This window comes from Otoolea muris (assembly GCF_943193115.1).
GTDB lineage: Bacteria > Bacillota > Clostridia > Lachnospirales > Lachnospiraceae > Otoolea > Otoolea muris.
On record NZ_CALPCY010000002.1, the window covers coordinates 1 to 57372 of the forward strand.

Sequence of the window (57372 nt, forward strand, 5' to 3'; positions counted from 1 at the left end):
CCGGATGTACATCCATTACTATTACAGCATTGAAAATGGTGCTGACGATGAGCAGGCATTCGATAAACGAATTGCCAGCCTTTGCAAAGAACTGTCAGAAGGCAAATATGTTGAAAGCCATAAAAAGGCCTATGACCAGTTCTTTGAAGTAAAGACAACCCCCAAGAGGGGACGTCAGGTTTATTATAAAGAAGATGCCATCAAAGAGGCGCGTCGTTACTTTGGCTACTTTGCTTTGATTACCAATGAAAAAATGGATGCCTTTACAGCCTTGCATCTGTACAGGATGAAAGATGTTGTAGAGAAAGCCTTTGGTAATCTGAAAGAACGACTTAATATGCGGAGGCTTCTGGTGTCATCTGAAAAAGGTCTTGATGGTAAAATCTTTACAGAGTTTGTTGCATTAATTCTGATATCTCATCTTGACCATAAGATGAAAAAATCAGATTTATATAAAAACTACACTCTGCATCAGTTGCTTGACGAGCTTGATGTGATTGAGTGCTTTGAAGATGCAAACCATTCCTTAAGGATTGGAGAACTTCTCAATAAGCAGGCAAAAATATATGAGGCTCTCGGAGTGAAGGTACCAACCTCGTCATGTTAACTCCGAGAATCCAGGATTTAGCGAAAAAGTTTTTAAAGACAGCTTGTGCGGCATTCCTGATGTCTGCATTATTAGTGACAACCGGCTATGCGGAGGAATTACCTGCTTCAGAAGCTGTTGAAGCAACGGAAGCAGAGGACGTAGGCTTTCAGCCTCTTAATCTTGAAGGCGTGGAAAGTGAGGAATCCGAAATTCTTGGAGAGGTTTCTGATAACATAGAATCCATGGAACTTCCTTCTGAGGTAGAGGTTTCACGTCAGACAAGAGATGTAGGAAGCACGGATGCGCCGGTGTTCAATGTGAACGGCAATTTAGACGAAGCATATGACATTTATTTGACCACTCTTCCCGGTGAGCAGCTTGCTTTTTTCAAGCTGGAATCTTCTAATTCCGACCTGGCGGCCATTGTATGCGAGGTAAGCGCAGAGGGAAATATTGATTTATCTACAGGAGCCGGAATGATGGCTAACTCTGGTTATGGTTATGTTACCAAACCGGCGGGCACATACGCGATCGTTATCACTGGCAGCGACGCAGGCGGCGACTATAAGTTATACTGGAATGCGTCAAACTCGGCCGGGGCGAAATATATCCTCAACGTGAAACCGGATCTTTCCAGAATAGATTTGTTCTACAGCAACAGCAAGGTATGCAGCAATGGAACCAATATTCTTAGTGATCTGTCTTGGGAATATCATGAAACATGGCATCAGACTGGCGGGTTTACATCAAGAGATATGAGCATGACGATGTTTTCAGCAAAAGGCATTTACAAAGGCTCATTCTCCAGCAGCGCCTATTCTGCCCCCAATGCGCTTCTCGTTGATGTAAAGATTGGTTCATGGCTGTATTCAACCAGCTTTTACGTTAATGTTGAAGGTAATGTTGCTCATGAGATCAATTATTTTGATCCGTCAGGATTGAAAACTCCAAGAACCTTTGGAGAGGGCTATGCAGATTATACGGATCACAACTTCATTATTATTGATCTGGATACCTTCCAGGTTTGCGAGTTTTTAAGTCCTTTTAACTATTTCTATACCGAGCAGGGCGGGCGTAAATTTACGTTGGATAATCTGGTGCTGTATCCAGAATAAGCAGCGCTTGCGGTATCCATGTGGGTGCATGAAAGGGCACCCACATTATTGAAAAGAAAGAAATGAGGGCTTTGAAATGAGCATTGAAGGAATTTCAGGAAGTTTACCGTATTATTCATCAGGCAATGCACGGAACAGTATTCTGGCGTCAGCAGGCTGTAAAACGGTATATGAGGCAGATCCGTCAGCGGTCATCCGGAAAGAGGAAGATGGGATTGTGGCAAAATCCCATTATACGGAGGATGAAGCATTATGGAACCAGTATATGAAGCAATACCGGGATTCCTTAAAGATCGTGGATGGGAAACTGGTGGTGAACGGCGATCCCCGCAACGTCCTTTTAGGAAAAGTTTCCGGGGAAGAACTGGAACAGTACCGGCTGAAGCTGGAGCAGGAAGGGATTGGCGACGAGATTGACTGGCGGGGCGTGGAATCCGATTTCAAAAAGATGGATGTGAATTTTGACAATGCCGGGTACTTAAATACCAGGATTGACTACATCTCTTCCCGCTACGCTGTCTTAAAAGACCGGATTGAAAAAAATTATTCCGGTGACGAAAAGGAACAGCAGTTATCCAAACTCAATGAGATTATGGACAGCACCAAGAAAACGATCATTGATTCCTACAGTGATTCCGTTGGTAATTTCTATGAGGAATACGGACACTCCGGAACCAAAAAGGAGTTGGCGGAAAGCCTGTCAAGAGGTATCGACCAGAGAGTTTCCCAGTATACAGGCCATCTGCAAACCAGCGCGTCCTATGCCGGCCTTGGCGATACAACGGCAAAGTGGTTACAGCAGGATGACGGCTATATGGCGGCACGCCTGCGGGAAGATATGGAGGCGTATGGTGGCACGTCAGCACAGGCAGAAGAATCAGGATATACGCTTGAGGATCTGGAAACAGCCGGTGTGTATGCGGCGGAGTGCAGGGAAAGGCTGGATAACCAGGGGGCATTCTGGTCAGATAATGAGGAACGCCTGGGACTGGATCTGGCCGTCCAGGGAATGAAAACCGATTATCTGGCAAACCAGGGGAACCTGAGCGGAAATATGCAAAATCTTTTGCAGGATACCTTCCAGAATTATAAAAACAAATATGTGGATTTGCTGGAGCAAACGCTTAAAGAAAAGGCCAAAGGCTTTAACACTCCAATGAAAACCAGTATAAACCGGGAAAATGTAGCGGCGGTTTATGAGTACACCATGAACCAGTACCGCCAGTCCGGGGATATTCTGGACGCCTTTACCAAAGGGGCCAAACACGCACGGTCCATGTTTGAGACGAATTTCTCTGACCGGGCGGGAAGCCCCGGAAGCTATTCCGCAAAATATGACTGGGATAATTTTTTTGAACAGCCAAAATACGCAGCTGTCCCAAAAGTAGACAGTATGTATGAAAAATATAAAAATTCGATTAACCGTTTCCTGGGAAACATGAAATCAGACAGCCATGAGATTACCCGTCTGTTCTTTAATGGCCCAGGCGATTACGGACTGAATCAATTTGCGTAGTAATAATTAACAATTATATTTAAGGAGGCAATATCTTATGAAAAAGAAAATCATGTCACTTCTCACTGCTTGTCTGTTAATGTGCAGCTTCTGTGTTACGTCTGTAAGTGCGGCCGAAGCTGTTCCGGTACAGGAAGTCGAAGTTGTCCAGGAAGGAGCTTCTGCCCGTGCCACAGATTATTTCTCCGGACTCACCGGAACAATGAACTCATATAATGGTGCCCAGTCCAGAATATTTGAGAGATCATCCGGCTCGATCCCCTCAGATTCAACAATAACAAGCGTAGAAGCATATGTCAGTGTTTCCAGCGGAAGTTCACCATTTTATTTGGTAATAAAAGCTCCTGATAGAACCGTCAGAGAAGTGTATGTTAGATCTTCAGGATATTATACTTTAGACTTCTCAGGGGTTGATGCTTATGGAACCTGGCAGGTATATATCTATAGCACTGGCGGCGTTTCAACCGCAACTGCAAACGTAAAATATTATTATCAGTCTACACAGAGCGGCTGGGGCTGGTAAAAACTGACTATATTCGCCAAAGCAAAGATTGATGACACTCTCTTTGCTTTGGTGAATATCCAATGAGATATCCAGGAGGTATTTTTATGAATGTGTCCATGACAGCCTCAGCGATGGCAAAACAATATGTAAGAAATTGGAATGCGAAAATGGCAAATGCAAATGGCACTGGGCCATCATCAGGGCATGTAAACCCGTATGAAGATCCATGGATGGACATTACGAACCGTTCTCCTTCGGAATGGCAGAGAATTATCCCTGTTGATGAAGATGTGGCAAATCAAGTCCGAAGTATGGTAAAAGAAGATTTTGTAAAGCGATATGGAATGACAGACGGAAGTCCTGAACATGTCAATGACAGAGCTGATCTGATATACAATTATACGAAAACATTACCTGGTGAACAGCGGCTTGCCGCCACCTGGACACTGCATCAGGTGGTTAAGGAGGAAGCCGCAAAGTATAAATCCATTATTTTAAAGCATGATCCAACCTGGACATATGGAAAGCCTTTTGATACCAGTATTTTGGATGAGGATTCTGATGACCATTTGGATACTTATGCGTAATTTTTAGCGGTTGTCGCTAAAGTACATGAAAACGGAGGAATTGACTGATGAAAAGAAAGATGAGGGCAATCATAGGTTCTATGCTAATGGTAACAATGCTGGCCGGAACTTCCACCGTATATGCGGAAGAAGTTTCGGAGGCTCCAGCGGACGAGTTTGTAACAGTTGAAAATATGGATAAGGTAGATTTGTCGCTGCCGGAAGAAGAAGGGGCAGATTTATCTTCTCTTATCCGGGATATACCGGAATTGGAAGTTGAAACGGGGAACGAAGCGCCGGAAACATTCAATGCGCTGAATAAAAGAGAGTCTGTTTTACCAAATGACCCCAGGGCAACGGTTACAGGCAGTCTGACAGAGGATAACACTTCGGAGGTTCACCTTTTCTCCCTGACAGAAGATAAAGTCGTGGCTTTGAAACTGACTTCTCCGAATGAAACCTATGTGGCATGGCTGTTTACCGTGGATTATGAAACCGGTACGGTAGAACCGCAGAAAGTTACCGTTCCCAGCACACAGACTTCCGGTAGCAATCCAACCTATATGCTGTTTCCGGCAGGCGATTATGCCTTTATGATCTTATCATCGGACAGCAGCGTAGGGGATTCTTACACCTTCCAGATCAACGCCACAAATTCCAGCCAGAATCTGGACGGCATTTTGCTTTGTACGGAAAGGGAATTTAACCTTCTTGTTGTAACCCTGGACGGCGGATTGTATTATGACGGAAAATATACCTTTAATCTGAACAAAGTTGACCAGTTAAGCTGGGAGCGGAATGAAGATCTTACATGGAGCGGCGGCTATCGGCATAGATCCCATGATGTTTATAATGTACAGTTTGGAGGTATCAAAACACCATGTACATGGCGCGCTACTTCTGCTTCATCCAATAACGCAATCCTGATTGCCTGTGATGTGGGTACAGGTTTCAGTTATATGCAGTCTTACTATCAGTCCGGCAGTTCCCATGAAATGTCATTTGTAGACACCCATGGGAAAACGACACCAAGAAATCTTGATGAAGATGATTTTGCAAATGGCAATCAGCATATCCTCGTATTCGATGTAGATACTGGTAAAGTGATCGATTTTTACAGCACACTGAATATTTATTATTTAAGCGGCGGCGAAAATGCCAGCTGGACATTCCACTAAAATTTATCGTATTTGAAAGTTGAAAGGTGATATTATGATCGTAGTCGATAGTCAAAAAGCATACCAGGGAGCATACGCCGAATGGGTACAGAACCGTCAAAACGCGCATCAAATGACGGAGGCTCAGAAAGATGCTGCTACCGAACGGGTAAAAGAGGCGGTTTACGATTCCGTTTCCGTTTCGGAAGAAGGAAAGAACTATCTGAATGGAGAATCCGCAAAAACCGGCAGCAGCAAAAAGGCCCCGGAATTTGTAGAGTACACCCGCTTCTATAAAGACGAACGGGTTGCCAGATCAGAGGACGCCTTCTGGCAGAATACAGGAAGCCAGTCCCTTGTGTTCAGCCAGAAGCTGAAGGAAAGCGGATTCTTTGATTCCATGTCCGATGAAGAAGTGCGTGAGGCGGAATCCATATTAAGCTCCATTACAAAGGGCATGGACAGCCTGAGCAATGCCAACTATCTCACCGGGCAGGGGCCTTCCGGGGTTGACGGGAAAGGCTATACCCTCCCCACCTCCTATGAGGCCAGGATGGAACTGGAATCCTCCACGGCGGCGCTTATGTATTTTGGAGAAAAATATATTGAGGACGAAGGGCTGCGGAAGGAATTTGAGGGCCTGGTGGACGATTATTACGCTCACAATACAGAAGTCTTAGACGAATACAGAAATCCCATGGAGCAGATGGACAAAGCAGTAAGCAAATTCCATGAAAGCGCCGGGAATGGACAGTACAATGACCTTTTCGCAAAGGCTGCCGCTCAAAATTCAGATGGGATCGCTTATTCCAAATACATGGGAAGCGTCAACCATACCAAAGAGGAAGAACAGCAATATGGCAAGGAGTTATCCGGGTTATTTGAGCAGCTGAAACGGAATCCTTCCGGCCAGTCTGATATTTGGAGCAAAATACAGAACACCATGTTAAATTACGCTACCAATGGAGGCGGCAGCGAGGCTATCCGGGGGCAGGTACTTGCCGGCGCGGGTGATTCCTTTACCCGGATGGAAAACAGCTGGTCACTGCTGCTGAAGAACAGCTAATCCGCATCATGATGGTCTGTAATTGATAAAGAAAAAATATCTCTTTAGGTGTCCCTATGGAAATATTTATGTAAAACGGTAAAGAATCCGAACCTGAGAGATTAAAACACATTTTATCCTAACTTGAAAAGAATCGGGCGACATGGTTTTTTGTCTGTCCGATTCTTTTTTTGTTTTAAAAAAGTTGTTTCACTCCAGGTTTTCTACATTGGATTCCTTTTGCGCGGCCAATAGCTGCTCTGCCAGATAATCCAAAGTTCCCAGGAGGATCCGCTGGTTTGTCCGGTTGCAGGATCTGAATTTTCCGATAAACCGCTGGATTTCTTCTTCCTGCTCGTCCGGTGATACATGAAACAGATCACTTGCAGACAGCCCCAGGCGGTTGATAATGGGAAACAGAATCTCATAAGAGGGATTCATCTTTCCTGTTTCAATATTCCTGATGGTCTTTACCGATACCCCCGACTGGTCGGCCAGCTTCTGCTGGGTCAGCCTGCAGCGTTTTCTTGCGGTGCGGATACAGGCACCCAAATATTCTATCTTGTCAACCGGCATAATTAGTCACCTCGTATCTATTCTATCTTACCGGTTCATGGTTTCATATTACCTTATAGGTTCTCTAAAAAAGGTAATATTATGCCTGTTTTTAATAGAAATATGATTTGGCCCCCTATGGAAACAGAAGTCAGATAAAAAAAACGGCTTCTCGTAGCAGGGCTTAATTGTGCGCCGCCTATGATTTGCTGTCGGAGGAAATCATGGCTGGCAGTTCTTATCCCCATAAACAATCCGTAAAACCGGGTAACTTACCAAAAAAAGCATATACCACCCATGGGGGTTCTCTGCCAGAAAATGGGCACGATTAAACCTATACAAACACCTTTATCAAGCCTTATACCAAATACAAAAACGCAACGTCAGGATAGCAAAATATCCTGACATTTTTATTTGTCGAATTTTGTCGAATGTTCCGGGCGCTCATCCGTACCGCGGGCCGCCCTTCATCAATTTCCCCTCAAAAAATTGATGAAAGGAGCAATCGGCAATGACCAGGGAATTAACTTTTCGGAACTTTTTTCTTAAAGGGCAAGCTGCGCTTGTCCTTTACCCTGTATCATTTATTTCAGAGAGCAACGGAAAGGGGGTGAACACATGAGTTATGCAGAACGCCGGGAAGCAATCCTGGAAGTGCTGTGCATAAGAAGGCACGAAACTTATCGCAATCTGGCATTTGAATTTCACGTTTCAAGAGAAACCATCCGTCATGATATCGCTGCCCTCATGTGTTTATACCCGATTGAAACAGTACGCGGACGATATGGCGGCGGCGTTAAGCTTGCGGAGGGATTTGACCCTTACCGCAGGAAGCTGACTGCCAGGCAGGCCGCACTGCTCATAAAATTAAGCGCACAGCTTACGGGGGATGAACTTTCCATTTTGGACAGTATCCTCCGCCAGTTTGCTCCCTGAGAAATAATCTGACGCACCTTGAAAAACAACAGGACAACCTCCTGTTCATAGATAACCAGTATTCAAGTTTCTCCCACTGCGCGGGGCTGTCAAGCAAGCGGCCCAGGCACGGACGCGATGACTGCCTGCGGGAACGGGCAAGGTCAGGGCATATCTTCCGCCCTCCCCTGCCCTGCACCGTCAACAAGATCACATCAAAGGCACGAGCGGGAACCCAAAGGGCCTGTAACCGGCGCTGGTAACGCCGGAACCGCCATGAGCCGCCAGTAAGCGGAGAACCAAAAGATTCCCGTACCGCAGGGTGAAAGGGGGATACTGTGGGCACGGCCTGGGCAGCTTAGTCACCTGCCGCCACCTGCCGTCGGTATCATGGCGCTTATGAACCGTAAGCGGCTTGAATATTCCCGCGCCGGGGGTGAGAAGTAAGGCGATCCCGTCGCCTGATAATACGGCACAAAAACGAAACTATGGAAATTTACGGGAACCCGCGCCGGCAGGCAGAGGCACAACCCTCTGCCCTGTCTGGGGCGGCTTTCCCGTCTGCGATGCTTCCGGCAAAAGCCAGAAAACTGTGCTTTGCCGGGTTCTTGCGGGATGCAAGACCTGCCGCCACAAGCCGTTGGCAAATCTGTTTTCTTAGTGGCAGCGTACCGGTTTGTGGTGCATGGTGTTTCATCCGGCAGGCATTGGAATTGGAATTAAGCAAAAGGAAGATAAAGGGGGTGCTGCTTAAATGCAGGTTTCCATAAAGAAAATCCAGATAAGGGAAGGGAGGCGCAGCCTTGATATGGGGCATGTAAAAGAACTGGCAAACAGCATACAGGGACTTGGGCTTTTGAATCCCCTTACCATAGACAGGGAGAATGTTCTGATCGCAGGGCTGCACCGCCTGGAAGCAGTGAAGGTACTGGGATGGACGGCTGTGGAATGCACTGTGAGTAGCCTGGAAGGGCTGGCGGCAGAACTGGCAGAGATTGACGAGAATTTTATACGCAATGACCTGTCACCTGTGGAATATGGGGAAATGCTTCTGCGCCGCAAGGAAATATACGAAACTCTGCACCCGGAAACAAAAGCGACCTATGAAGGCGGAAAGTTCCGGGGAAACCAGTACCGGGAAGTGGTGGCGGACAAAATGTCCGCCACCACAAAATCATTTGTGAACGATACAGCTGATAAATTAGGTGTAGCTCCCCGTACTGTCCGGCGGCAGATACAGACGGCAAAGAATCTGACATCGGAAACCAAAGAGATCATCAAAGGGACAGACACAAAAATATCAAAAAAAGCCGCAATGAAGCTCTCTAATCTGGAGCCGGAGCAGCAGAAAGAAGCCGCAGCGCTCCTTGCCGCAAAAGAGATACGCACGGTGGATGAATATACCAGAACGAGGGAAGCAGTGCCGGAGAGTGACCATGAAAGGCAGAAAATCCCGGAAACCGGGGGGCCAGGACAGCCCGAAACGGAAAAACAGACAGAAAAGGCGGTGGAACCTGGGACATCGCTTCCTTTTTCTCTGCCAGTTCCTCAGAAAGCCCCTGCCGCCAGTTTAAAAGACGTGGTAGCGGAACTGAAAGACCCGGACAAGGATTGCAGCGGCACACCGGACAGCTTCCTGGAAGAATATGAGGCATTTGTCCGGAAATTCCATAAAGAGATCAGCTGGTACAGTGACCCATATTATGACACGGTATTCCCCCTTGTCAGCCCGGAACAGCTTTCCCGCCTGAAAGAACTGACGGATTCCATCTGCGCCGCTGCCGGACAATTATTCCACAAAGTAGAAAGGACAATAAAAACATGAGCAGTTACAGAAAAAAACGCAACCCTGTCAAACCAGCAAAACCCATGCCGGATCCGGAATACAGCAATCCGGGCGTGGAGCGTTCTATCCACACAGACCGGCTGACTTCCGGCCTGCCTTATCAGCGCCCCGTAAACCCAAAGGAAGTCGAGCGGCTGATCCGGGAATGGGACGAGCGGCTGCTTGACCCGATCACGGTCAGCTTCCGTGACGGCAAATTTTATGTGGTGGACGGCCAACACCGCATCTCCGCCATGCGCAAGATGAACGGGGGCCAGGGCGTCATGGTAAACTGCAAGGTCTATAACGGCCTGACCTATGAGCAGGAAGCCGACCTTTGCTATAAGCTGGACAAGGCCAAGAAACGCCTGAGCCTGTCGCAGTCCACAAATGTGCTGGCAGAATCCGGCGCGGATCCGGAGATTACAGAAGTTAAGCGGTTAGTGGAGAACTGCGGTTTTACATGGGCACTGGGAAAAAGCCATGGAAAAACCGGCGAGATCGTATCCACCCGCGCTCTGGTGAACGCTTACCGCCTGTTGGGAGGTGCGTCCTTTACCCGCATGTTGCAGCTTTTATGGGATACCTGGCAGGGGGATCCCCGTTCCCTGACCGCCGCTGTCCTGTCGGGCATGGCGCTCTTTGTAAAAACCTATGATACGGAGGTAAACGACAAGGCTTTTATCTCCCGGCTCTCCCAGTGCGACCCGGACGAGATCAACCGCAGGGGGCGGGCGGATTTTTCCACAAGCAACACGGCCCTCCGCTTCGCCCGTGTAATATTGGAAAAGTATAACGGACAGCGTGGCGGCAGGAAACTCCCCTACCGTTTCCGCGGGTAATGACTGGAGGTATGGATATGAAGAAAAATGCAAGTATGGAGGCTCCCTCCCTGGTTGACATCAGGGAAGTATCCGTAGACAAAACTCTTACCAGGGAGGAGCGGATTGCCGAATTTGTACGGCAGATCAAAAACCCATACTGTTTCAAATGCGGCAGGTTTACCGTCCGGGTGCAGTTTGCGGAAAACGGAGCCTCATTGGAGGACTGCCTGAAACGAATCTTGATTTGATTTTATTTTAACGCTTTAAAGCGTTGACTTTCCCGTAGGATTGTGCTATCATCGGAACTGGAAAAAGAATAAACTGAATAAGGCAAATCCGAATCACTCTTTGATTTATGGGGGAAGTCCGTAAAAAGAAAAGGAGTGATTTTTTAATGCCTGAATACAGAGCAACGGAATACCTGCGGCTTTCCTATTCCATGGATAAGGAGAACGAAAGCGACAGCATTACCAATCAGAAGAAGCTGATAGAGGATTTCTTAAAAAGCCACCCGGAGATTGAACTGGTATCGGAGCATGTGGACGACGGTTACAGCGGGATCCTTTTTGACCGCCCCCAGTTTCAGGCCATGATGCAGGACATCCGTGAGGGGAAGATCAACTGCGTGATCGTGAAAGACCTTTCCCGTCTTGGGCGTGAGTACATAGAAACCGGGCGTTATCTCCGCCAGATCTTTCCGGCTTACGGCGTCCGGTTTATCGCAATCACGGACGGGATAGACACCGCCCATGAAAGCAACGGCGACGACCTGAACATTTCCCTGAAAACCATTCTAAACGACGCCTATTGCCACGATATTTCCGTAAAGACCCGCAGCGCCCTCCTGACGAAACGGAAAAACGGCGACTTTGTGGGCGCCTGCCCCATATACGGCTACCAGAAATCAAAGGAAAACCACAATCAGCTGGCCATAGACAGCTTTGCCGCCAAAGTCGTGCAGGATATTTTCCGCAAAAAGATAGACGGCTACAGTGCGGCAAAGATCGCGGAAAGCCTGAACCAGTCCGGCATCCTTTCCCCGCTGGCATATAAGGAGAACCGGGGCCTTCCCCACCCCAGCGGCGGTTTTGCCGATAAGGAGAAGGCAAAATGGTCAGCTACCACAATTATCCGTATATTAAAGGATGAAACCTACACCGGGACACTTGTGCAGGGGAGGCAGACGACTTATAACCATAAAGTCAAAGACCTGGTTGAAAAGCCCTCCGAAGAATGGATACGGACAGAAAACGCGCACGAGCCGATCATACGCAGGCAGGATTATGACCTTGTGCAGAAAATTATGGGGCTTGACACGCGCACCGCGCCCAACGGCAAGAAAGTGTACCTGTTCTCCGGCATCCTGATCTGCGGCTCCTGCGGCGCCCGTATGACACGGAAAACTGTCCCCTATAAGGACAGCAAGTATTTTTATTACTATTGCCCGACCGGGAAAAAGAACGGCTGTGCCCACCCGGTCATGCTCCGTGAGCAGGATCTGACCGACTGCATTACGGAAAGCCTGAAAGCCCACATCGGGAATGTGGTTTCCCTGGAGGAACTGCTCCGGGACATCAGCGAGGAACAGGTCAACCAGGAACTGATCGCGGAATATAAAGCGCAGCTTATGGAAAATGAGGAGCAGCTTGCCAGCCTGACACGCTTCCAGTCCACCCTGTATGAGAATTTCGTGACGGGGCTGCTGAACAAGGACGATTATAAATCTTTAAAAAACAGTTACCATGCAGACATCCGCCGTCTGAAGGAAGCCGCCGCCAAACTCCGGGAGGAAATGGACGCGGTAAAAGGCAGTTCCCATGACCGGTTACGGTGGATACAGCATTTTAAGCGGTTCTCCGGCATGGAAAAAATTGACCGGAGGGCTGTGATCGCCCTGATACAATCCATCCGCGTCCTGGAAAAAGACGACCTCCAGATCACATTTCGTTACCAGATGGAATACCAGGCGATTATGGACCGGCTCTCCGCCCATGCCGCGCCCATGCCTGGACAGGACGATAATGGAGTTGGAACCGAAAGGGTATCCTTCACCTCCGCATCTCTGTCCGGACAGGACACCAAAGGAAAGGAGGCCGTATAAATGGCACGGAAAAGCAGAAAAGGAACTGTCCCAAAACCGTCTGAATCCGGCATGAAGATGTGGAACGCCGCCCTCTATATCCGTCTTTCGGTGGAATATAACGGAAAACGCGGCGATTCCCTGGAAACACAGAAAAAGATCATGGAGTCCTTCACAGCCCTCCACCCGGAAATCCAGGCAGCCGGAATCTATACGGATAACGGGATAACCGGGCGGACATTTGAGCGCGACGCCTTTCAGAAGATGCTGGCAGATATAGAGGCCGGCAAAATCAACTGTGTCATCGTTAAGGATTTATCCCGCCTGGGGCGCAGCACAATAGACACCGGCTATTATATTGAAAAATATTTTCCGGCCCGGCAGGTACGCTTTATCGCTGTCAATGACCAGTATGACAGTGAAACAAACCAGAACAACGGGGAGCATATTATACTGCCGTTCAAAAACATGGTAAACGAGGCTTACGCCGCCGACATCAGCCGCAAAGTCCGGTCGCAGACTCGCCAGAGCATGAAATCCGGCGATTATGTCGGCGCACGGCCCCCGTATGGCTACCGTAAAGACCCGGATAATTGCCACAAGCTGCTCGTCAATGAGGAAACCGCACCGGCTGTCCGTGATATCTTCCAGTGGGCGGCAGACGGGGTATCCCTGAACCGGATCGCCACACGGCTAAATGAGCAGGGTATCATCACCCCCGGCTTTTACCTGGTAAAATGCGGCCTGATCAAACCCAGCCGTTTGATGGGGAGCGGGAACTGGCAGACATGGACACTCATAAAAATCCTTACGGATGAAGTCTATGTTGGCGATATGGTGCAGGGAAAAACAAAGACTGTAGGCCATAAGCAGGTTCCCACCGCCCCGGAGGAATGGATCGTTGTCCGTGACACCCATGAGCCGCTGGTCAGCCGTGAACTGTTTGAAAAGGTTCAGGAATTACGCAGGCAGGCGGCGGAAAAAGGCAAAGCACAGACGAATATCCCCTATACGGAGAATGTCCTGCGCGGGCGTATCTTCTGCGGACATTGTGGAAAGAACCTCCACCGGAAACGCTGCCACGGGGAATATGCCTTCCATTGTATTTCCAACAGCAGAATCGCGAAAAACTTCTGCCCTGGCGTGTATCTGAAGGAAACCGAACTGTTTGATATTATTCTTGCCTACATCATGCAGGAAGCAGAGAACGTTATTGGAGATAACCTGCGTCTGAAGGAGCAGGATCCCAGGATAACCCAACGGAAGGCGTCAGCAGAAAAGGAGCAGAAACGCCTTCTTGCGGAAGTAGAACAAAACCGAAGTTTCCTCCGGAGCCTTTATGAAAACCTTGTAACAGGCATACTGACCAGTGGGGAATACCTGGAATTGAAACAGGATTACGAAAACCGTATCACGGCAGATATGGCAAAGGCGCAGGCTCTGGAAGAACAGCAGAAGGAATTGGAAAAACAGCTTCATAAGTTTTCCAGCCTTGCAAAAAAACTGGCTGTGATCGACGGCAATACAGAACTTACGGCGCGTCTTGTGGATGAACTGATTGAAAAGGTGACGGTATGGGATCGGCGGAATGTCGAGATTGTTTTCCGCTTTAAATGCGGCTTTGAACAGGTGAAGGAGGTACTGGCACATGAATAACGCTTCCATGGATTACGTTATCGCCCTTTATGTGCGGCTTTCCATTGAGGACTTAAAGGTAGACAGCCTGAGCATACACAGCCAGCTCAGCCTCCTTCACAGCTATGCGGACGATATGGAAGGGATCCCCAACGCACAGGTAGAGGAATTTATTGACAACGGACACAGCGGGACAAATTTTGAGCGTCCGGCTGTCCAGAAGCTGCTCGACCGGGTACGGGCAGGGGAAATCCATTGTATCCTTGTGAAAGATTTTTCCCGCTTTGGCCGTAACATGATCGAGGTAGGATACTTTATGGAACGTGTCTTTCCAGTATTCGGAGTGCGCTTTATCTCTGTCGAGGACGCTTTCGACAGCGCACAGCACCAGGGCGATACAGGCGGCATCGGCATGGCTGTCAAATATCTGATCAGCGAGTTTTACAGCCGGGATATGTCTGTGAAAACAAGGACGGCCAAATATGTAAAAATGAAGCGAGGGGAATACCAGAGCGTTGTCTGTCCATATGGCTACCAGAAAGGAGCCGATGGCAGGATGGAGATCGACGAGGAAACTGCCCCGAACGTTCGTCTGATCTTCCAGATGGCGCTTGAGGGGCATGACGCCCACCAGATAGCTGAAGCACTCTTTCAAAAAGGAATAATTACCCCTGGGGAATATAAGGCATCCAAAGGAAAGAACTATCATGATGTTTCCAGATGCCGGGGAATATGGCAGCGAACGACGATCCTCCGGATTTTAAGTGACGAACGGTATGCAGGCACTTACGTTATGGGGAAACGGAAAGTACGGGAGATCGGCGGGCGGTGTGTTCAGTTGAAAAAGGAAAGCGAATGGTTCAAGATCCCCGACCATCACCCACCCATTATTGACAGATCATTATATGATCAGGTTCAGGCAAAGCTGCTGCATTTCAAAAGTGTCAAGAGGAATGTCCAGCAATACCCTTTACGAGGGAAAGTGTTCTGCGGCTGCTGTGAACATGCTATGGGGCGCATACCCGCTAAAAAACCTTATTTTATCTGCCGTTATACTTCTGTTGACAGCACATCACCATGCCATGGCCTGCGGATTGTGGAAAAGGAGTTAGAAAGCCTGATCTATGAAGTCCTGGCAAAACAGGCAGGAATTATTTTAAACTTTGACAGCCTGCCCGGAACCGGCAGTCTGGATATCCAGCTTACCAGGCAGACAGAATACCAGAACCTGATCCGGAAGTGCCAGACAGAAAAACGGCTTCTTTATGAGCGTTTTCTTCTGAAAGAGATAGATAAGGATAGTTACCTGGAGCAGAAATCAGCCTGCGATAAAGAACTGAACCGTCTGAAACAGGCACACGCCGCGCTCTCTACGGAAATCAACCAGAAGCAGATGGACAATGATACAAAATCCCAGTTGAAATCCATCGCTGATGATGTTACTGTTGCAGAAGGGCTGACAGAGGCACTCGCAAACAAACTGATCCAGAAGATCAGCGTATTTCCAGATAACCAGATAAAGATTGAATGGAAGATAAAAGATTTCTGTGTCGCTGGGAATGAACCTTATTGATATGGGTTAAAGTAAGCCAAAAATCAAGTTATAAAAGACTGGTCGGGCGGGCTTGTCCTCTGCGGATAAGCTGCCCGATCGATTATCTGATAAATTTTTTAGTTTGTGCTTGACATACGGGTGACGAATATCGTGCAAGCGTATTCTTTTCACTCCCGAAGCCTTGATACCTCTGATAATCTCATGCTCCATATAGGATTTTGTAAAACGGAACATTCTTTCGTCTGCCATAATTCCGTATAAGTGCGAAGTATACTCTTTTAATTCTTCTGTCAGAAACGGCGGTATCGTTATGATACGTTTGCTCTTTGGCGTTTTAGGCGGTGTGATAATATCCCTTCCCTCTATCCGCTGATAAGACTTGTTTACGGAAATGGTGCGCTTCTCTAAGTCAATATCATTGTAGGTAAGAGCAAGTAATTCTCCAATCCTCATTCCCGTCCAGTAAAGGAGCAGAAACGCCATTTTTGTTTCCGGCTTGTTCTCCACAGTCACAAGAAACTGCTTAAACTCCTGCTTCGTCCAAAACTCCTTTTCCCCTGCATGGCTCTTTCCGATACTCCCGGCTTTCCTGCATGGATTGTCTTTCAAATCATAGTACCGAACCGCATAATTGAAAATAGCCGACAACTGATTATTGACTGTTTTCAGATACGTTTCCGAATATCCTTTTTTCATCAGTGCATTTTGCCAAGCCCGAATGTCGGAAGCCTTAATCTCATTCATATTCTTTTTCTTGAAATACGGAATGATTTTCAAATCAATAATGAATTTCTTTGTACGCATGGTGTTTTCACGCAGACGGTGTTCCATATCCTCATAATAGATTTGTACGAAGTTTTCAAAATTGATGTCTAAATTCCTCTGCTGCTGTTGCAGGAAGTCACGCTCCCACTGTTCCGCTTCCGCTTTTGTCTTAAATCCCCTCTTGTTCTTCTTGTGGCTTACGCCCTGCCAGTCCTTATAATAGAACTGGCAACGCCACATCTTTCCGTCCCTTGTCGCTGACATAAAATCTCTCCTTTCCTACATGGCTACGGTCAGACCGTAGAATTTTTCTTCAAAGTATTTTGTCGGGACTTTGCCGCAGATTGTCCGATAGCCCTTTGCTTTCAGTTCCTCATTCAGCCCCCGAATAATCTTGTAGGCATAACCCGTTGATACGCCAAGCATTTCAGCCGCTTCCTCTGCCGTTACATACATTTTCTTTCCATTCTCCATATAGTCCTGTCCTTTCCTTTTTTATTTTTGGTACACATATGTGACCTTTATGTTCTTATTATACGGTACACTTTTGTGAACGTCAAGTATTTATTTTAATTTTTTATACACAAATGTGTCCTGATGTGATAGAATTGAACTAAGCACTAACGAAAATCACATAAATTGGAGGTATTGGCATGACTACCGGGGAAAAGATTAAACACTTTCGGAATTTGCGTGGTATATCGCAGGAAACGCTCGGTCAGCTTTCCGGCATCAATTCAGCCACTATAAAAAAATATGAATATGGCATCCGCAATCCCAAGCCCGACCAACTGCTGAAAATTGCAAATGCTTTGGGTATCAGTATCAATGTTTTCATGGATTTTGATATAGAAACAGTGTCAGATGTATTGTCTTTAATTTTGAAAATGGACGAACAATTAGATATGAACTTTGAAGCAGAGAGATACGAGGACGGAAGTTTCAATCCCGCTACAATCAAAATATCCTTTCAGAACTCCCTGCTCAATCATAAGTTGGGCGTATATATGAAAGCAAGGGAATTGCAGGAGAACCTTTTGAATGATACGGAACGCTTCTCGTCAGAGGAAGAACACCAACGGGCGATTGAAGCACTCTCAAAGGATTTAGACGCCGTTAAGCAAAGTATTCTTGATGACAGTAAGATTGTGAAAAAAGGTGTTAGAGGTATCTCTGTCAAAATATATCCCGAAAATGAATAGACAAAAGCTATATCCACCAAAAGGAGCACACAATGATAAAAAAGAGTATCCGAAAAGAAATTGATAAAGTAATAAAAAATATTTGGCTCCGTAATATCTGCACTGATTATGGTAATGGCTTTCTAATAAAAGAAGCAAGCCTTCAATGCAGTTTATACCACCACTTGCAAAACGAATTAAATTTTTTGCTTCAACAAAATCACCTATATATTTATCCCGAATTTTATTTTAAGGAACTAAAATTTTTTGCAGATTTAGTTATTGTTGAAATGGATATGACGTTAGAAAAGAAATGGTTGTCTGAAAAAATGACTGATATAGCTGCTATTATAGAATTAAAATATGATGGTGGAAATGCCATGTCAACATCTGACTACATCAAAACCGATATGCCAAAATTGAAAGAATATATTCGCAGTCTAAATTATGATTGTCAATATTATTTTGGCGTAATTTATTAAACTGACTGTGAATGGCTGCATTGGTTTGATAAGCGAAGCACCAATAATTGGGCAAATGGACGTTTAACAGAATTAAATGCAGGATATTTAGGAGAAACCATGTATTTTGAAGTAAACTCATATAATAATATGAACTTTCAGCAAAAAAGAACTCATTGCAATGTGCTATTTTAATACATATCAAATATAAAATATCTCAATATCTGCTACACTTTAGAGAGCCTTAGTGACATTTGAATTTTCTTGTGGTATAGTGGACTTCCACTTTTAAGAAAAGGAGTTGATGATATATGCCACAGATGAATAAAGGCGGTAAATTTATTTTCGGAAAATCGCTGATACGAGATGACTTGACAATCCATCTCCCAACACAGGCTCTTACAGAGTACAACGCCACAGCAGAGAGAAAAGTCTATCTTTTTACTGGAAGCAAGGTCACTGGCGGCTTTTGTGTGACAAGAAAAGGATTGTTAGAACCATCAAAGTTAGGACACATTCTTACTGATAATCCGGCTTTACTGAATTATCAGACCGCAGAGGGCGAATTTGTCAAATACAAAGGGCGGTCATACTGTTGGGTAAATATTTCAGAGAATGGTATAATTCAGCTTAATCAGCAGATATTAGACTTTCTTAATCTAAAGATTGAAATGGAACTATTGTCTATCCGAAGCAGTAATATAGCTTTTACAATGGGTGCAACCGGTCCTCTGTTGGAAAGAGCCGACAACTATGAGGGCGAAATTCCTCTGTATTAAAAAAGCAGGTATCATGATACCCGCCCCAAATCCAGTATTCCTCAAATAATTAGAGCCATTTTAGAGCCAACAGGCAAAAAACAATCCCGGAAATGCCCATTTTATCAGCATTTCCGGGATTTTATCCGTTACTCGAACTCGACATCCTTTGGGAGATTTTTTGTTATAACATATGTTAAAATCTCTTTTTTCTCCCCTTCATTACACCTATTCCATACATTACATTTATTTAGGAAGCGGCTTAATGTCACAATAATGTCACGGCTTCATTCTTGAGGTGAAGGAATAAATTCAAACAGATCCCCTACGCTGCACTGAAACAGCTCGCATAATTTGCTCATAGTATTATAATCAACTCTTGTGGCATTATCTTTATATAAGTTGCCAACAGTATTCCGGGCCAGCCCCGTCTTATCGCAAACATCCTGAATCTTCATTCTATTGTTTCCCATATAGGTACAGAGATTACATTTAATCATAATATCCCTCCTTTTCTCAAATTATACCTTCTTATAATCACTATGTCAATAAAAATAATCAGCTTTTTAATTATTTTTATCAAAAAACTATTGACATCCCAAACCCATATGATAGAATAGAATCATCAAGAAGTTAATCATTTTAATCAATATGTTAATTATAAGGAGGAAATAAACATGTTAAAGAAACAGCGCTTTGGAGTAGAAATCGAGATGACCGGTATCACAAGAGAAAAGGCAGCGGAAGTAGTTGCGAAGGTTTTAAACAGCACCCCTTCAGCTCCGAAAGGATCTCCTTACTATACACGGACTATCAAAGATTCTTCCAGAAGGTCATGGAAAATCATGCGTGACAGTTCAATCAATGAAGATGTTAAAAAAGGTCGTGCTTGTGATGAACACAAAGTAGAATTTGTAACTCCGCCTTTGAACTATAAAGACATTGAATTGCTTCAAAATATCGTCAAAGAATTAAGTAATGCCGGTGCTTTTGCAAATAGCAGTTGTGGTATCCATATTCATGTGGACGGGGCAAACCATACTCCAGATTCTCTAAAAAGACTTGTGACTTTCATGATCTCTCGCCAGGATTTAATTTATGACGCTTTAGAAATTGGAAGCCGCGGATCCCGCTGGTGCAAAAAATTAAATGAAAACATCTTGAAAGAAATGAAGTCCTGCTCCCAGCTGACAAAAAGTGAAGCAGAACGCATCTGGTACAGCTCCGCAAACGATAATTATTTCGGTGGAATCAATCACGCGCACTATAACGAAACCCGTTATCATGGCGTCAATCTTCATTCTTACTTTACAAAGGGAACTGTTGAATTCCGCCTTTTTAACAGCACTCTGCATGACGGAAAAATCAAAGCATATATTCAGTTCTGCCTTGCCATGAGCGCATGGGCTATTGAAAGCACTGAAAAAATCACATTCCGCTCAATGGAAGGATACACCCCTCAGCAGAAAGTAACAATTATGAGAAATGTACTTACCCGCCGCCTGGGTCTTTCCGGAGAGGAATTCAAAACCTGCCGCCTCTGGCTTATGACACCTTTAAAGAAATCTGCTGGCATGGTTTGCAGAGTAGCATAATTAAACAGCTGACCTAACGGCTTGACGGGGGAAAGGAGAAAATCATGAAAAAATTATATATCGCCTATGGAAGTAACTTAAATATTGAACAAATGTCCTGGCGTTGCCCAACAGCTACCATATGGGGAAAGGGGATATTAAAGGACTGGACTCTGATTTTCCGCTCTATGCGTGGTCCGGCATATGCAACCATCAAAAAGGACGCTGGTTCCAATGTCCCCGTTGTGGTATGGGAAATTGACCGCCGATCAGAGTTTTCTTTGGATCGATATGAAGGTTATCCATCCTTTTATCACAAAGAAGATATAGAGGTCACTATGGATAATGGAGAAGCCATCACAGGAATGGCATATATAATGAATCAGCAGGCGGTTCCAGGGATACCCAGTAAATCTTATGTGAGAACCATTATGGAAGGATATTTGGATAATAATCTGAATCTTGGCTACTTAGAGTGCTTCTTGTCTGCCCAATAATTTCCATTTTCACAATACCCGAACTTATGCTAATATGAGAGAGGACGCCCTTATGGGACGTCCTCTTTAGCAGGCAGATGTTGCAGCACCTACCTGTTTTCGTCTGACTTAGAGCTGCCTGTTCGCGTATGTACTATTTTGGACTCTTTGTTCGGCTCTCTGGTAATCAAATCATTCAGATTGCACTCAAGGGCTTCGCAAATCAGATCCAGATGTTCAAGACTCACCCTTTCGGCAATCTCGTGGTACAATTCATTGATTGTGTTGGGCCGAATGCCAGTCATCCGCGCCAGGTCAGCTTGTGTCAGGCGCTTCTCTCCCAGACGTGCTGAAAGTAAAAGTTTAATCATGCGTGTTTGCTCCTTCCATTTTAGATTACCATATAAGGGTAAAATAAATTGGAAAAAGAGAGATTCTATCGCATGATGTTATTTTATATCATTTTTTGATAGAACGGCTCCGGCTCAAATCTGTTCTGTATAATCCATAGAGATCCAGCCGTCTTCATCCTTTTCATAGGATTTCAGAAGCCCCCAAAGCCTTGCTCCCTGTCCGTCGCTGGTTTTCACAATGGTAAATACACCCTCTCCGGTGTGAAGTGCTTTTCCGTTCTTTTTCTGATAATCATATGTGGTGCCAGGTCCCTTGCGAATCCTGAGATCTGTTATGGAAACTCTCACCTTGAACTCAGCGCCGGCTTCTTCCACACACGGATAAATTTCTTTTCCGGTATCGTCAAATACCTTATACCCGGCATTCTGGCGGCAAAGTTCAACTGCATTTTCCTTGTTTTTGAAAGCTCCGATCTGTTCGCCGCCATGCCAGGACGTGCGAACACGAAAATACTTTCCATCTCCTGTTTCCACCTTCTGCGCTTCAGTTGCTTTAAATGCAACATAATCGGGAATGGTGGTAATAAACAGACCGTCACTCAGCTTATACCAGCGTTCATCTGCAGATATTCCCACTACCGTGAAGAAATCACCTTTTCTGGCAATACGCTCCACATTATCGCCATACCCTGGCTCCCTTCTGATATTCAGCCCATCATCACCGGCATAGGAAACTGCCACGGTACCAGCCAAAGGATTTACTTTCTGCGATCCGGTATTGGTTTCTGTCACGGTACCGAATTCAATTTTACCGCCTTCCATTGTCTTTTTTACATCCCTGCGGAACTGATCCATGGACAGACCAAACTTATTCCAGATATGCTCCACATCACCATGATTGGAAGCAATCCCTTTCTGATTGCCCTCATGATGGCTCATAAGGCAGTTGCTGTCCAGAGGATTGAATCCGTATTTTTTGGCAATATATGCAAAAAATTCTACTGCCTGCCGATATGTGGAAAGCACATGAGCCTTCGTTCCGGAACCATCTCCCAGCTCAATCCAGTTTGAACCGCCTGTATATTTTATGGTTGCCGGCTCCGTCATTTCCAGGCTGATCAGCGTGTTATTGCCGCTCCCTTTCTTTCCGCTTCCGCAATGCCATCCTTTGATATTGAACGGCAACAGTTGAAGTATATTTCCATCTTTACCGGCAACAGCATGGACACAGACTTTCGCGCCTTCGCTATTCCAGATAGAAGCAAACACTTCCGGATCCGGCTGAGGGCAACCGACACTGTGAATCATTCCCCCGCCAGGGGTAATGACTGTTCCAGCCTTATAGCACGGGTTTCTTTTTGCTGTTCGATCCATAATTTTCAATGCTTTTTCCTCCTTATCAAACACTGTGAGCCCATATTCTTCTACGATATTGCATACCTTCTGGACATACTTTATATCTGTGGCATATCCTCCATTTCGGATAATCTGTGCCGCCTTCCGGTAATCCTTTTCCCCGGCTAATCCCTGAAATCTTAATACACCTGCCTTCTTTGCGCCTGTCAGATAAAGAGAATGATCCCTGATACTATTTTCGATAGTGGGGTATGCTCTAAAATCTGATACCTTCATTGTTTCATTCCCGGCGCTGTCCTGTTCCGGAGAAGGTTTAGTGTATTTTGATTCTCCGTCCCATACAGATTCCCATGTGTTCCCACTGAGAGAAGTTTTCATACCAAAAAAATTATTGGCATGAAGCGCCAGTTCAGAAGACCCCCACCCTGATTCCAGTATCGCCTGTGCAATAGTAATGGAGGCCAGCACTCCGCTGACCTCCATATCTTTTTTCGCCCAGGCACCTACCATTTCGATAAATTCCTGCTTATTTTTCTCCATACTTTTGACTCCCTTTTACAGTTCCTTTCGATAGAACCTTTTCCAGATACCGATCAGATAATCCCAGCCTTTTGTACAGATAATTGCAATGACAAAAGCCGCAAAAATAGTGGCAACCAGGTAGTACCACACAAAGCTGATTTTTGCATAAGAAATATATGCGAAAAAGACGATGGTACAGATAATAATGCTGAGTACCAACACCTGCAGATCTGTGGGAATCCGGTTCAGAATTCCGATTTCCTTTGTAAACTCTGTGATGATTGATACCAGCGTACAGATTGCCGCCGCAACCAGAAGAATCATTGACATATTAGTTAATAAAGTTTCCATAAGACGTCCTCCTTAATATAAATGATCGATGGCCTGCCGCTGCAGGAATTCTTTCTGTTCATGCTTAACATTCCGGGCATATTCCAGGGCTGCTTCTGTTTCTCCGTTTGTATGCCCATTTTTCAATGCCAGAGCAGCCGCTTCGCCGAGGGCAATGGCCGCCCCAATGCTTTTTACCATAAGAATTTCATTTTCTTCCCTGGCAGCTTCCTTTTCATCCAGTTCTTTATTTCTTCTGTCAATACGTTTTTCCAGACACCAGAAACAGAATCCGGTAATTGCACTGGGAATACTCATAGCGATGGCAATTGCTGTTAAATCCAAATTTCTCACCTCCTTCCACAAAAAAAGAGCCTTATGGCTCTAATTTTGTCATTTCATATTCTCGCATTGCTTCCTCTGCAAGTCTTTTATCCTGCTCTAAAATCCTGTCTTCCTCACTCTCTATGTTGAGAATGTTTTTGTAATGCAGAATGTCCGTAGCTTGACGAGAAACAAGCCTGCCCAGTCTGCAGATAACTTCATCCTGCTTTTCTACCATTTCCATATAGAGTTCTAACAGTTCAAGCAATGCAGCTTCATCCAAATCCTCTAACATAAGCCCTCCTTCCTATAATTTTTACAAACAAAAAGAGCCTGAAATCATTAAGAATCAGCCTCTTTTGCCAGCCCAAGTGCTTCCTTGACCGCCTCCCTAAATTGATCCGGCACGCTCTCAATCGTTCTCATTCCGCTTTTCACAAGTCTGATATACAATTCCAGCATAATTAAACACCTCCATTTTGCTTCTCATAGATTTCTGCTATTGCAGCCATTGTTGCCAACTGATTTTGTTCCTGTTCCAATAACCGCTCGTAGATTTCAGCCTGGGCCGCCATACTTACAAGCAGATTATCATTGGTATTTTGATTCATTTCCTCCTGAACCAGAAGCAAATTATATTCTTCTTCTGAAATAAATCTGCTCTGGCATTTCCAGCCGGTTTCCGTTGTGCCATCCGGATTTTCCTTCTCATACGGCTGAATATCCTTTCTCTGAATATAGCCCCTTCGATTAAGGCTTTCCAGAGCTTCAGGATGTCGCACAGATAATTCTTCTTGCCAGTTTGTCATTCCTGTTGTCCTCCTTTGCCAACTTTGATATGATTTTTTTAATATGCCTTACCCTCACAAACGGTTTGACATTTACAAGATACCATGCGTAGGTATCAGTGCATGATACCCACCCCATCAAAGAAATAAAACTGCTGCATAGTTTTTTGGGAAATGCCTGGTGATTTTCCTTCTTTTTACCTATCCGCCTTGCGGCCGCTGCCAGATGAATCATGATATGCTTTCTCATAATTACACGGTCACGGTAGAAATAAAATCCCATTGCCGATATGCGCCTCCCGGTTCTCTTTCCATTCTTTTTTACATAGTCAAATCTGGATACCTGCCAATCACCCTTTAATTTTAAACGGTGCTTGCCAAGCCATGACATAACCCCTTTAATAGCCCTGTGAAGTCTCTTTTTGTTATCATCCATAAAAGTAAGGTTATCCATGTATCTGGTGTAATGAGCAATACCATATACATTTTTCACCATATAATCCATCTCCTGTAGCAGAAAATTGGCAAGCCACTGGCTGAGAAAAAATCCCAGCGGAATTCCTCTAACCAAAAACTGCCGCATAGATACATCAATCAAATGCAGAAAAAAATTGTCATGAACCCTTTTTTGTAATTTTTTCCGCACAATCGAATATCTGACATGATCGTAAAAATGACGAATATCGCACACCGCATGATTCCTTATGCCTTTTCCTCTGTGAATCCATCTGCTTATGGCCTTTTTCCCTTTGTGAGAACCTCTTTTAGGAAAGGAAGCATAAGTATGCGCATAGGCACTTCCACGTAAAATAGGTTCCAAAATTAAAATAATGATATGATGAACCCATTGCTCCACCACACTCGGAACATAAATAGTTCTGGTTTTTCCAGCTTCCCTAATCGTTATCGGCTTGTGCATTTTAGGTTTAAATGCCAGTTCCGGATGTTCTACATGCCATCCTTTGGGTTTTGTATTGATAAGCATTATCTGGATTTTTTCAACCCACTTATCAAAATCATTTTCGATTTCTACAATCTCTTTCCTGGTTGTCTTTTTCTTTCTCATACGCTCAAAAGCGCGGATAATCACCTTCTTCTGGCAGGCTATTTGATAAAGGTATCTATAACTTTTTTTCTTCACCCACGGTACTTCTAAAACTTTCTCAATATCGTATGCATAAGACATTTGCTTCTATCTCCTTGTCACTTTCCTACATATCATTGTACTTGCAACACCTGCATCGGAATAATTTCCACTCACCAAAACCAATAATGGCGGATATACCGGTATTTCAACCGTCAGAGGTGTAGGATTGTCGGTGGCATTTGTATTATTATTCCATTCTAAGATAGAAATGAGGCGCCGTTGTTCCACCAGGCGTTAGCCGCGGTATTGTTGAACGTGCGGGAAAACAAGCCGCCGTTAGCCCCGTTGTTGCAGTTGCCCAGCCGGAACGCCCGCTAAAGCCGCCCCGACAACCCCTGTTTTTCGTAGGTGCATTTTTCATTTTGCAAAAAATATAAAACCCTTTGGGGGAATTCCCCCAAACCCCCTAAAAGCCTTTTTGGGGGAAGACCCCCAAACCCCCTACGCTGCTACGCAGCGACAGGTTGTGCCTGAAGAAGCGAGGCGCCGTCGCTCCACCAGGCGCGAGCCGCGGTACGGTCGAACGCGCGGGAAAACAAGCCGCCGTTAGCCCCGTTGTCGCAGTCGCCCAGCCGGAACGATACTCGCACATCCGTAGCCGTTACCCATGTGTGGTCGCAATAACCGGTTAAAGAAGTACAAATCACTTCCGCAGTAGGAACCGCCCCAAATCCAGGAATCACCTGAGTGATGGCATAATAATTATTTGACGCCAGCTTCACCCCAGTGTCAATGTATTTGGCTCCGGTCAAGTCATAGGTATAATCCGGGCTTACTTTAATAATGCCATTTACCAACAATGTATATGGATCCCTCTGCCAGAGCATTTGCGATCCCAGGACACAGGAATGAAAAACCTTATTAAAGCTCTTTTCATCCTTCGATCCATAAAACTGGCCGCCGCCAATGACTGTATTTACCTTTGTCCCGTGTTTCTGCTCTTTATCATTTACATATGACGTTGACATGCCTGCCCCAAATGATGCCTGGGTATTTGTGGACCTCGTAAGCATTACGCATATATCAGCCAGCGTATTCATTAAGGCGCCGCCAAAGAAAAGGGCTTCCGGATCGGTTTTTTTTATCGCTGCATTCTGCACCTCTGTTGTTACATTTGCAGTCACATTAGTGTCACTTGTGTTTCCGGTTGCCGTCCCCCAACTCCATTGACCGGCAATACTCCGCATCTTTCCATTTCCATCGATGGAGCCATAAAACAACGGTATCAGCATATAATCCCGTTCTTTTCCCAACACGTCAAAACCGATGGGTTTGAAATCATCGGTCAGCTTTCGCTCACAAAAAAGCACATACCGGTCATACCCAATTTTATAAGTATGGGTATATATTTTTTTAATGACTGCCATAGCATTCCCGGCATAATTTACGTTGGCCACATCTGAAGCAGAGCCGTCACTGGCTTTTTTTGTATAATCATTTTCATTCAGATAATACTCTATTCCACCTCCCCAGTTCGCCATTACCGGCTTATTGGCTTTCAGCCACTCCCAATTCCCCCAAGAGCCATAATCCATGATATGGGTATCCATATTCATCATCATAGGAGTAAAGTCCTTGTTGGCACCAATATACTCAACCCGCGTGGCCGGATCCAGATCTGCTTCATGAATAATCATTCCATATACCGGCGAATCCAGAGGAACCAGATTATTCAAAAGCTTCTGTGTATTTTCATACACCTTATCCAGAGTAGCCTTGTCTGCTACATAAATTCTTTCGGACATAAATTTACCGCCTTTCTCACTATACTACATTCTGTTGCTTTACGATTTTTTTGTTATTTAATATCAAATAGCGATATTTTAAGTATCGGTTTCTATATACAGAAGCCCGTTCTCCACCCCGAAATGATACGTCTGATCCGTTTCATCATCTTTGATATGTTTCAAACATTCATCATTTTTCAGAAGCTGCTGAAACATAGGATTAAAGATATTGGCATGCGCCGGATCGGACTTCTCCAGCATCCGCATTTGATTGCTATACCTGGGATTAGAAACATCATATTTTGCCATCAACCCACCTCCTAGAATGTATCATCAATCTCGAATCCCATTTCCTGGTCTTCGTCTTTTCCTTTGTCCAGAAATGATTTTATGGCAATCAAATCCCCATCTTCATCATATAATGCTATTTCATTGATGTATTTGTTTGCCAGTTCTCCTTCATTCAAAGTACAGACATACCGGTAAACCAGCCGGGAAACTACTTCATACCTGTCAATTTCCTTTCTGAGAAGCTCATGGCGCAATTCTGTCTGATCTGCAACAGGGGCAATCACACCGCCAGAGGCATTCTTCGCACCATCTCCAAATGCCATTCCCACAATTTTGGGAAGCGGAGCCACTCCCGCTCTCGCTTTCAGCATTTTTTCCCTTGCAATATCTGTTACAATACTTTCTGCCATTACTCTAAGACCTCCTTACTCTGATAAGCATCCAGTGTTTGGCTGCCGTCCAGAGGAACAGCCCCATCCAGATACCATAAATTGTGTGTGACCGTAACCGTGGGCGCTGAAAAGGCTTCTCTGGCAGCCACTTCCCCCCGATGTGTTACCTTTGCTTTATACTCTGGAAATCCATTGTCCAGATTCCTCTCCCCATCTAATTTGTATTTTCCGTTTAGTGCGCCCTCCCACCAACAGATTTTATATCGAAATAAGCTCCTGATTTCAAATATCAGGGCATTTTCCATCCTAAAGGTATTCCACATAGCCTTAACTGAAATAAGCCCCTGCAAAGCCAATGCAGCCCTATGGAAAACCTTTAATTTATATGGTGGGAAAAATCGATCCAGACAGATTCCTCCATCCAGAAAATATTTACCATTCAGAATGTGTTTAGTTTCTCCCCACCAATAGCATGTAAACGTATGAATAATCAAAACAGGAAACTTTTCTTTTGTCGTGAAGGCAAAAGCATTGTTTATTTTTTTCAGATATACATTTTCTGAATTAAATACCGAAAACAGGTTCCGCACCTTCATATGATAAGGCGGAAATTCTGTATTAAGCAGCCGGCTCCCATCCAACAGAAACCCTCCATTAAGAATCCCTTGTTCGCCAAACCAATAAACAGCCATTCTATGAATTGTCTTAAAATAAAATTGCTCTTTTAGGACAATCTGCCCCAGATAATATGCCTGGTAAAAAGCCATATGCGCCTCTTTATAATCCTCGACAATCCTCCGGATCAATCCACTGCTGCAATCCAAAGAATCATCTCTGATGCGGACCTGGAATGTATATGGCGCTATATTACGGATAATATCTACATTAGCCCCGGCAACATTTTTTATCAGACGTTCCAGGGAAATAGGAGTAATCCTTTGCAATGTCAGCAGCTTCATCATAACTCGGCTCCGCCGTTCTGCAATATCCTCTGTGCTCCTGCCAATCCCTAGCATTTCTTCCCATAATCCCAAACCCCATGTTGCTGTCTGCGGATTAAATTGATTTGGCATATCTTCAATGATGGCATGAATAATGTCCAGTTCTTCCCCTTTAGCGTTGTTTTGAGCCGTATAAAACAAACTTTCACGGTAATAGCTTTCCACATATCCCATCATCAAATCAGCACGGCTAATTTCCATCAAAATACACCTCCCCAACAGAAGGCTTGAGATGAACCGGCGTCTGAATATTACTGCCGGATTTATTCATCAATATGCTTCCAAAATCTTTTACTCCTGGCACATGTTTAATAGCGTCTTCCACATAGTGAATTCTCACCAGACCGCCAATGCTGACTTTGGCAACTTCCCCCTTCACCGCTTCAATAATATTCTGCCGGGTATTTACCAAACTGTATCCCGCTTCAAATTCAAGGCCGGTAATATCGATTCTGATTGCATAATTTTCTGTTGTAATCACAGTAACAACCGCCCCGATGGGCGCCCTTCCTTCTCCCTCCCCCTCATGATCTGAAGGATCTAAATGTTCTTTCACCCTATCCACCAAATCCGGAATAGGAGAGCCGCCTTCGCCAATAATAATAACTTGAACGGTACCAGGCCCATCCCACAAAGGAATAACTTCCACCTCGGCAACTCCCGGAACTTCTTTCGCCCATTGTTTATAATCATTTTTATTTCCGCCGCTTATGGGGTTTCTCACTTTATCCAATAACCTTGACAAAAGAGATTCATCTTTTTCCTCATCCACGCCATTTGTAAACGCTACCGGATTACTAATAGATACCAGATTTTCAATATCCGATAAATTCAAATTGATTTCTTCCGCCTGTGCGTTACCTGCGGCGCCTATTTCATCTGAAATCACTTCCACCTCTATTTGCCCGTTATCTCCAACCACCGCATACTTTTGTGATGTGTAATATTTTACTGCCAGAGCAGATCCCGCCGTTATGGTATTTGAAAATTTTGTCCCGGCCGGAATTGCTGTTCCGACAGCGCCTGTTATCAGAAGGTTTCCGCTGGCAAATGTTGCGCCTTTTCTGTATACCCCGCGGGAAGCTGCTGCCAGTGTTAGCCATTCGCCAAAGGAATGCTGCGGAAAGGCAAGCAATATTATATTTCTCAGCATAAAGTACACTATCGCAAATTCCATATTGGTAGGCTCAATGGCGTCGTATTCATAACTTCCAACAGAAGTATCCAGTCCCTCCGGTACTCTTTCGTATACCCTTTCCCTTATGCTTTCTTCATCCTGCAATGCCAGCCATTCCACCACATCCAGAGTACCTTCCTGAATCATTTTTATAAAATCATAGCTGGGTTGTTTCGACATATCGCACCACCTCTCTATGACGGCTGGATGTTCCGTCTATACCATTCACAACAAATTCACATAAAATCATATCTCCTTCCCCTTTAATCTCAAAATTGCTGAGGCTTGCTATCAGAGGGTGATATACCAGCGCTTCGGTAAATACCCTTCGCAATTCACACTCCACCACCTCATACGGATCGTCTTGATTTAAAATCAAATCAACTTCATTTCCATACGAATCTGGATAAATCAGATTTTTATATCTTCGATCATGTAAAATTTTATTTACCACTTGTTCCAGAAGTTCATTGGGGTTATTTGTCATGATGGCATTCCCCATTACATCTGTGACAAACTCATTTTTTTCAAAATCAAATTTAAAAGTTTGTTTCCCTATCAGGCTGTCCTTATACGTTTTTATGGTAGTATCTGCCGTAATTTTTTCTGATAACTCTGGTAAAATTCCCATTATGCAGGCACCACCTTACATAATATGACATAGTGTGTGCCGCCCACTGCAACACCGACAACTCGATCTCCTGCAGAAAGGGCGCCCTTAAATTCAATTTCTGAATCTGGCAGATCCATGACCGGAGAGGTAATATCTCCCTTTCTTTTATGACCCATAAATGAGGAATTCACTAGCAACCCCGCTGACACATCAAATCCCACATCATCAAATTTTACAGTCAATGGGGAAATGGCCGATACTGTTCCTAGCATGGGTTCAAATCCACTTGTCTGTTTCCGGCCAGATATTTTACTTATAATTCTTGCTGCCTCCGCACTCAAACTATCACTCCTTTCTGCAGGCTTCCCTACGATTCTTTAGGTGCCTGATATTCTATTTCCGGCAATTCATCTGTCCATGCCAGCGTAAGGCTCATTTCATGGTAGCCATTACTGTATCTGTGGCTGTCGGATTCCACATAAAAGCCCCCTACCAGCCCTGTTTCATTATCGATCACATATACCCCCGTACCTGTTTCAACTCCTTCAATTCCATAGGTTTTGATAGAACCGCTTTTTTGCAATGCCGATAATTCTTTCAGCTTTTGGGCGGCGATTGCATTCACTTCTGCCTGAGTAGCCTTGTTGCTCTGGCTGACATATTCCTGCATGATTCCGTAAAGTTTTTGGGCTTCTTCGTTTTTCTGAACAGCAGATATTTCATTTCCCTTAGAATCTTTACCGACCACCTTCACCTGGGTATATGTGCTTTCTATGCTTTCATCATAAGAGGCATCTATCAAATTCACGCCTTCCTCAATTACCCATTGAGCTGTCTGGTTGAGTTTTTCAATCAGTTCCAGATTTCCGTTTTTAATGCGTGTGGTGTATCTTTTCCCACTCTGTTTCCGAGTTTCTGTTAATGCCGTAATAATCATATCCCACGGTGTTTTTTTCAGAAAATGTAATACCGAAAATTTCACTCCGGTATCTTCCACTGTTCCTGTGCTGATTCCCAGCGTTTTGCACAAACTCAAAAATATCTCACCAGCAGTCATGTTCTCAAACTTCTTATCCATTTTACTGCGCGTAAGCCACCAGCGTATGTCCCTGGCAGTATATTTTATTGTCGTACTGCTTCTGGTTTTGCTTTTCTTTGTAATGATATACCGCATCAGTTCTTCATCAGACGCATTATAAACCACAACACAACTTCCATTCGGAAAATCTGTCTTTCCTTCCACTTTCAACACTTCCATATTCAGAGTGCGCGAAGCTTCATTTTTGCTGCCACCCCAGGTCATTGAGGTGACAGCTTCCTCGATCCAGGAAATAAGCGTTTCCTGAACTACGGCCACTTTATATTTTTCTCTTTCTTTATACAGTTCGATCATGATGGAATCGTCAATACCTGTCCGGGATATATCAAATCTGCATTCTGAATAGGGGGGCTGTTTGCAGCAAATATTTTTGGATATTGCGCCCCATTGCCATAGAATCTTTTAGCAATAACCCACAGGCAATCTCCTTTCACAACAGTATAGGTGTTGGCCGTGGCGGCCGTTTCTGGTCTGTCAGACTGCTGCTCTACCTTCGGCGCCACTTTTACCACTTCACGAATCTTTATGAATTTGAATTCTTTAAATTCAATATCAAAGTATACATCTCCAGGCTCCCCGCCCTTCTCCCGATAATCAAACTTCCGGATCGTTGCATACATATTGATGTCCGTTTCTGTTATCAGCAGCTTAACCGGCTTTCCAGAATCACGCCATTTGTTAATTTTGTCTACTGCCTCCCACGGATCCGGAATGTTTTTTCTGACACAATAGGAAGAATCATAGTCCCTGGGGAAAAAGGAGGAAAACGCAACGCTTTGTAGCATACTGTTTCCAATAATTGTGCGTTCCCCTCCCTTAATTACCTGGGAATCCGAAAAGGCGGTTCCTCCGCCACCTATTACGAGTTCGGGAGGATTAACCGGAAGTGTAATGCTTTCTTTTAGATTTTCAAATGATATTTTGTAAATCAATCAAAGTCCTCCTCTCCCATGTTTTCCGCCGTTTCTTCAATATCATCTGCAAGTGCTGCCAGTATCTTTTCTACCAGCCTGTCTTCATCACCTTCTCCCGTCACGGTTACACTTTCAATAATTTTTTCGATATAATATTTTTTTACGCTCTGCTGCTGGTTTTTCGTTGTTTCAGAGTAGGAATTGCTTACATCCGAGTTACTTATGGGCTGTGCAATGTCCAACCCCTCATACGTTCCACCGCCTTCTTTGGGCGGCGGTGGTTTTTTGGGACTTTTAGGTTTATCTGGTTCATCCGGTTCATATGGTCTGATTTCCGGCGGCTGCATATCTGTGAGATTTGCCCCCATGGTTAATTTCATATCGCCTGCCATGTTTTCAACTTCATTATTTATCATGGCTTTGGTTTCTTTCAAACCTTCTACCACACCGGCGCCGACATTAAATCCAACCTGGGCTTTCATCACTGTAGACGGGGAATGAATTCCCAGGAATCCTTTGAATTTGTCCACAATGGAACTGGCCACATTTCCGATGGTACTTGCAATTGCCTTAACGCCTTCAACCAGCCCGTTTCCTATGCCTTTTATCAGATCAATTCCGAGCTGCAACCAATCCGTACTTGTGATGGTTTCCCAAATGGCCTGTACAAGCTGCAAGGCTCCCTCAATAAGCTGCGGTATAGCCTCTATCAGTCCTTGAACCAGAGCAACAATAATCTGGATGGCAACCTCGATAATCATAGGCAGATTTTCGGTAATAAATGTTACCAGACCTGTAATAATCTGAATTACCCCATCTACCAGCATCGGGATGTTCTCTGTAATCCCCTGGACCAGCGCCAGGATAATGTTTAGAGCCGCCTCCAAAATCATAGGCAGATTATCTGATACAAACTGTACAATATTCAGAATCACTTCAACAATCGCCGGAATCAATACCGGAATCGAATCTATGATCCCCTGGGCCAGCGCCATCAATATATCCAGCGCTGCCATAACAATCGTACCTAAATTCGCACTGATAAACTGCACGAATCCCATAATGATCTGTACCACTGCCGGAACCAATACCGGCAATGCCTGGGTAAGCCCTTGGACCAGCGCCATCAGAACCTTTAGAGCCGCATCAAGAATTGGTTGCAGATTCTGCCCCATAGAGCCAGATAATGCGGTAATAATTTTAACTACCACATCAGCCATTAAAGGCGTTCCGTCTGCTATCCCCTGGGCAAGTTTTGTGATTGCTTCGGATCCGCTGTTTAGCAATTCTGGAAGCTGTTCTGCAATCCCCTTGGAGAGTTCCAAAACCAGATCCCCTCCGGCCAAAAGCAACTCTGGAATCAGCTGAAGGATTCCCTGGATAAATACGGTTCCTGCTCCCGTCAAACCGCTGACTATCTGTGGCAGATTGCTTTTTATGCCAGAAATAAGGCTGCTGACAATTCCAACTCCGGCCTGAATCAACTGCGGCGCCAATGAAGCCATTTTGGTAACAACCTTTGCAAATACAGAACCGATTGCCCCTACCAGACCGTCTATGCCGCCTTCTTCCGTTGCCTTTGTCAAATCGCCGATCCAGCCAGATGCTTCCTTCACCAGATCCTTTAGATTACTGCTCCCCAGCGCCTCATATATGGCAATGCCAGCGCCTTCCATTGCAGACTTGAACTCTGTTATCCGTCCTTGCAGATTATTATTCATGGTGTCAGCCATGTTCTGCATAGCACCATCTGAATCAGCAATATATCCGCTTAATTCATCAAATCGATCTCCGCAGTTGTCAAGAAGAGCGTTTACCGACTTTAAATCTGCTTTGTTAAAAATAGTTGACAGTGCATTTTGTTTCTCTGCATCTGTCATATTCTCCATAGACGCATTCAGATCGCCCAACACTTCATTCATGGGGCGCATTTTCCCTTGTGCGTCATAGACACTCACACCAAGAGATTTCAGCTTTTTAGCAGCAATATCCGTGGGAGATTGCAGGGAAAGCATGATATTCCGAAGCTTTGTACCGCCCTCTGCCCCTTTTACCCCATTATCAGCGATTATGCCCAGCAGAGTATTTAACTCTGTTGTGCCACCGGCCAATGTCTTAGCCGTACCGCCGACCGTAAGGATTGCTTCTCCCAATTGGGCTACGCTTGTATTGCTCTTTTGAGCTGTTTTTGCAAGCTGATCCCCAAACTGTGTAAGGTTTTCTTCTGTTGCGGCAATTCCCAGGGCTGACATGCTGTCCGTCACCATGTCGGATGCCGCTGCCAGATCCATACCTCCGGCGGCTGCCAGATTTAGAATTGTGGGAAGAGCTGCACATGCTTTGTCCGCATCATATCCGGCCAGTGCCAGGTAATTAAGTGCCTCGCCTGCTTCTGAAGCAGAAAACTTCGTGGAGGCTCCCATTTCCTTTGCCACATTTGCCAGTTTCGCATATGCCTCATTACTGTAATTCGCTTCATCTGCCGTCATTCCCATTGTAGCAGCAACCTGACTCATGCTGGCTTCAAACTGAGAACCAACATTAACGCTCGCCGCACCAATGCCGCCAATTACGGTAGCTGCTGCCCCCACAGAAACAGCCAGCCCCTTTGCAATTTTTCCGGTAGCCCCGGCCACTGCTTTACCGGCTTTTGCACTTAATCCGGCAAGTTTAGCGCCAAGCTCTTTTATGGTGTTGAATGCCTGTTGTGCTTTTAGCCTTACTTCCGGGGTAAATATTTTACCGCCCAAAGCTCCTAATTTGGCCTTCACAGCGTTCGCAGCTTTAGAAGCAATATCTTTTACCTTAATGACCGGATAAGCCACTGTACCGGCTATTTTCGCCAGTCCTGTCCGTACAGAGGACATTACCGACTTTGCTTTGTCCACTGCCGATATGATCGGTGCAAACTTTTCTCTGGCAAAAGTCTTCGCCTTGTTTTTGATGCTGTTGATTTTTTCTGTTGCCTGGTCTTTCAGCTTTACAACCGGGCTTATTATCCGCTGCCCAATAGACTTTAGCTTTTCATCAATGTCATAGACCTGTTTTAAAGCGTCAGTCTTAAAATCCAGATACGCTCTCACGGCCACATTGGTACTGTTCAGATTTTCCAACGCCCTTTCCAGGGTAGAAAGCTCCGCTCTGGCAACTTCCAACTCATTGAAATCTATCCGAATCTGCTGCCACTCTGCAAATTGCTGTTTCGCCGCTTCAATATCCGCCAGCTTTTTTTCCAGACTTTCTATGGACTGCTCTACTCCCAGCCTGACACTGCCTTTTGTTCCATCTGTAAATTCCGCCTGTTTTTGTTTCAGAACAGCCAGCTTATTACCGTATTCCTCCACTTTCCCGCTGTTCTTTTCCAGGAAATTTCCCAGTTCAGCCAGCTTCGCATTTATCGTTTCATTTTCCAAACCATCCAGATCTATTTTTGTTTGCAGGGAAAGTTCCTTTTGGGAAACCGTATTTCGCAGGGAGGCGATTGAAGCCTGGGCAGCGGAAACCATTTCGGATATATTGCTGTTTGCGGAAATATTGATATTCTGTGTTGCCGCAATTTTAGAAATGGCATCTTTGGATTCATTCACCCTCTGTGTCATTGCTGACACACTCTTGCTGGCCTTATCCATCTGTGCCGACAGCTTATCTCTTAATGTAAGAACCGCGCTTAATTCCATCCTCTCACCTCCCCGCCCTTAATTTTTCTTACCAGCCTTCCCTCCCGGCTTCTCTTTTCTCTCCTTCAAAGTAAGCTCCAGCGAGGCATACATAAAATCCCGCACCCGGCGTGGTTTTGCATATATTTCATCCGGGAACAGAGAATAATGGCTTTCTTGAAGCAATCGGTGTATTATTCCTGCTTCTCCGCCTCGCATAATGAGTTTTTTGCTTCTTCCAGCCCGTCATCAAATCCCGAAATATCCATAATGGCCTCTGTAAGCTGAGAAATTTCCCCGATATAAAGCCGTTTCCGGATTACTTTGGCAGGATCGGAAGTATTATATTTTGCCAGAAGTTTCGGCTCATTCCAGTCCGGCTTCACGCATGCCGTAACGATCAGAAGGTTTGACAGCATTTCCTGATTGGTCTTTTCCTCAATCTGGTGCGTTCTTTTGTTTTTTACCGGATATTTGCACCGGTTTTCCAGTTTGCTGTATTCCTCAGAAGAAATGGCCTTGACCGTAAAATAGGCATCAAAGCGTTTCATATAAACCTGCTTTGTCGCCTCATCCGGGGTTCCCAGCAGTTTTTCCAGCAATTCAGCATCCGACATTGTCGGCGGCGCAATATAGGCATCTCCCGGCATATCTTCCATTTTTTCATAAGCTGTTATTTTATCTTCCATCTCAAAATCTCCTTTCAAAAACAAATGCGGCCCATCGGCCGCAAATCTTATTTTTCAGTAATCGGATCCAACCATTCCACTCCGGTAAAGGAAAAAGGCCATTCTTCTTCAACAATAGAACCCACTTCCCATCCCACAATAGGTATCTTCGTAAATTTTACATGCTTCAGACGCACTCTTTCACAGCCAAACGCTTCCGGATCATCCAGTTTAGAAATAAGCTCTGTCACATACTCCGACTTCCGGTCATCGGTAATTCTGGCAACATTCTGAACCAGCTCCGTTGTGATTTTATAACCGGAAATGCTGCCTGTACCCTTTACGCTCAAAAGCTTCTGTCCGGTCCAACGTGTCCCCGACATTTTTACATCACCGTATGACGGTTCAACATCTGCCGACATTTTATAGATATTTGTCAGCCATTTTCCTTCACTGTGACATTCGCCAAAGGAACCGTTAATTACTCTGGTATCATCTAACATACCGCTCCTCCTTACAGATAAATTTTATTAAAGATCTGTTCAATCTTATCAATGGTAAGAGCCTGTGTTTCCATATAAACTACATCGCCCTCACTCACAAGAGCTTCACTCAACCCTACCAGAATATCCGGGCTGATTACATGCTCATTTGCCAGGGTTTCCAGATATTGCGAAACACCGCTGAACAGCGCCGCCCGGCCGTCTGCATCATTATCAAGTTCGCCGAGTACATTATTCATGGCATACCGCCCAATATCATAGTCAATTGCCGCCATAGTGGAGATTGCCTTGATTTTTCTGAGTTTTTGTCCAGCCTCTTTACCAAAGCTGGTAAAGGTATTTATGCCTCTTTCGACTTTGACTTTCACCTCAAAACTCTCCGGATCTGTATCCTTAAACAGGACAAAGGAGCCTGCCCTGGTAGCCTCGCAAATCTGCGTGTCCGTCAGCTCCACTGTCACATCCACTATATCTTCCAGTTGCTTATAGGTAATGGAAGCATTCAAAGGCAGCGCCGCCACTGCCCCGGCAATTTGCGGAGCCATTTCTGCAGATGAATACATATTCCCTGCGGCATCAATCCCACCGACAATACAGTTGATAATTCCGTAATTGTCGCATGACTTTGAACGGGTATTGCCAATGTCTGGCTCCTTATCATCTGCATGCGTTCCGCCAATAACAAGCTGAATCATTTTCCCGGTATTCCACACCCGATTATGCCAGCTTTTTACCATCGTTAGAATTGCTTCATCGGTCACTCCATCTAAGGCCAGCGTATTCATGTAAGCTGTTTCAAAGGCTGTCAGTGCCTTTATATAGTCCTCTACCCTTACCTCGCTTCCAGACGCACCGCCAGCAAAGGAAATGGAGGCCGTGGGAGAAAGTGGCGTTTCTCCCGTTCTTACTGCTGTTACCAGGGACTCCGCATCGTTATTGACCGCCTCAACCAAAGCATCCAGGTCGCCTTTTTCAATGGTATACTTGCTTACCATTGCGCTGTCCTCATAAATACAGAGATTCACACAATCCTCATTCTGGATGTTTTCTGTAATGGAAGCCCTGAAATGGTTTCCGCGTTCCCCTTTATATTTTGCAATCAGTTTGAAGCTGCCTTCCACTGTTGCAACTGCCTGTTCCGCCTCTGCGGTTGCCATCCTGTAAATAACCAGCTTGTGGGGCTTGCGGTCTTTTCCCCCTTTCGCTGCCCTTCGCGCCAGGTAAACCGTTCCTCCATCACCAAATGTTGAGATAATATCCGTATCATCACTGCAAATAGTAAGCTGATTACATGGCCCCCAATCTGCTTTAATGGGAATGCCCACAACGCCTTTCTTAGCAGCATTGATCCGGGACGTTGCCAGAGATACAAACCAATTGTAAAGTCCTGTGCGGTCTTTGGTTTCACCCGGTTTCCATGTTCCACTGGACATATTACACTACCTCCTTTTTTACAAATTTTTCAATGGCCTTTTTTACCTCGGCCAGGGTATACTTTTCTTTTGTTTCTGCCGGGAGAAGCGCCCCGTAGATCACTTCCGGATAAACTCCAAAAAGTTCCTTTGAATGCTGACATATTTCATCCAGACTAAACTCTCCTTTATCATTCATCGCTTATCGTATCCCTCCCATCTACTGAAATACTGTTTACTATTTTTCTGATTTTTGGCACCGCAGGGCGTCTTAAATTCCTTGCTTTCACTCTGGATACCTCAATCATAAATGCAACCATAGAATTCACATCATCTGTATCTGCTGCCACCTGCTCCACTGTATAATAACGATCTGTACCAGGAATCGGTACTTTTTTCACCCCCATAAGATAATCAACAAAAGAATCCTTATAGCTTGTAAGGCTCTCGACATCATCCTCTGTGGCAAAAAAATATATTTCATAGTTTTGCATGGCCTTATATGACGAGGCTGTCATTTCTTTTGTCCTTGTTGTTTTATCCGGATTGATGAAAAGAAAACAAGGACGGCTGAAATTCTGCGGAACATCTGTTTCATATTGCTGAATATCCCCAAACACCTCCTTTACGATTTCAGAAAAAACGGAATTCTGTGGGGACGGATTACCTGTTGAATTCTGCTGCAAATCGTTCAAGTTCGTATCTGACAACTTCTGGAGCCTCCTTTTTCATTTCCTCAAATCCAATATCAAAAAACTTTACACCTTTATAAACTCGCGGCTTTACCCATATTCCAGTCTTTGCCCCTGGCTGATAAATGAATTTGCCGGTTCCGTCAATCGTACCAGGAACCCAATGCGGTGTTCGCATGGTATATCCATCATTGATAAATCCTGCATAGGACACACTTGAACCTACACAAAGAGAAAATCTCCCCACCGAACCACTGTAAATCCAGATATTACCTCCAATGCCTCTGGATAATGAATTCCACAAAGCTCCGGTATCAATGGAATTGGTGGAAACCGTCCCTTTGAACTGAAGATAATTTTTCTGTTTGCCTTTATTGGCACCCCTGGTAATGGTTCTGGTCTTCTTGACATATCTCGCATGCGGCCGTGTGTCACTTTTTAAAGTATCTTTTGCCGAATTTAAGATAATCTCTCCGAGGGTTTCTAAAATGTTCTGAATTATCTGCGGAAATTCCTTTGAAGCCGCTTTCAATAGTTTCTGCTCCAATTTATCAAGATTTTCAATATAGAATCCATCCCCCATCAGACTTCACCCTCCTTTTCCAGAGTGACTACATGAAAGCGATTAGACGGCGCGTATGGCTCCTGAACCGTATATTTTGCCTCTGGATCCAGGGACCATATCACCACATCACCATTTTTCACTTTCACCCGTTTGGGCAAATACAAAACATAATAGGCAGATACTTTAGTCCGCCCATTGGCCTCTGTATTGGTTGCGTTTTTCCGTACAAATCTGCAACGGGTTCCAGGCGGATATACAGAAACCGGCTTCATTTTGGTAAAATTCCCCCGCTTTCCTTCTTCATGCCGTAACACTTCACATTTATGGATCAGCATTCTTCCGAAGCTCATTCAGATCACCTTTGCCCTTATGCTTTTCCTCCGGCCACAGATTGTTTCATCGCCCACTTTTAAAAAATTCAGCCGGGAAAGAATATTAGAAAAAGCATTGAGGTTATTGTCATAAGAATAATCCTCAATGCTCTCTGCTGTTTTGCTGGGATCGGATAAGATGGCAGATACCAACTGTGCATTTACCAATTTCACAATATAGGGAACTTCTTTATCCTCGCCAAAACTTTGCTGACAGTATGCGTCTATCATCTCTTTTCCCGCTGCCAGAAGATTATCCAAAGCAGCTTCTGACAGTTCTGCCAAATCGTCTGAAGGAATCAGGCCGGCAAATTCCCCATTTTCCCCCAGTAAATCCCTCCCGGATATATACGCACCCATAATCAGATCCGCACAAACAGCCCGGTTCTTAAAAGCTGTTCATACGCCTTCTGATCGGTAACGTTGGTCGGCTTATTTTTGAAATATCTGATACCAGCGTCCATATAGGTTGCAGCGCCTGTGAGAACAACCGTCCTCTCAAACACATTTTTCTGCTGGCCTTCCTCTTTCCCGGCCAGTTCTGTGCCTTCTTTTGTTTCAGCAGAATCTTCCAGTAACTCCTTCATGGATTTTTCCGGATCCGTTGCGCCGCTCCCTTCATCTTCACGCTGTTCCTCTTTCTGCTGGCCTTCCTCTTTCCCGGCATCCGCCGCCTGGGATTCTTCCTCTCTTTCTCCCAAAACAAAGTCCTCCGCCGCATTCTGCTGCTTAATCAAATCTTCTGCCGCTCCCTGACTGCTCTGCTCAACTACCTTGTGATTTTCTGTCACTTTTCTTCCCATTTTCTTTCTCCCTTCTTATGACCGGTCTTTGCCAATTACCAGCACATCCGGATTATGGATTTCAAAATCAAAATCTGCCAGAAGCGTATATTCATGCCTGGTTTTCCTCGGCACTACCTGATGATAGGTTTCAATATTGCCTCCGTACACCCCATATGCCAGATTTTTCAGCGGTGTTACCATCTGAATATCATCCTGCAGGAAGCCAACGGGGATAATCTCAAACCCGTCATAGGTCACATTCTTTCCGCTGATCAGAAGACTGTCGCCCAGAGCCGTATTCCTCTCTGTCAGTTCTTCTTTATACTCGCGGTTTACCGAATGGGACACCAGAATTTTCAGAAGGCTCTTGTCTTCCTGCTGGTACATCTGAAAATATTTGCTAGGAACCTCTCCCAGAAGCCCTCTAAACAATGCTCTTTTCGTGGGAAAGCTGGCACTGTTGACCTTATGGGTATCCGTATCCGCCTCTGCGATACTTACCCACCCATTGTTGATATTGATGAAATCATCACTGGAACTTTCATCTCCATTGAATCCCAAATCAATGGTATCATTGGCAAACTGCTGGGCAAACAGCCGGGCCAGCGTTGTGTTGACCTGTTTGCCTTCAATGTTCTCTTTCATAAACTGGAAGGTAATATCATAGGGCATGATTACGCCGACCGCATTCAGTTCTCTCTGCTTCGTGGAGAAGCTGCCGGTTGCCGGATTATCCTCATTCTCTTTTGCCTTTCTCATATTTCTTCTGGATACATCGCCATACTCCAGAACGCGGCGCGTAGTCTGCATAGTGATAAAATCCACCGAACGGAGAAACGCAGAGTAGTCTTTCATAAAAGTAATGAACTGCTTTGACTGCTCCGGATTCATCTTACCGCCTGTTCCCAGGGTGTCCGTATTCACCGCCGCCTTTGCTAACAAAGTACGATTATTCATATTTTCCGCCTCCTTCTTTTATACAAAATAGCCGTCAAATACATCTTCGGCCTCTTTTTCAATCTTCCCTGCCCTTTCCTCTCCTTCCAGGCTTCTTGCCATTCCCCTGGACTTCTCCACCTTTTCCAGACGGCTTTCCAGTGGACTTAACGCTTCGCCAATCACAGATTTGATAATCTCCGTGATAGCCTCCGTTCCTTCTGCCACATCTTCTGTTTCTGCCTGCTCGTCGGCGGCATCCTCCTTCTCGATCTTGTCGAGCCGGTCATTGATGGGCTTCAGCGCTGCCTCCATAGCCTGCTTCATAACTTCTGTTAATTCTTCCTTCTTCACTTCCTCTGCCTCCTTCTCTCCATTATCATCTTTATTCTTTTCAGGCGGTTCCGGCTCTGGCTCTGCTTCGCTGATTACTGCGGATAGTGCCCTTTGTGCCGCTTTTAAAGCCTCCAGGTTTTTACCGGATACCTTTTTTCCTGCCTTCTGAATCTCTGTTTCAGGAACATCAAAAAAGCTATCGCCCTTTGCGATAGCCGCAGTATTGACTTTGCTTTTCATGTATGCGGAATATTCATCTACCGCCTGCAGAAGCGCCGCCTTTTTATCAGCAACTTCCTCATTATTGATAATATCCCTCATAACACTCCGAAGCGTGTCATTTGCCCTCCACATATTTTCAGTAATGTCATTAACTGCCATCATCCCGGCAAAAGTCTTCTTAGGTTTTTTCGCTGTTTCCTCCGCCTTCTGTACCTTCCCGGTAAAGTAGGATTTCAGCACACCGATAAGCCCTTTCACTTCATCTGCTTCCAGATCCTCTGAGTCTTCACACTCATTTTCTTTATAAATCTGAATTTTCTGCTTGTTGGCACCCTTACGCACCAGAGAAATCATGCTTATATCCATATCACTCATTTCCCCTGGTACAATTTCGACTGTTTTCGCAGCCTTTAAAATATTGCGTCTTCTCACTTCATTCACCTCCCTTCGCTTCAATTTTAGCGGTTCCCCCAATGGAAAAGCCCTCTATTTCCCCTTTCTGAATCTGTTGCCAGCAGGTATCGTCTGTCACCTCCACGGCGGCAACCCAATCTCCTTTTGCGGCATTGATTTCCGGAATGTCTGTCATGGCAATATAACTTTCTATCACAATTCCATAACCGGCCTTTTCATTGTGCTGCTTGTCAACACCGACCTTTCCCGCCAGCTTTTTGTTTTGCAGCTTTTTATTGAAATTATGGCATGCCTTTTTCACTTCTGTTTCGGTTGCCCAATTTCCGTGAGTGTCTATGGTTGATTTATCCACCGGTTTCCCGTCTTCCCCCACTGCTTTAGAAGCCTTATACACAACACCTATCACTGTCCGGCTCGCTTCATCAACCTTGGCTATTGGCATAGCCGCCAATGTTTTAACCTCCATAGAATTACCTCCGCATTTTGTATTTTAAGACACTTTTCATAGTACAGCGACAGTGAATCACATTCTTTGCACTTGCACCCATAGAAGAATCTCCTGGATGCATGAGCTTTTCACCGCCGACAATAAATGGTTCTTCGAGAGGAACCTGCTGGCCGTCCGCATTTTTATGCCATTCTCTGGATACTTTGTCACAGGCACATGCCCACTCTTTTCCTCCGATAACCTCGCTTTGCCGCCATCCTTCCAGTGTAGCAGCATTCATAGCACTTATTGTTTCTGTTCTGGCAATGCGGCGCGCCCGATAAAACTCAAAACATTGCTGCTGTTCCACAGCCTGGTAAACCGTATTGTATTTTTCCGGATCCGTCAAAGCCTCCAGCTTTTTTTCTTTCTCCTTCACCTTGCTTTGATTGAAGTGATTGGGTACATCTGATACCAGCTTATTGCCCGCCGGGTTATTCCCTTTGCCTTCCCCCAGGCTTTCTTTCAAACTCTTAATGACAGCATCATGTGTTGTTTGATTTACCTCCTGGGCAAATTTTATCTTATGCTGATCGAGCCAATCCGTTGCCTTCTTTGTCAGGCTCATTTCAGGACCGAGGCGGGAGCCTTCTACAGATCGGGCGCATATCTCCGCAATCTGCCCGAAAAAAGAATTGGTAAATGCCACATAAAGCGCTGCCAGCTTATCAATATATGCTTTTTCATTCGCAAAAATAAAACCAGCCATAATCTCGGCTATATTATCTATCAGAACTTCCGGAACCGCCGCTTTTTTGACGGTACGCCCTACTTTCTTATGATTTTTCTTCATGTATTCTGGAAGCCTTGCTACGGCAGCCAGATACTCTTTTTTCTGTTTGATAAAAAGAACTTGAATTTGCTTCTCAAAATTGTCAAGAGCCTTTAACAGAATCTTATTCTGCTTTTTATCCAACCCCAGGGAGCGGATAAATTCCTCATTCTCTTTATCAATTTTCTGCAGAATCGCATGGATGGTCTTTTCCATTTCCTTTAAAACTAAAACCTTTTCTTTAGATAGCATCCGCCAGCACCTCCTCAATCATGCTCTGGAGGCTTTTCAGTATACAGACAATGCTATTTATACTATCTGACTTTTCAATGCTTTCCAGCCCTTCCTCAGGGCTTTCAAGGGTATTTATATCTTTCTCCCCTTCCTCTTTTTCAGCTTCTTCCTCCGACTCCTTTGTTTCATTCCCTTTTTGAATCTCCATTTCTTTCAGGAGAAGCTGCATAGGCTTATCAGCCCATTCCCCTTCAAATGGTTCAAAGGATTTACCCAAGAGATCTCCCAGGGCATCAATCAGCATATTTGGAGTAGCAGCGCCGGCCACGACATACGGAGATACCGCCTTGGCAATTTCCGCCTTATCAGAAATCGTTGGGGCAACAAACTTCATGCTGACACTTTTTATCAGTAAAATTCTTTTCAGAGTATTGTTAAATGTAAAGGCTATATCATCCCGTTCCGGCTGGAATACCTGTTCTTCCGTCACCTGTCTGGCAGTGTCCGCCGTAGCCCTGGTATAATCCTGGGATTCTCCTGTGTAAATTGGATGAAGACGGAATGCGGACCGGATTTTATCTCGGTTATTTTTGCAATACTCCTGAAATAATCCGTCTTTCTCCAACATTTCCGCCAGCTTTTCAATGCGAATAGACACTTTGCTCTTTACTTCATCATCACCGATCTGGACATCATTCTCTAGCCCCTCTGCTTCCAGAATAAGATATTTGTGCCTTGCCTTATCCCCTTTTGCTCCGGAGATTGTGTTTACAGAATCCTCTGTCAGCTTTCCGTTCTCCACGATAATCGCCATCGGCATATGCCGTCCATCCATGAAGTAGGTATAATTCAATTCCTCCGCTTTGCGGTTTCCCTGGATATTGAGAAGCTGACCGATATACCGCGGCAAACCATAGGGAGTGTATGGACAGTAGACATTAAAAAAGATGATACTGGAAGCCTTGTCGTCTGGCTGAGTATCATCATCATACATACCTGTTCGGCAATTCATTATTCTTGGATCTCCAAATTCCTTAAAAAACACCTTTTCATTATCCACTATCTGAACAAATTTTCGGAATTTCTTCAAAATGGAAATCTCTATTTCTTCCCCATTTTCATCCTGAATCACCGTTGCCACTGGAATAGCTTTTGTTTCCCGTTTGCAGAGCCGGATTTTATGGGCAGGAATGTGTTCCAGACCGGCCGGGACTCCGGACATATCTTCAATCACTTCCAGGGCACCCCATCCTATACGTTCTTTATCATCAATAACTTTTTTCATAATCGACGTAAAACTTTCATCCAGATTGCAGTATTTAAAGAAGTTTTCGTATCTGGCCCATTCCCTGTCCAGCGCCGCCTTGACTTCCTCCCCCTCCTTATCAGCATCAATGTCATATTCAAAATCAACTCCAAATCCCACAATATTTGTCTTGTAAGCATCAATACACTGCTGCAGAATATCACTGCTTTCCGATAACCGAGTGAGAGATTCCGGGTTGTATAGCGGCTCCAGAACCGCACCGTCTTCATACAGTCCATGAAATTCATCTTCATCAACTGCCCTGCTCTCCATGATAGAAACTGTTTCCCTGGATATGGCCTTAATAACAACCGAATTGTGAACTGCCGGCCTTTTTACTTCTTCTCCCAATTTTCCCCCCTCCTTTCTATGCAGCCTTTTTCTTGTAGACAGGCATACACGCCAACGCAACGGCATCCGCTCTATCTGGAGAAGATAAACCGCGCTTCTTCAATTCTTCCTTGCTTTCCAGCTTCATTTTCCCATTTGACTGGAAGTAATATTTTCTTGTTGAGAACTCCCCTACCAATACGGAATCATCCGGTAATTTAACCTCTTTATCTTTCATCAGATCCCGAACATTGGCCCACATCCATGTGACAATATCATCATAAAATCTGGCAGATTTAGATTTTGGAGACTTCCTCGCAAAATTTACCGGAATAACAACCATCTTATCAAGCCCCTCTGCTGGGTCTTCTTTCAGTTCATTCAGCCTGTCAGTCACTCCGCCGCCAACTCCGGTATCGTCTATTTTGACATAAACATAATCATCATACCCTGGATACTTTTCCATAAAGTCACGGTAAATGCGAACAATATCCCCTACTGTACGCATGGTATTCTGTCCGTGACGTGATAACAGTTCCGGAATTACCTTATCCAGCTTTGTAGCAATCACTGTATCATCATCCCCGAAACGGGCAACATCCACGCCTATATCTATCCGATCCGGTATATATGTTCCCTCGGTTTCCCCTTCTGGCTCAACTTCCAATTTGACAGCATCCTCAAGCAGTTGCAGAGCAATAAATATATCATCTTCCTGTTTCGGGAAAAGCCCTCTCACACGCACCCTGACAACATTACTGTCATAGCCAAATCGGTCTATCAGAGATTTTATGTTATCTTTATTTGTCCTCTGGCTTTCCTCTGATGAAACAGTATGGCACCGATACATCCAACGGGAAGAATAGAAAGCGTCATAAAAAGTACCGCTGGTTTTCGTTGGATTTCCACACATCAGCAGCTTATTATTTCCGCCGGACAGTGTTCCCAGGATTGCTTCCATAATCGGATCGGCGACACCAGACGCTTCGTCAATGATGAAAAGCATATTATCCTCGTGGAACCCCTGCATATTCTCTGGCTTTGTGGCGGTTCTGGCCGTAGCAAACCAGCGTTTTTCATGCCCTACCATGTAGATATACGTTTTTGTCCATTTGAGAATATGCTTTAAAAGCGGGGAGCGTTCCTGCCACTTCGCTACTTCGGACCACAAAACATCATGGAGCTGCTGCTTCGTTGGCGCTGTTGCCACAATTCTCGGATAAGGAAAACATGTCAGAAACCATAAAAGAGCTACCGCTTCCATACCTGTCTTTCCAACACCTTGACCGGATTTTATAGCAACCTTGGGCGTTTCCGCCAAATCTTTAAGGGCTTCCTGCTGCCAAATGTCCGGCTCAAATTTCAATACTTCTTCCGCAAAAAGTATGGGATTTTTCTGGTACAGAGGAATTCGTTCCTTAAAGAATCGGCGGCGCAAAATGGCAGCGTTTGCATTCATTCATCACCGCCCCCTTCCTGGTCTTCCCCCATAATACTTGCTATCCAATCATCAACAAGTTCATTTCCCTTTCCGGCCTCATCCAACTTTCTGTTCTCTATCCTCAGGCGAATTAAAGAGTCAATGGCTTTTGTCTTTTTGGACTGAACGCTTGTAAGTTCTCTTTCAAGCCGTGCCACCAGATCTATTGCCGCTCCGGTACTTGTCTGGATGCTATGCCGCTCCCCTGGAAGCCGCTCTCCCTTCTTGACCTTTTCCTGGACAGCAGTTTTATAGTTTTCTTCTTCCTCCGGTGTCTTGAATTTCCGCTTTTCTTCAAAACTCATAACACCAGATACATACTGGCCGCCCTTTGCCTCTGTATATTTGTTGATTGCTTTCATCAGGCGGCGCTCCCTCACTGCGAAAAGCTGTATCTGCTCCATAAGCAGAACTTCCTCGCTGCTGGGGGTTCCTTCAATCATTTCCCGTTCTTCATCAGAAAGAACATCCCAGTACACTGCAGAATATCCCCCATGCTTCAGAGCATTTTTATTTCCGTCCGGGGCGCCGGAACCCTCTGCATTTTTATTCCCTTTTGGCGGACCTGGTTTCCGAACGCTCGCTTTTTTCTTCCCTTCTTTCTTTTCCGAACGCTCGCTTTTTCTTTTACCTTTATCATCCCATTTTTGTGTACTTTTCCAGCGCCGAACCGTACCTTCTGGTACTTCCATTTTCTTTGCTATATCAACAAGTTTCATGCCAGAGCGATACATCTTTTCGGCTTCAATGCTGTTGGGACTTCTCGCCCTTGCCATTTATCACCACCTCGCTATTTGTTTGTTTCGGATTTTGCCGATTGAATCAGGAGCGTTCGCCAGCGCCCATATGGTTTACATAATTCAAATTTTAGTGATATATTCAGCATTACTATAACAGTCAGCACCCTTTGCCATCATAGACAAAAAGTCCTCTTTTGTGAAATCAGACAACCGGAATACTTCTTCTGGCTTCATTCCGAGCTGCTGTCCAATCTCTTTGATGGATTTCCCTTCTCCAATCAGCCTTTGCACAATAGCTTTCATCGGTTCCAGCAAATGCACACCTCGCGCCCTGTTATGGGTAACAGTACCATATACATACAGGCTTTCATCAAGCTGTGAAACAACCACAACCGGAACCTTTCCCTCTGACCTCTCAAAAAGAGTCTTCCGAGAAGTATCATATCCCAGCTTCCCCCATTCTTCGTCTGAAAACTTAGGAACAAATGTCCACTTTTCTCCAAAAACTGTATACCGATGAAATCCATCAATGATTGTCATATCCGGCCTGCAGACAATTGGAAGGGTAAACCCATTCACAAATATGGAAGTTGTCAGCAGTTCCAAATTTTGCCTCGAAACTCTGTTCGGGTTGTAATCATTCGGAACCAGATCTTTTCTTTCCACCCACCGCAAATTTTTCAGTGGATTCCATAACTTATCCATTATTGCATTCCTCCTTTGCGGCAATATTATACTTTGAATACACATGATGATATATGGCCCGAAGATTTCTCAACTTCGGATCGCCTCCCATTAAGCTCTCATAAAAATGCTTCAGCTCCTTATCATCTATAATCTGCATGGCAGAGAGATAAAAGTTCCGGTAACTTTTCGCCACTTTTCTCTGATGTTTTCCAGGGAAATACCGTTCTATATCCGAAAACAGCTTATGCAGTTCTGCCCGATAATCCTTTTTGACCGTTTCCCCTTCCAATTCCTTTCGTGTCTTTCCATTTCTGCCAAACATTTCTGTGTCCCAGTATAATGCTGCCAAATATGCGTTCGGTTCTCTTTTGATTATGGAATCCAACAAATTGGGGTAATATTCGTTCATCTTCACAAGCGATCTCGCCGTGTCGATAGAAAAAAATTGTGAAACCCGAAGCTGGCTCTTATTAAGACCTGCCTGCCACATATACAGATAAACGTCCGGAATATTTACACGATTTTCATGTAAATAACGCCAGACATCCCCATTTTTCCAATCATAAATCGGATAAATTTTTTTCCGGCCGCAGGAATCTTTCCCCCGTACAGTGATTCTGGCAAAATTCTGTAATCTTTGCAGGGATTCCGCAGTTCTCACTCCTACCAACGTCATGCCGGCAGCACACTTTTTATCCAGAAAATCCTGATACGTGTCCATGCGCTGCCTTAACATGGGATGGTTCCGAATTGCAAAAGAAGGCGGCTGCCTTACCCAGCAATCCGCCTTCTCGCTATCCCAGCATATAAAAGATTCATCATTTTCCAACTGATTAAAACAGTTGAAATGCCGAACCTCCATGCAGTACCATTCAAATTTTGCCCCTACCATCAAAAACTTTCTCCGCCATTCTTTGACGGTGTTTTCTATACAAGGGAATATGGCTTCTTCATCTATAAATTGAACAATAAGCTGTTCTGCAGATACTTCCCCATGTTGTATCATTTCCAACACCAGATGCCCCAGGCACAAACTGTCCTTTCCTCCTGAAAATGACATATACACCGTCAAGCCATTATGGAAAGCATTCCGGATACGGATTTTCGCCGCTTCCACAACACTGATCGTGCCCTGGCATCTCTTTATAGCCATATCTTCCGGCCACAATCCGGGCAAATAACAAAATTCCCTTCCGGCTCCGCTGCTTTCTCATTCGTCTGCGGTTCCTGAATCACCCTGCCCTCTGTTGGTGCCGGTTCGTTTTGGTCAGATACAGAATTTCCGTATGCTGCCTTCTGCCGTTCTTCAAGCTGTTTCATTTGCTTGATTTCATCATCATCCAGTGTTCCATATTCACAAATCTTCTCGGTTACTTCCTCTGCATCCGAAACCATCTGCCGCAAAATATCTTCATCAAATCCGGGAATATCCAAATCATCTTTCAATTCTTCAAAAAATTCATTCAGAACTTCCAGATTTTCTACACCCAGATTAAATATCTTGTTATCGGCAATCATAAGTTTCTTTTTCTGTGTCGGGGTAAGACTCTTTAGCTGATAAACATCCGCCTCCTTCTCGCCCATGCGGAGCATTGTGTCATATAATCCAATGCCGGCCAGAATGGTTCCGCCCTCGTCTACAACAATAGGCCGTATCTGCCCGAACATCCGAACACTCCGTTCATACTCCTGAAGCTGTTTCTCCGTGTGCATTCTCACGTTTTTATCTGGCTTTTTCATCTCTGCCAGCTTCATACGGGTAACTTTCATTTACAATCTCCTTTCGATTTCTCGAAGGAGCTACACATGATCCCCGTCTGCAAACGGGATTATTTTGCTTTAATAGATTTCAAAAACTTTTTCGCACCAGGAATTTTTTTTGCGGCTTCTTTAACAATCCCTGGATCAATCTGATATACTTCCGCCCATCCCCTTTCCTCTGATCCGGTCCACTGACGGGCGGGCCAGGGGTGAGTGCCGCACAGATACCCATTGGGCCACCCGTAAATGGGCGGCAAAGGCACATTATAGTAATGGATATATGCCAGAACCGCTTCATGCTTCCAGCCAGCCAGAGGGCTATAACGTGTTACCCCCTTACTGTCTGTATAGATATTTCCTCCCTTTCCGCAATAATTTCCATCTGCCCGGCGACGCCCCAACAATATCATATCCAACTCATGGGCTCCATAATACTTCGCCTGCGCCCGGTGCTGCACAATGGAAAACCACCGGGAAGCAGCCTTACTATTTGTCGGGAAAAGCATTTCGGTATGTTTTTCCAACCAGCCTATATCCTGTCCTGTATTGATTATTTCAAGTTTTTCCGGCTTATTCTCTAAAATCCATGCAAGAAAATCCGGATATTCCAGATTGCAAATACCAATCATACATTCTGTAATGCCTGCCTTTTGGCATATCTCTCCAAGTACCAGGCTGTCTTTTCCACCGGACCAAGCATAAGCAGCCTTTTTCCCGTCAGTCTGCCGGCGAATCTCCTTTATCGTATCTTCAACCAACCTATCCAGCTCCGCCCTGGATACAAGTTCCTCTATTCTGCCAACTGCCGCCAGCCAATCTTCATTTTTTATGGATTGTTTTCTTCCGAGTATATTTTCCACAGTGCCATACCTCCCTTCTGCTTATCAGAGCCGCCACAATGCCGCTGGAAAGGACTGTAAGCAGGCTCCCAATAGTTTTATATACTGCGCGATTAAAAAGGGCTCCACAGGCAAATACAGGAAGTCCCAGGCATAATGCAATAATTACCCCTGCTATAATTCCGTCTGCCTTTAATTTTACCCCTTTTAATGTCATAACCGTAGGAAGCAGTGTGGAAGCCCGTAGGGTTCCATAAAAAAGAAACAAATGGGTCACTGTCAATCCTGGGATATTTGCTATCCCAATTCCCGCCGCAAGAAGCATAAGCATAGCCGCTTTGGTTATTTTCAAATTATTGCCCTTTACAATGTCTGTTGTGAGGGAAGATACTGCACATAAATTGCTGTCCACCGTAGACAGCAAGCCGGAAACAATCATGAACAGAAAGGGGACTGCTGCCCATGCCGGAAACAGCCATGAGATTATTTCAAAATTGATAACTGCCGCATCCTGCACCTGGTATCCTGCGCCGGCTCCCAGGAATCCCAAAATCCCCATAGACAGCGGCACCACTCCGAATACCAATGCGCCAATCAGAAAAGCCCTGCCGATATACCTTTCCTTTATCGAAAATACCCGTTGCCAAAAGCTCTGATCCCCAAATGGTCCAGATATAAGCCCTATTGCGGTGGGCAGACCAAATCCTAAAAACACATCCAGTCCGGCCGGAGAAATGATAGAGCCATACGTTCCATCATATCCAGCCAATCCCCGGAGCAGGGAATCGCCTCCTGTCTGCCGGATACCACTGAAAACAAAGGCAGCGCAAACAGCCAACATGAAAATAATCTGTATAGCATCTGTCATAATTGACGCCCTGATTCCCGAAAATTGTGAGTAAGAATATCCTATCACCGCCAAAATAACAGTAACAGCCCAAAACGGAAGACCTGTCACAGAGCTAAGAATTTTACTCCCCGCAAGCAGCTGAACCCCGGTAGACAAAACTGACAAACCAATCAGCTGAAACAGATAAACTCTTTTCACTCCAACAGACTGATATTTTTCAGCCATATATCCGGATAATGTAATGCCGAATGGCATTTCCCTCCGGATCTGCTTTGCAAACGGGATAAAAATAACCAGGCATAACACGTTTGGAACCAGAAACCAGAAAAGCCCTGCAAAGCCTTTCATATATGCGTTCTCTGTTGATGTAAACAGTGCCGGCGCCCATACCCATGTTGCCGCTATGCTAAGTGAGGATAATAGCCACCCTGCATTACGATCACCAACGCAAAATCCCTCAACACCTTTTTCCTTTCGGGTCAATGTGACAGTTGCCAGAAGCATGACTGCCGCGTAAGCCAGTAGAATACATATTCCTTTCATAGAAACCTCCTTCTTGATTGTTTGAAGGAGTTCTGCCTCTCCCTGTCCGGTCCATCTCCTTTCCGGGAATTTTGGCATGAAAAAAGAGCTGCCGGCTCTACACCTCACAGCTCTCCAACGCATGATTAAAATTTTACGGATACAGTCTAGCACATTTCCCTTTGCATAGTCAATGTAAATTTTTTGTAACTAGCGGTTCTAACGTACTGACAATCCATCCACCCCAAAAATAAGTGCAGATAGCCTTTCTGTGGCAATTTTCAAGTCAGAATAGACATTTTCTTTGCTCATGCTTTTCTTTTTTGCAATATCCTTTACCGTCAAACTTTCCTCTGCGATATACATATCATAAACAACCTCATATCTTCTTATGTCCAGAATATTGGATGATTTCTCGCAATATGCCCGGTATATTCCCATCATAGTATCAATATGCGACACCATAATGGCGGTTCTGGTTGCAGACCTCTTTATCGCATCCACTATCACCTCATCATCGTAAAGATTCATCATGCTGCAGAGTATGTCGGCGGCGGACTCTTCCATCTGGCTCCGGCCAAAAATTGAATTTTCGGAGTTATCTTTCAACATCCGATAATTTCTCAAAAGCAGCTTTGTATTATGGAGCCGCCGATCTGCCGCCTTGCTGTGCATTTTCTTTTTTTCCTGCTCCATTGTTTCCAGGGCTGTCCTGGCCCCTATCTCTGCTGCCTCTTTTGCGATAGCGGCCAGTTCTTCCCTGCTTAAAGAAATCATTACACTTTTCTGTTCCTTTGATTCCGGCTTTTTCTCTGTATCTTTTTCCCCTCCATTCACAAATTCATATATTGCTTTATCAACATCACCAGGCTCCATTTTCATTTCTGCCGCAATTCTCTCTGTTTTCCAGCCAGCCTTTTTTAGTGCTATAATCTTTTTTACATCTGTTTTCTGCTCGCTCATGCCTTCGCCCTCCACCATTTTTTTATTTGATATATCTACCGAAATAAGGTATAATATATCTGTCTGTTAGTGAGGGGAGTTTGCGAAAGCGCTCCTCTTTCTTATTGACAGCCCTGTAATGTTTCCAGTATGGCCGCTGCTTGCCTCGTGGTTATTGCACCTGCGGATACAGCAGCTTCCACGGCCTCTTTTTCACTGCATGATCTGCAGATTTCTGAACCGTCTGCCCTGGATTTTCCGGGAGCCTCGTCATAATTCTTCCCACATTTTGGACATGTTCTCAAATTCATTCCTCCTTACAGCATAAACTCTGGATAATCTTCAATACTCATTTGTCCAGGTATATTTATATTTTCTTCTACTTGTGGAGATTTTGACTTCTTACATCCCACCTGGGAACCGCAACGGCTCTTATGGCTCCTGCCATGAAGCCGTTCCCAGCAAACAGGTCCATATCCCCGTTCCAGGCTTGTGGTATCCTTTAGCTTTCTTCCGCAACTCTGACATACCATTTCCCTACCTCTTATTCATCCCTGCTGCCAGAGCACATAGGGTACAGGCCGCACCACTCCCCATAGCAATCACCTGACGTGCCAGATCGGATTCCCAACATTCTTCCCCACAAACGCAGCATCTGGTTCTTTTCCAATCCTTTGATTTTGGTACTGGCACGTTTCTAACCAGTGGAAGGCAGGCAATTCCTCCCTTCTCTCCAGCTTTCCTTGGTTCAATCTTTACTGTCATACACTGCACCCCTTTTCAATGGCAATTTCACGGGCAAATGCCAGATCCTTATCCGGCGGCATTTCATACACCTTCGGCGGAACAATGATATTTGTCAACTTTACGCCAGCTTCATCCACGTTTTTTAACGGATAAAATTCTGACTGAACCTCGAAAATTTCCTTCAATACATCTGCCGCCCTCTCCTTCTTTGCATAGAATCCCAGGGCAAAGGGTTTACCATCAGTCCGGCGCCGAAGCATTACGGCAAAGTCCGTTTTCCCTTCGGCCGGATCAGCGACAGCAATTTCATCCAATCCTTCAGTGCTTAAAATACGCTTTCCATTTTGAGTTAAAATCCACATATATGCCTCCTATAATAGCGATAACTGTTTGCCTATTTCTGTTCTTCCATTGTCACAAGGAGAATAACCTGTTTTATTTGTAAATGGATAACCAGAACACAAAACGTGACTCTCATTGCCTCCATGCTTTAAATCACAGTCTTTGCAGCTCTCGGCCCGTTCCCAGGTTCTTTCTTTAAAATATTTGCAAGCTCTGCTATTGTCATAAATACGAACATTTTTTCTCTTTTCATGCCTGCAGTCTGCTCCCCTGTGCTTTTTGAATCCCAAAAATTTTCTTGTATACCTTTTGGGATTTTCCGGATCTTCTTCCCACTCTCCAAAATCCATTTCCTTATAAAATCCAAAATTATCACATTCTCCGCATGTCTTTATATCTCTATTTATATCTTCCCTCTCCCTTCATTTATTTCTCAACTAAATTTCCATGCATCCATTCCGTACAGATTGTGGCTTTTTCTTGTCAGAGTGATCTTATCCATAAATTCCTCTCTGCAGCTTTTCTTTGCTGATCTTCTCATTCCCCGAGAAGTGCATCTCTTGATGTGCCGTTTATACCCTGGTCCAACAAATCTGTTTTTATGATACATTCCCATAGGCACCTCCTACTTCTTTACCAGCCTTATCCTTTTCCCGTTTCTCTTGGCTCCATAATCAGACATAACAAAATTTGTGCATTCCCTTTGATCGGCAACTGATTTACTGTTGTTTAATGCCGCCAAGTTTTACAATTCTGATAATGTCTTTGTATGCCCTTACTAGTTCGTCACATATGTACATCAAATCATATTTTCCAGCTTCGTCATATTTTACTGCTCTTGATTCTTCGCAGCGTTTCAATTCTTCCAGCCGTTCCACAACCTTATCCACGTCATAAGCGGTAGGTATGGCATCCAAAAAATCCTTTATTCCCTTTCCAGAGAATATACATTTCTCATTTATCTCAATCTTATCAATATCAATCAGTCTCATTCTTCTTTTTCTCCCATTCTCCTACAAACCTCTAACTGTAACCGGATTTCTTTCTCTCTATCTCTTTTCATTTACACCCCTCTTAATTTAACCGGAAGGACTACTGCCTGCATATTTCCCGCTTTTACAATCATCGGAACACTGCTGCCTCCGAATCTTAAAACAATATCATCTGCATCAAATGCTTTCAGCGTTTCTAACACCAGACTGGAATTAAACCCAATCACCAGCTTTTCCATTTCATCATACAACTGTACGATTTCCGAGTAATCAGCAGTGCTGTCCTTGATACTCAATTTCAGAGAATCTTTTTCAATTTCAAATTTAGTAGGCGTCTTTTCATCTGTACACAATTTTGCTCTTGTAATGGCATCCAACAATTCCCGCCGCTTCACTCTGGTTTCCGTTGAAAACGAATTGAACATATTGGCATATGGATAATACTTGCCCTCTACCAGCCTCGTATATACCTCATATTCATCTGACCGGAAAATGGCACAGGATTTATCATACTCAATGGACACATCTTCTCCCATTTCCAACGCAAGTAATTTCTCTACAGCGCTGCGCGGTAAGAGCATTGAAAAATCTCCTTCAAATTCCTGCTGATCCCAGGCAAGCACATGCCCATCCAACCCGACATAGTTCAA

Annotated in this window: 67 protein-coding genes (1 of these 67 only partly in view); 19 read left to right on the forward strand and 48 right to left on the reverse strand. The window is 44.7% G+C overall.

Annotated features, from left to right (window positions below):
* The 7 genes from NFS31_RS01710 to NFS31_RS01740 form a co-directional block, all read left to right on the forward strand.
* Positions 1 to 607, forward strand: a 607-nt coding sequence (locus tag NFS31_RS01710) for an IS1634 family transposase (protein WP_331482419.1), incomplete at its 5' end; no start/stop codon positions are given.
* Between the two features lie 59 nt (positions 608 to 666).
* Positions 667 to 1704, forward strand: coding sequence for a hypothetical protein (locus tag NFS31_RS01715; RefSeq protein WP_251491027.1), 1038 nt, complete (start codon positions 667 to 669; stop codon positions 1702 to 1704).
* A gap of 76 nt (positions 1705 to 1780) precedes the next feature.
* Entirely contained in the window at positions 1781 to 3220 is a 1440-nt protein-coding gene (locus NFS31_RS01720; protein WP_251491030.1) for a hypothetical protein, read from the forward strand.
* A 37-nt stretch (positions 3221 to 3257) separates the two neighbouring features.
* Positions 3258 to 3743, forward strand: a complete 486-nt coding sequence (locus tag NFS31_RS01725; RefSeq protein WP_251491033.1) for a type 2 periplasmic-binding domain-containing protein — start codon at positions 3258 to 3260, stop codon at positions 3741 to 3743.
* 86 nt (positions 3744 to 3829) lie between these two features.
* The gene (locus tag NFS31_RS01730; RefSeq protein ID WP_251491036.1) at positions 3830 to 4312 is read left to right on the forward strand and encodes a DUF3879 family protein; all 483 of its coding nucleotides are present in this window, start codon (positions 3830 to 3832) and stop codon (positions 4310 to 4312) included.
* 47 nt (positions 4313 to 4359) lie between these two features.
* Entirely contained in the window at positions 4360 to 5469 is a 1110-nt protein-coding gene (locus NFS31_RS01735) for a hypothetical protein (protein ID WP_251491039.1), read from the forward strand.
* Positions 5470 to 5503: 34 nt separating this feature from the next.
* A complete protein-coding gene (locus NFS31_RS01740) occupies positions 5504 to 6514 on the forward strand; it encodes a hypothetical protein (RefSeq protein ID WP_251491042.1) in 1011 nt (336 codons plus the stop codon).
* Positions 6515 to 6703: 189 nt separating this feature from the next.
* Here the strand turns inward: NFS31_RS01740 and NFS31_RS01745 are convergent, their stop codons facing one another.
* Complete coding sequence (locus NFS31_RS01745) at positions 6704 to 7069, reverse strand: helix-turn-helix domain-containing protein (protein WP_251491045.1); 366 nt, start codon at positions 7067 to 7069, stop codon at positions 6704 to 6706.
* Between the two features lie 597 nt (positions 7070 to 7666).
* Between NFS31_RS01745 and NFS31_RS01750 the strand changes: the two genes are divergently transcribed.
* The 7 genes from NFS31_RS01750 to NFS31_RS01780 all read left to right on the forward strand — a co-directional run bounded on the left by NFS31_RS01750 (position 7667) and on the right by NFS31_RS01780 (position 15900).
* Positions 7667 to 7984, forward strand: a complete 318-nt coding sequence (locus tag NFS31_RS01750; protein WP_251491048.1) for an HTH domain-containing protein — start codon at positions 7667 to 7669, stop codon at positions 7982 to 7984.
* 733 nt (positions 7985 to 8717) lie between these two features.
* Positions 8718 to 9788, forward strand: coding sequence for a ParB N-terminal domain-containing protein (locus tag NFS31_RS01755; protein ID WP_251491051.1), 1071 nt, complete (start codon positions 8718 to 8720; stop codon positions 9786 to 9788).
* The gene (locus tag NFS31_RS01760) at positions 9785 to 10630 is read left to right on the forward strand and encodes a DUF6551 family protein (protein ID WP_251491054.1); all 846 of its coding nucleotides are present in this window, start codon (positions 9785 to 9787) and stop codon (positions 10628 to 10630) included. Before NFS31_RS01755 ends, NFS31_RS01760 begins: the two co-directional genes overlap by 4 nt.
* Before the next feature lie 17 nt (positions 10631 to 10647).
* Positions 10648 to 10860 carry a DUF6870 family protein gene (locus NFS31_RS01765; RefSeq protein WP_251491057.1) on the forward strand — a complete coding sequence of 71 codons (213 nt, stop codon included), beginning with the start codon at positions 10648 to 10650 and terminating at the stop codon, positions 10858 to 10860.
* 146 nt (positions 10861 to 11006) lie between these two features.
* Positions 11007 to 12713, forward strand: a complete 1707-nt coding sequence (locus NFS31_RS01770; RefSeq protein ID WP_251491060.1) for a recombinase family protein — start codon at positions 11007 to 11009, stop codon at positions 12711 to 12713.
* A complete protein-coding gene (locus NFS31_RS01775) occupies positions 12714 to 14348 on the forward strand; it encodes a recombinase family protein (RefSeq protein ID WP_251491062.1) in 1635 nt (544 codons plus the stop codon).
* Positions 14341 to 15900 carry a recombinase family protein gene (locus tag NFS31_RS01780; RefSeq protein WP_251491064.1) on the forward strand — a complete coding sequence of 520 codons (1560 nt, stop codon included), beginning with the start codon at positions 14341 to 14343 and terminating at the stop codon, positions 15898 to 15900. Before NFS31_RS01775 ends, NFS31_RS01780 begins: the two co-directional genes overlap by 8 nt.
* A gap of 6 nt (positions 15901 to 15906) precedes the next feature.
* Here the strand turns inward: NFS31_RS01780 and NFS31_RS01785 are convergent, their stop codons facing one another.
* Both NFS31_RS01785 and NFS31_RS01790 read right to left on the reverse strand, forming a co-directional pair.
* Complete coding sequence (locus NFS31_RS01785) at positions 15907 to 16911, reverse strand: site-specific integrase (protein WP_251491066.1); 1005 nt, start codon at positions 16909 to 16911, stop codon at positions 15907 to 15909.
* A 15-nt stretch (positions 16912 to 16926) separates the two neighbouring features.
* Positions 16927 to 17121: a MerR family transcriptional regulator gene (locus NFS31_RS01790; RefSeq protein WP_004080072.1), complete on the reverse strand. Its 195-nt coding sequence runs from the start codon at positions 17119 to 17121 to the stop codon at positions 16927 to 16929.
* A gap of 179 nt (positions 17122 to 17300) precedes the next feature.
* Here NFS31_RS01790 and NFS31_RS01795 point away from each other — a divergent pair, with 179 nt between their 5' ends.
* The 3 genes from NFS31_RS01795 (at position 17301) to NFS31_RS01805 (ending at position 19068) form a co-directional block, all read left to right on the forward strand.
* Entirely contained in the window at positions 17301 to 17849 is a 549-nt protein-coding gene (locus NFS31_RS01795) for a helix-turn-helix domain-containing protein (protein ID WP_120480612.1), read from the forward strand.
* Between the two features lie 32 nt (positions 17850 to 17881).
* Positions 17882 to 18310: a hypothetical protein gene (locus tag NFS31_RS01800; RefSeq protein WP_251491068.1), complete on the forward strand. Its 429-nt coding sequence runs from the start codon at positions 17882 to 17884 to the stop codon at positions 18308 to 18310.
* A gap of 290 nt (positions 18311 to 18600) precedes the next feature.
* Entirely contained in the window at positions 18601 to 19068 is a 468-nt protein-coding gene (locus NFS31_RS01805) for a hypothetical protein (RefSeq protein ID WP_251491070.1), read from the forward strand.
* A 266-nt stretch (positions 19069 to 19334) separates the two neighbouring features.
* On the opposite strand, the gene NFS31_RS01810 is transcribed toward NFS31_RS01805, so the two are convergent.
* Positions 19335 to 19547, reverse strand: a complete 213-nt coding sequence (locus tag NFS31_RS01810) for a helix-turn-helix domain-containing protein (protein WP_160258659.1) — start codon at positions 19545 to 19547, stop codon at positions 19335 to 19337.
* Positions 19548 to 19724: 177 nt separating this feature from the next.
* On the opposite strand from NFS31_RS01810, the gene NFS31_RS01815 reads away from it, so the two are divergent.
* On the forward strand, positions 19725 to 20642 hold the full coding sequence (locus tag NFS31_RS01815; protein WP_160258658.1) for an amidoligase family protein: 918 nt from the start codon (positions 19725 to 19727) through the stop codon (positions 20640 to 20642).
* A gap of 44 nt (positions 20643 to 20686) precedes the next feature.
* A complete protein-coding gene (locus NFS31_RS01820; protein WP_160258657.1) occupies positions 20687 to 21118 on the forward strand; it encodes a gamma-glutamylcyclotransferase family protein in 432 nt (143 codons plus the stop codon).
* Positions 21119 to 21207: 89 nt separating this feature from the next.
* Here the strand turns inward: NFS31_RS01820 and NFS31_RS01825 are convergent, their stop codons facing one another.
* From NFS31_RS01825 to NFS31_RS02035, 44 genes are all read right to left on the reverse strand, one after another.
* Positions 21208 to 21468, reverse strand: a complete 261-nt coding sequence (locus NFS31_RS01825; RefSeq protein WP_160258656.1) for a helix-turn-helix domain-containing protein — start codon at positions 21466 to 21468, stop codon at positions 21208 to 21210.
* Positions 21469 to 21582: 114 nt separating this feature from the next.
* Entirely contained in the window at positions 21583 to 23346 is a 1764-nt protein-coding gene (locus NFS31_RS01830; protein WP_251491072.1) for a glucosaminidase domain-containing protein, read from the reverse strand.
* A gap of 15 nt (positions 23347 to 23361) precedes the next feature.
* Positions 23362 to 23679: a hypothetical protein gene (locus tag NFS31_RS01835; RefSeq protein ID WP_160258654.1), complete on the reverse strand. Its 318-nt coding sequence runs from the start codon at positions 23677 to 23679 to the stop codon at positions 23362 to 23364.
* Between the two features lie 12 nt (positions 23680 to 23691).
* Positions 23692 to 24012, reverse strand: coding sequence for a serine/threonine protein kinase (locus NFS31_RS01840; RefSeq protein WP_251491075.1), 321 nt, complete (start codon positions 24010 to 24012; stop codon positions 23692 to 23694).
* Positions 24013 to 24034: 22 nt separating this feature from the next.
* Entirely contained in the window at positions 24035 to 24277 is a 243-nt protein-coding gene (locus NFS31_RS01845) for a hypothetical protein (protein ID WP_251491077.1), read from the reverse strand.
* Positions 24278 to 24324: 47 nt separating this feature from the next.
* Complete coding sequence (locus NFS31_RS01850; RefSeq protein WP_251491079.1) at positions 24325 to 24444, reverse strand: CD1375 family protein; 120 nt, start codon at positions 24442 to 24444, stop codon at positions 24325 to 24327.
* A 2-nt stretch (positions 24445 to 24446) separates the two neighbouring features.
* Complete coding sequence (locus NFS31_RS01855) at positions 24447 to 24791, reverse strand: hypothetical protein (protein WP_160258652.1); 345 nt, start codon at positions 24789 to 24791, stop codon at positions 24447 to 24449.
* Positions 24751 to 25956, reverse strand: a complete 1206-nt coding sequence (locus tag NFS31_RS01860; protein ID WP_160258651.1) for an RNA-directed DNA polymerase — start codon at positions 25954 to 25956, stop codon at positions 24751 to 24753. Before NFS31_RS01860 ends, NFS31_RS01855 begins: the two co-directional genes overlap by 41 nt.
* A gap of 410 nt (positions 25957 to 26366) precedes the next feature.
* Positions 26367 to 27662 carry a hypothetical protein gene (locus NFS31_RS01865; RefSeq protein ID WP_251491081.1) on the reverse strand — a complete coding sequence of 432 codons (1296 nt, stop codon included), beginning with the start codon at positions 27660 to 27662 and terminating at the stop codon, positions 26367 to 26369.
* Between the two features lie 78 nt (positions 27663 to 27740).
* Positions 27741 to 27953: a hypothetical protein gene (locus NFS31_RS01870; RefSeq protein ID WP_160258649.1), complete on the reverse strand. Its 213-nt coding sequence runs from the start codon at positions 27951 to 27953 to the stop codon at positions 27741 to 27743.
* Positions 27954 to 27964: 11 nt separating this feature from the next.
* Entirely contained in the window at positions 27965 to 28345 is a 381-nt protein-coding gene (locus tag NFS31_RS01875; RefSeq protein ID WP_160258648.1) for a phage tail-collar fiber domain-containing protein, read from the reverse strand.
* Entirely contained in the window at positions 28345 to 29529 is a 1185-nt protein-coding gene (locus NFS31_RS01880) for a putative phage tail protein (RefSeq protein ID WP_251491083.1), read from the reverse strand. The genes NFS31_RS01875 and NFS31_RS01880 overlap by 1 nt, the downstream gene beginning before the upstream one ends.
* The gene (locus NFS31_RS01885; protein WP_160258646.1) at positions 29519 to 30685 is read right to left on the reverse strand and encodes a baseplate J/gp47 family protein; all 1167 of its coding nucleotides are present in this window, start codon (positions 30683 to 30685) and stop codon (positions 29519 to 29521) included. Before NFS31_RS01885 ends, NFS31_RS01880 begins: the two co-directional genes overlap by 11 nt.
* On the reverse strand, positions 30663 to 31136 hold the full coding sequence (locus NFS31_RS01890; RefSeq protein ID WP_160258645.1) for a DUF2634 domain-containing protein: 474 nt from the start codon (positions 31134 to 31136) through the stop codon (positions 30663 to 30665). Before NFS31_RS01890 ends, NFS31_RS01885 begins: the two co-directional genes overlap by 23 nt.
* Positions 31136 to 31459 (reverse strand): DUF2577 family protein, encoded by a 324-nt coding sequence (locus tag NFS31_RS01895; protein WP_160258644.1) that lies wholly within the window; start codon positions 31457 to 31459, stop codon positions 31136 to 31138. The genes NFS31_RS01890 and NFS31_RS01895 overlap by 1 nt, the downstream gene beginning before the upstream one ends.
* Positions 31460 to 31485: 26 nt before the next feature.
* A complete protein-coding gene (locus NFS31_RS01900; RefSeq protein WP_160258643.1) occupies positions 31486 to 32511 on the reverse strand; it encodes an XkdQ/YqbQ family protein in 1026 nt (341 codons plus the stop codon).
* Complete coding sequence (locus NFS31_RS01905) at positions 32508 to 33149, reverse strand: LysM peptidoglycan-binding domain-containing protein (protein ID WP_160258642.1); 642 nt, start codon at positions 33147 to 33149, stop codon at positions 32508 to 32510. Before NFS31_RS01905 ends, NFS31_RS01900 begins: the two co-directional genes overlap by 4 nt.
* On the reverse strand, positions 33146 to 36808 hold the full coding sequence (locus tag NFS31_RS01910; RefSeq protein ID WP_251491085.1) for a phage tail tape measure protein: 3663 nt from the start codon (positions 36806 to 36808) through the stop codon (positions 33146 to 33148). The genes NFS31_RS01905 and NFS31_RS01910 overlap by 4 nt, the downstream gene beginning before the upstream one ends.
* A gap of 173 nt (positions 36809 to 36981) precedes the next feature.
* A complete protein-coding gene (locus tag NFS31_RS01915; RefSeq protein ID WP_160258639.1) occupies positions 36982 to 37476 on the reverse strand; it encodes a phage tail assembly chaperone in 495 nt (164 codons plus the stop codon).
* Positions 37477 to 37523: 47 nt separating this feature from the next.
* On the reverse strand, positions 37524 to 37958 hold the full coding sequence (locus NFS31_RS01920; protein WP_160258638.1) for a phage tail tube protein: 435 nt from the start codon (positions 37956 to 37958) through the stop codon (positions 37524 to 37526).
* Between the two features lie 11 nt (positions 37959 to 37969).
* The gene (locus tag NFS31_RS01925; RefSeq protein ID WP_160258637.1) at positions 37970 to 39391 is read right to left on the reverse strand and encodes a phage tail sheath subtilisin-like domain-containing protein; all 1422 of its coding nucleotides are present in this window, start codon (positions 39389 to 39391) and stop codon (positions 37970 to 37972) included.
* Position 39392: 1 nt separating this feature from the next.
* Entirely contained in the window at positions 39393 to 39569 is a 177-nt protein-coding gene (locus NFS31_RS01930) for a hypothetical protein (protein ID WP_160258636.1), read from the reverse strand.
* Positions 39562 to 40080, reverse strand: a complete 519-nt coding sequence (locus NFS31_RS01935) for a phage tail terminator family protein (protein ID WP_251491087.1) — start codon at positions 40078 to 40080, stop codon at positions 39562 to 39564. The genes NFS31_RS01930 and NFS31_RS01935 overlap by 8 nt, the downstream gene beginning before the upstream one ends.
* Complete coding sequence (locus NFS31_RS01940) at positions 40034 to 40645, reverse strand: hypothetical protein (protein ID WP_251491089.1); 612 nt, start codon at positions 40643 to 40645, stop codon at positions 40034 to 40036. Before NFS31_RS01940 ends, NFS31_RS01935 begins: the two co-directional genes overlap by 47 nt.
* Before the next feature lie 332 nt (positions 40646 to 40977).
* The gene (locus tag NFS31_RS01945) at positions 40978 to 41358 is read right to left on the reverse strand and encodes a hypothetical protein (RefSeq protein ID WP_251491091.1); all 381 of its coding nucleotides are present in this window, start codon (positions 41356 to 41358) and stop codon (positions 40978 to 40980) included.
* Between the two features lie 2 nt (positions 41359 to 41360).
* On the reverse strand, positions 41361 to 41801 hold the full coding sequence (locus NFS31_RS01950) for a hypothetical protein (RefSeq protein ID WP_160258631.1): 441 nt from the start codon (positions 41799 to 41801) through the stop codon (positions 41361 to 41363).
* Positions 41802 to 41816: 15 nt separating this feature from the next.
* Positions 41817 to 42740 carry a hypothetical protein gene (locus NFS31_RS01955; protein ID WP_160258630.1) on the reverse strand — a complete coding sequence of 308 codons (924 nt, stop codon included), beginning with the start codon at positions 42738 to 42740 and terminating at the stop codon, positions 41817 to 41819.
* An 18-nt stretch (positions 42741 to 42758) separates the two neighbouring features.
* Positions 42759 to 43709, reverse strand: a complete 951-nt coding sequence (locus NFS31_RS01960; protein ID WP_251491093.1) for a hypothetical protein — start codon at positions 43707 to 43709, stop codon at positions 42759 to 42761.
* Between the two features lies 1 nt (position 43710).
* Positions 43711 to 44157 (reverse strand): XkdF-like putative serine protease domain-containing protein, encoded by a 447-nt coding sequence (locus NFS31_RS01965; RefSeq protein ID WP_160258628.1) that lies wholly within the window; start codon positions 44155 to 44157, stop codon positions 43711 to 43713.
* Between the two features lie 4 nt (positions 44158 to 44161).
* Positions 44162 to 45094 carry a phage minor head protein gene (locus NFS31_RS01970; RefSeq protein ID WP_251491095.1) on the reverse strand — a complete coding sequence of 311 codons (933 nt, stop codon included), beginning with the start codon at positions 45092 to 45094 and terminating at the stop codon, positions 44162 to 44164.
* Between the two features lie 97 nt (positions 45095 to 45191).
* The gene (locus NFS31_RS01975) at positions 45192 to 46841 is read right to left on the reverse strand and encodes a phage portal protein (protein ID WP_160258626.1); all 1650 of its coding nucleotides are present in this window, start codon (positions 46839 to 46841) and stop codon (positions 45192 to 45194) included.
* Between the two features lie 16 nt (positions 46842 to 46857).
* Positions 46858 to 48279 carry a DEAD/DEAH box helicase family protein gene (locus tag NFS31_RS01980; RefSeq protein ID WP_160258625.1) on the reverse strand — a complete coding sequence of 474 codons (1422 nt, stop codon included), beginning with the start codon at positions 48277 to 48279 and terminating at the stop codon, positions 46858 to 46860.
* Positions 48276 to 49076 carry a phage terminase small subunit gene (terS, locus tag NFS31_RS01985; protein ID WP_160258624.1) on the reverse strand — a complete coding sequence of 267 codons (801 nt, stop codon included), beginning with the start codon at positions 49074 to 49076 and terminating at the stop codon, positions 48276 to 48278. Before terS ends, NFS31_RS01980 begins: the two co-directional genes overlap by 4 nt.
* An 84-nt stretch (positions 49077 to 49160) precedes the next feature.
* On the reverse strand, positions 49161 to 49745 hold the full coding sequence (locus NFS31_RS01990) for a ParB N-terminal domain-containing protein (protein WP_160258623.1): 585 nt from the start codon (positions 49743 to 49745) through the stop codon (positions 49161 to 49163).
* The gene (locus tag NFS31_RS01995) at positions 49738 to 50880 is read right to left on the reverse strand and encodes a phosphoadenosine phosphosulfate reductase domain-containing protein (RefSeq protein ID WP_160258622.1); all 1143 of its coding nucleotides are present in this window, start codon (positions 50878 to 50880) and stop codon (positions 49738 to 49740) included. Before NFS31_RS01995 ends, NFS31_RS01990 begins: the two co-directional genes overlap by 8 nt.
* Positions 50871 to 51497, reverse strand: a complete 627-nt coding sequence (locus NFS31_RS02000; RefSeq protein ID WP_160258621.1) for a ParB/Srx family N-terminal domain-containing protein — start codon at positions 51495 to 51497, stop codon at positions 50871 to 50873. The genes NFS31_RS01995 and NFS31_RS02000 overlap by 10 nt, the downstream gene beginning before the upstream one ends.
* 59 nt (positions 51498 to 51556) lie before the next feature.
* Positions 51557 to 52348 carry a phosphoadenosine phosphosulfate reductase domain-containing protein gene (locus NFS31_RS02005; RefSeq protein WP_160258620.1) on the reverse strand — a complete coding sequence of 264 codons (792 nt, stop codon included), beginning with the start codon at positions 52346 to 52348 and terminating at the stop codon, positions 51557 to 51559.
* On the reverse strand, positions 52308 to 53720 hold the full coding sequence (locus tag NFS31_RS02010) for a sodium:solute symporter family transporter (protein ID WP_160258619.1): 1413 nt from the start codon (positions 53718 to 53720) through the stop codon (positions 52308 to 52310). The genes NFS31_RS02005 and NFS31_RS02010 overlap by 41 nt, the downstream gene beginning before the upstream one ends.
* A gap of 198 nt (positions 53721 to 53918) precedes the next feature.
* On the reverse strand, positions 53919 to 54662 hold the full coding sequence (locus tag NFS31_RS02015) for a hypothetical protein (RefSeq protein WP_251491097.1): 744 nt from the start codon (positions 54660 to 54662) through the stop codon (positions 53919 to 53921).
* 296 nt (positions 54663 to 54958) lie between these two features.
* Complete coding sequence (locus NFS31_RS28175) at positions 54959 to 55174, reverse strand: DUF6011 domain-containing protein (RefSeq protein ID WP_160258617.1); 216 nt, start codon at positions 55172 to 55174, stop codon at positions 54959 to 54961.
* 228 nt (positions 55175 to 55402) lie between these two features.
* Entirely contained in the window at positions 55403 to 55750 is a 348-nt protein-coding gene (locus tag NFS31_RS02020) for a hypothetical protein (protein WP_160258615.1), read from the reverse strand.
* A 128-nt stretch (positions 55751 to 55878) separates the two neighbouring features.
* A complete protein-coding gene (locus tag NFS31_RS02025; RefSeq protein ID WP_251491099.1) occupies positions 55879 to 56097 on the reverse strand; it encodes a hypothetical protein in 219 nt (72 codons plus the stop codon).
* Positions 56098 to 56449: 352 nt separating this feature from the next.
* Positions 56450 to 56722, reverse strand: a complete 273-nt coding sequence (locus tag NFS31_RS02030; RefSeq protein ID WP_160258614.1) for a hypothetical protein — start codon at positions 56720 to 56722, stop codon at positions 56450 to 56452.
* 71 nt (positions 56723 to 56793) lie between these two features.
* Positions 56794 to 57372 carry the 3' portion of a DNA polymerase III subunit beta gene (locus tag NFS31_RS02035; protein ID WP_251491101.1) on the reverse strand. It continues 474 nt past the right edge of the window, so only the last 579 of its 1053 coding nucleotides appear in the window; its start codon lies beyond the right edge, outside the window — the gene reads right to left on this strand; its stop codon occupies positions 56794 to 56796.

Coding starts and splice junctions, on each gene's coding strand:
- NFS31_RS01715 (WP_251491027.1), top strand. CDS start 667: ATGTCTGCATTATTAGTGACAACCGGCTATGCGGAGGAATTACCTGCT.
- NFS31_RS01720 (WP_251491030.1), top strand. CDS start 1,781: ATGAGCATTGAAGGAATTTCAGGAAGTTTACCGTATTATTCATCAGGC.
- NFS31_RS01725 (WP_251491033.1), top strand. CDS start 3,258: ATGAAAAAGAAAATCATGTCACTTCTCACTGCTTGTCTGTTAATGTGC.
- NFS31_RS01730 (WP_251491036.1), top strand. CDS start 3,830: ATGAATGTGTCCATGACAGCCTCAGCGATGGCAAAACAATATGTAAGA.
- NFS31_RS01735 (WP_251491039.1), top strand. CDS start 4,360: ATGAAAAGAAAGATGAGGGCAATCATAGGTTCTATGCTAATGGTAACA.
- NFS31_RS01740 (WP_251491042.1), top strand. CDS start 5,504: ATGATCGTAGTCGATAGTCAAAAAGCATACCAGGGAGCATACGCCGAA.
- NFS31_RS01745 (WP_251491045.1), bottom strand. CDS start 7,069: ATGCCGGTTGACAAGATAGAATATTTGGGTGCCTGTATCCGCACCGCA.
- NFS31_RS01750 (WP_251491048.1), top strand. CDS start 7,667: ATGAGTTATGCAGAACGCCGGGAAGCAATCCTGGAAGTGCTGTGCATA.
- NFS31_RS01755 (WP_251491051.1), top strand. CDS start 8,718: ATGCAGGTTTCCATAAAGAAAATCCAGATAAGGGAAGGGAGGCGCAGC.
- NFS31_RS01760 (WP_251491054.1), top strand. CDS start 9,785: ATGAGCAGTTACAGAAAAAAACGCAACCCTGTCAAACCAGCAAAACCC.
- NFS31_RS01765 (WP_251491057.1), top strand. CDS start 10,648: ATGAAGAAAAATGCAAGTATGGAGGCTCCCTCCCTGGTTGACATCAGG.
- NFS31_RS01770 (WP_251491060.1), top strand. CDS start 11,007: ATGCCTGAATACAGAGCAACGGAATACCTGCGGCTTTCCTATTCCATG.
- NFS31_RS01775 (WP_251491062.1), top strand. CDS start 12,714: ATGGCACGGAAAAGCAGAAAAGGAACTGTCCCAAAACCGTCTGAATCC.
- NFS31_RS01780 (WP_251491064.1), top strand. CDS start 14,341: ATGAATAACGCTTCCATGGATTACGTTATCGCCCTTTATGTGCGGCTT.
- NFS31_RS01785 (WP_251491066.1), bottom strand. CDS start 16,911: ATGTCAGCGACAAGGGACGGAAAGATGTGGCGTTGCCAGTTCTATTAT.
- NFS31_RS01790 (WP_004080072.1), bottom strand. CDS start 17,121: ATGGAGAATGGAAAGAAAATGTATGTAACGGCAGAGGAAGCGGCTGAA.
- NFS31_RS01795 (WP_120480612.1), top strand. CDS start 17,301: ATGACTACCGGGGAAAAGATTAAACACTTTCGGAATTTGCGTGGTATA.
- NFS31_RS01800 (WP_251491068.1), top strand. CDS start 17,882: ATGATAAAAAAGAGTATCCGAAAAGAAATTGATAAAGTAATAAAAAAT.
- NFS31_RS01805 (WP_251491070.1), top strand. CDS start 18,601: ATGCCACAGATGAATAAAGGCGGTAAATTTATTTTCGGAAAATCGCTG.
- NFS31_RS01810 (WP_160258659.1), bottom strand. CDS start 19,547: ATGATTAAATGTAATCTCTGTACCTATATGGGAAACAATAGAATGAAG.
- NFS31_RS01815 (WP_160258658.1), top strand. CDS start 19,725: ATGTTAAAGAAACAGCGCTTTGGAGTAGAAATCGAGATGACCGGTATC.
- NFS31_RS01820 (WP_160258657.1), top strand. CDS start 20,687: ATGAAAAAATTATATATCGCCTATGGAAGTAACTTAAATATTGAACAA.
- NFS31_RS01825 (WP_160258656.1), bottom strand. CDS start 21,468: ATGATTAAACTTTTACTTTCAGCACGTCTGGGAGAGAAGCGCCTGACA.
- NFS31_RS01830 (WP_251491072.1), bottom strand. CDS start 23,346: ATGGAGAAAAATAAGCAGGAATTTATCGAAATGGTAGGTGCCTGGGCG.
- NFS31_RS01835 (WP_160258654.1), bottom strand. CDS start 23,679: ATGGAAACTTTATTAACTAATATGTCAATGATTCTTCTGGTTGCGGCG.
- NFS31_RS01845 (WP_251491077.1), bottom strand. CDS start 24,277: ATGTTAGAGGATTTGGATGAAGCTGCATTGCTTGAACTGTTAGAACTC.
- NFS31_RS01850 (WP_251491079.1), bottom strand. CDS start 24,444: ATGCTGGAATTGTATATCAGACTTGTGAAAAGCGGAATGAGAACGATT.
- NFS31_RS01855 (WP_160258652.1), bottom strand. CDS start 24,791: ATGACAAACTGGCAAGAAGAATTATCTGTGCGACATCCTGAAGCTCTG.
- NFS31_RS01860 (WP_160258651.1), bottom strand. CDS start 25,956: ATGTCTTATGCATACGATATTGAGAAAGTTTTAGAAGTACCGTGGGTG.
- NFS31_RS01865 (WP_251491081.1), bottom strand. CDS start 27,662: ATGTCCGAAAGAATTTATGTAGCAGACAAGGCTACTCTGGATAAGGTG.
- NFS31_RS01870 (WP_160258649.1), bottom strand. CDS start 27,953: ATGGCAAAATATGATGTTTCTAATCCCAGGTATAGCAATCAAATGCGG.
- NFS31_RS01875 (WP_160258648.1), bottom strand. CDS start 28,345: ATGGCAGAAAGTATTGTAACAGATATTGCAAGGGAAAAAATGCTGAAA.
- NFS31_RS01880 (WP_251491083.1), bottom strand. CDS start 29,529: ATGGAAATTAGCCGTGCTGATTTGATGATGGGATATGTGGAAAGCTAT.
- NFS31_RS01885 (WP_160258646.1), bottom strand. CDS start 30,685: ATGTCGAAACAACCCAGCTATGATTTTATAAAAATGATTCAGGAAGGT.
- NFS31_RS01890 (WP_160258645.1), bottom strand. CDS start 31,136: ATGGGAATTTTACCAGAGTTATCAGAAAAAATTACGGCAGATACTACC.
- NFS31_RS01900 (WP_160258643.1), bottom strand. CDS start 32,511: ATGATCGAACTGTATAAAGAAAGAGAAAAATATAAAGTGGCCGTAGTT.
- NFS31_RS01910 (WP_251491085.1), bottom strand. CDS start 36,808: ATGGAATTAAGCGCGGTTCTTACATTAAGAGATAAGCTGTCGGCACAG.
- NFS31_RS01915 (WP_160258639.1), bottom strand. CDS start 37,476: ATGGAAGATAAAATAACAGCTTATGAAAAAATGGAAGATATGCCGGGA.
- NFS31_RS01920 (WP_160258638.1), bottom strand. CDS start 37,958: ATGTTAGATGATACCAGAGTAATTAACGGTTCCTTTGGCGAATGTCAC.
- NFS31_RS01925 (WP_160258637.1), bottom strand. CDS start 39,391: ATGTCCAGTGGAACATGGAAACCGGGTGAAACCAAAGACCGCACAGGA.
- NFS31_RS01930 (WP_160258636.1), bottom strand. CDS start 39,569: ATGAATGATAAAGGAGAGTTTAGTCTGGATGAAATATGTCAGCATTCA.
- NFS31_RS01940 (WP_251491089.1), bottom strand. CDS start 40,645: ATGGGGGATGGATTCTATATTGAAAATCTTGATAAATTGGAGCAGAAA.
- NFS31_RS01945 (WP_251491091.1), bottom strand. CDS start 41,358: ATGGGTGCGTATATATCCGGGAGGGATTTACTGGGGGAAAATGGGGAA.
- NFS31_RS01950 (WP_160258631.1), bottom strand. CDS start 41,801: ATGGGAAGAAAAGTGACAGAAAATCACAAGGTAGTTGAGCAGAGCAGT.
- NFS31_RS01955 (WP_160258630.1), bottom strand. CDS start 42,740: ATGAATAATCGTACTTTGTTAGCAAAGGCGGCGGTGAATACGGACACC.
- NFS31_RS01965 (WP_160258628.1), bottom strand. CDS start 44,157: ATGGAGGTTAAAACATTGGCGGCTATGCCAATAGCCAAGGTTGATGAA.
- NFS31_RS01980 (WP_160258625.1), bottom strand. CDS start 48,279: ATGAATGCAAACGCTGCCATTTTGCGCCGCCGATTCTTTAAGGAACGA.
- terS (WP_160258624.1), bottom strand. CDS start 49,076: ATGGCAAGGGCGAGAAGTCCCAACAGCATTGAAGCCGAAAAGATGTAT.
- NFS31_RS01990 (WP_160258623.1), bottom strand. CDS start 49,745: ATGGATAAGTTATGGAATCCACTGAAAAATTTGCGGTGGGTGGAAAGA.
- NFS31_RS01995 (WP_160258622.1), bottom strand. CDS start 50,880: ATGGCTATAAAGAGATGCCAGGGCACGATCAGTGTTGTGGAAGCGGCG.
- NFS31_RS02000 (WP_160258621.1), bottom strand. CDS start 51,497: ATGAAAGTTACCCGTATGAAGCTGGCAGAGATGAAAAAGCCAGATAAA.
- NFS31_RS02010 (WP_160258619.1), bottom strand. CDS start 53,720: ATGAAAGGAATATGTATTCTACTGGCTTACGCGGCAGTCATGCTTCTG.
- NFS31_RS02015 (WP_251491097.1), bottom strand. CDS start 54,662: ATGAGCGAGCAGAAAACAGATGTAAAAAAGATTATAGCACTAAAAAAG.
- NFS31_RS28175 (WP_160258617.1), bottom strand. CDS start 55,174: ATGGTATGTCAGAGTTGCGGAAGAAAGCTAAAGGATACCACAAGCCTG.
- NFS31_RS02020 (WP_160258615.1), bottom strand. CDS start 55,750: ATGTGGATTTTAACTCAAAATGGAAAGCGTATTTTAAGCACTGAAGGA.
- NFS31_RS02030 (WP_160258614.1), bottom strand. CDS start 56,722: ATGAGACTGATTGATATTGATAAGATTGAGATAAATGAGAAATGTATA.